The 54,876-nt window shown below is 61.0% G+C and carries 53 protein-coding genes and 2 pseudogenes (1 of these 55 only partly in view); 27 read left to right on the top strand and 28 right to left on the bottom strand.

Features of this window, described 5'->3' with window-relative positions:
- The 4 genes from tuf to rpsL form a co-directional block, all read right to left on the bottom strand.
- Positions 1-750, bottom strand: the 5' portion of a protein-coding gene (gene tuf, locus NW833_RS06475; RefSeq protein ID WP_414411926.1) for an elongation factor Tu. It extends 480 nt beyond the left edge of the window; the window shows 750 of its 1,230 coding nt (coding positions 1-750); it begins with the start codon at positions 748-750; its stop codon lies off the left edge, out of view.
- 18 nt (positions 751-768) lie between these two features.
- Entirely contained in the window at positions 769-2,898 is a 2,130-nt protein-coding gene (gene fusA, locus NW833_RS06470) for an elongation factor G (RefSeq protein WP_414411956.1), read from the bottom strand.
- Between the two features lie 154 nt (positions 2,899-3,052).
- Positions 3,053-3,523: a 30S ribosomal protein S7 gene (gene rpsG / locus NW833_RS06465; RefSeq protein WP_414410206.1), complete on the bottom strand. Its 471-nt coding sequence runs from the start codon at positions 3,521-3,523 to the stop codon at positions 3,053-3,055.
- Positions 3,524-3,579: 56 nt separating this feature from the next.
- Positions 3,580-3,987, bottom strand: coding sequence for a 30S ribosomal protein S12 (gene rpsL / locus NW833_RS06460; RefSeq protein WP_414396020.1), 408 nt, complete (start codon positions 3,985-3,987; stop codon positions 3,580-3,582).
- A 191-nt stretch (positions 3,988-4,178) separates the two neighbouring features.
- Here rpsL and NW833_RS06455 point away from each other — a divergent pair, with 191 nt between their 5' ends.
- Positions 4,179-4,790: a ComF family protein gene (locus tag NW833_RS06455; protein WP_414411925.1), complete on the top strand. Its 612-nt coding sequence runs from the start codon at positions 4,179-4,181 to the stop codon at positions 4,788-4,790.
- An 18-nt stretch (positions 4,791-4,808) separates the two neighbouring features.
- On the opposite strand, the gene NW833_RS06450 is transcribed toward NW833_RS06455, so the two are convergent.
- Complete coding sequence (locus NW833_RS06450; protein ID WP_414396017.1) at positions 4,809-5,747, bottom strand: prohibitin family protein; 939 nt, start codon at positions 5,745-5,747, stop codon at positions 4,809-4,811.
- Between the two features lie 40 nt (positions 5,748-5,787).
- Complete coding sequence (locus NW833_RS06445) at positions 5,788-6,585, bottom strand: prohibitin family protein (protein WP_414396016.1); 798 nt, start codon at positions 6,583-6,585, stop codon at positions 5,788-5,790.
- A gap of 260 nt (positions 6,586-6,845) precedes the next feature.
- Between NW833_RS06445 and NW833_RS06440 the strand changes: the two genes are divergently transcribed.
- The 6 genes from NW833_RS06440 to NW833_RS06415 all read left to right on the top strand — a co-directional run bounded on the left by NW833_RS06440 (position 6,846) and on the right by NW833_RS06415 (position 10,453).
- The gene (locus NW833_RS06440; RefSeq protein WP_414411924.1) at positions 6,846-7,127 is read left to right on the top strand and encodes a hypothetical protein; all 282 of its coding nucleotides are present in this window, start codon (positions 6,846-6,848) and stop codon (positions 7,125-7,127) included.
- A gap of 114 nt (positions 7,128-7,241) precedes the next feature.
- Positions 7,242-7,415 (top strand): hypothetical protein, encoded by a 174-nt coding sequence (locus NW833_RS06435; protein ID WP_414396014.1) that lies wholly within the window; start codon positions 7,242-7,244, stop codon positions 7,413-7,415.
- Positions 7,408-7,926: a GNAT family N-acetyltransferase gene (locus NW833_RS06430; protein ID WP_414411923.1), complete on the top strand. Its 519-nt coding sequence runs from the start codon at positions 7,408-7,410 to the stop codon at positions 7,924-7,926. Before NW833_RS06435 ends, NW833_RS06430 begins: the two co-directional genes overlap by 8 nt.
- Before the next feature lie 67 nt (positions 7,927-7,993).
- Entirely contained in the window at positions 7,994-8,302 is a 309-nt protein-coding gene (locus tag NW833_RS06425) for a 4a-hydroxytetrahydrobiopterin dehydratase (RefSeq protein ID WP_414396012.1), read from the top strand.
- Between the two features lie 119 nt (positions 8,303-8,421).
- Positions 8,422-9,381, top strand: coding sequence for an NmrA family NAD(P)-binding protein (locus NW833_RS06420; protein WP_414411922.1), 960 nt, complete (start codon positions 8,422-8,424; stop codon positions 9,379-9,381).
- A gap of 85 nt (positions 9,382-9,466) precedes the next feature.
- Positions 9,467-10,453 (top strand): ABC transporter ATP-binding protein, encoded by a 987-nt coding sequence (locus NW833_RS06415; RefSeq protein ID WP_414411921.1) that lies wholly within the window; start codon positions 9,467-9,469, stop codon positions 10,451-10,453.
- A 29-nt stretch (positions 10,454-10,482) separates the two neighbouring features.
- Here the strand turns inward: NW833_RS06415 and NW833_RS06410 are convergent, their stop codons facing one another.
- Both NW833_RS06410 and NW833_RS06405 read right to left on the bottom strand, forming a co-directional pair.
- On the bottom strand, positions 10,483-11,610 hold the full coding sequence (locus NW833_RS06410) for a glycosyltransferase family 4 protein (protein ID WP_414411955.1): 1,128 nt from the start codon (positions 11,608-11,610) through the stop codon (positions 10,483-10,485).
- Between the two features lie 367 nt (positions 11,611-11,977).
- Positions 11,978-12,694, bottom strand: coding sequence for a M50 family metallopeptidase (locus NW833_RS06405; protein WP_414411920.1), 717 nt, complete (start codon positions 12,692-12,694; stop codon positions 11,978-11,980).
- A gap of 235 nt (positions 12,695-12,929) precedes the next feature.
- On the opposite strand from NW833_RS06405, the gene surE reads away from it, so the two are divergent.
- Positions 12,930-13,661, top strand: coding sequence for a 5'/3'-nucleotidase SurE (gene surE, locus NW833_RS06400; protein WP_414396002.1), 732 nt, complete (start codon positions 12,930-12,932; stop codon positions 13,659-13,661).
- Here surE and NW833_RS06395 read toward each other — a convergent pair.
- Entirely contained in the window at positions 13,644-14,264 is a 621-nt protein-coding gene (locus NW833_RS06395) for a DUF3318 domain-containing protein (RefSeq protein ID WP_414405175.1), read from the bottom strand. The genes surE and NW833_RS06395 overlap by 18 nt on opposite strands.
- Before the next feature lie 130 nt (positions 14,265-14,394).
- Here NW833_RS06395 and NW833_RS06390 point away from each other — a divergent pair, with 130 nt between their 5' ends.
- Genes NW833_RS06390 through NW833_RS06375 form a run of 4 tightly spaced genes read left to right on the top strand, consistent with a single transcriptional unit; the run spans position 14,395 to position 17,450 of the window.
- Complete coding sequence (locus NW833_RS06390) at positions 14,395-15,144, top strand: GvpL/GvpF family gas vesicle protein (RefSeq protein WP_414411919.1); 750 nt, start codon at positions 14,395-14,397, stop codon at positions 15,142-15,144.
- Positions 15,145-15,204: 60 nt separating this feature from the next.
- Positions 15,205-16,395, top strand: a complete 1,191-nt coding sequence (locus tag NW833_RS06385) for an FAD-dependent oxidoreductase (protein WP_414411918.1) — start codon at positions 15,205-15,207, stop codon at positions 16,393-16,395.
- The gene (thiS, locus tag NW833_RS06380) at positions 16,383-16,580 is read left to right on the top strand and encodes a sulfur carrier protein ThiS (RefSeq protein ID WP_414411917.1); all 198 of its coding nucleotides are present in this window, start codon (positions 16,383-16,385) and stop codon (positions 16,578-16,580) included. The genes NW833_RS06385 and thiS overlap by 13 nt, the downstream gene beginning before the upstream one ends.
- A gap of 42 nt (positions 16,581-16,622) precedes the next feature.
- Positions 16,623-17,450 carry a thiazole synthase gene (locus NW833_RS06375; RefSeq protein WP_414395993.1) on the top strand — a complete coding sequence of 276 codons (828 nt, stop codon included), beginning with the start codon at positions 16,623-16,625 and terminating at the stop codon, positions 17,448-17,450.
- 13 nt (positions 17,451-17,463) lie between these two features.
- On the opposite strand, the gene NW833_RS06370 is transcribed toward NW833_RS06375, so the two are convergent.
- Entirely contained in the window at positions 17,464-18,096 is a 633-nt protein-coding gene (locus tag NW833_RS06370; RefSeq protein WP_414411916.1) for a class I SAM-dependent methyltransferase, read from the bottom strand.
- A gap of 84 nt (positions 18,097-18,180) precedes the next feature.
- Positions 18,181-18,900, bottom strand: coding sequence for a DUF554 domain-containing protein (locus tag NW833_RS06365; RefSeq protein ID WP_414395989.1), 720 nt, complete (start codon positions 18,898-18,900; stop codon positions 18,181-18,183).
- Positions 18,901-19,049: 149 nt separating this feature from the next.
- Between NW833_RS06365 and NW833_RS06360 the strand changes: the two genes are divergently transcribed.
- Complete coding sequence (locus NW833_RS06360; protein ID WP_414395987.1) at positions 19,050-19,574, top strand: GNAT family N-acetyltransferase; 525 nt, start codon at positions 19,050-19,052, stop codon at positions 19,572-19,574.
- A 3-nt stretch (positions 19,575-19,577) separates the two neighbouring features.
- Entirely contained in the window at positions 19,578-20,288 is a 711-nt protein-coding gene (locus NW833_RS06355) for an esterase/lipase family protein (RefSeq protein WP_414395985.1), read from the top strand.
- Here NW833_RS06355 and psb29 read toward each other — a convergent pair.
- Complete coding sequence (gene psb29 / locus NW833_RS06350; RefSeq protein ID WP_414411915.1) at positions 20,285-21,004, bottom strand: photosystem II biogenesis protein Psp29; 720 nt, start codon at positions 21,002-21,004, stop codon at positions 20,285-20,287. The genes NW833_RS06355 and psb29 overlap by 4 nt on opposite strands.
- Positions 21,005-21,108: 104 nt before the next feature.
- Between psb29 and proB the strand changes: the two genes are divergently transcribed.
- Positions 21,109-22,224, top strand: a complete 1,116-nt coding sequence (proB, locus tag NW833_RS06345; RefSeq protein ID WP_414395981.1) for a glutamate 5-kinase — start codon at positions 21,109-21,111, stop codon at positions 22,222-22,224.
- 3 nt (positions 22,225-22,227) lie between these two features.
- Here proB and arsJ read toward each other — a convergent pair whose 3' ends face one another.
- The 3 genes from arsJ to ahcY all read right to left on the bottom strand — a co-directional run bounded on the left by arsJ (position 22,228) and on the right by ahcY (position 25,939).
- Positions 22,228-23,514: an organoarsenical effux MFS transporter ArsJ gene (arsJ, locus tag NW833_RS06340; protein WP_414411914.1), complete on the bottom strand. Its 1,287-nt coding sequence runs from the start codon at positions 23,512-23,514 to the stop codon at positions 22,228-22,230.
- A gap of 19 nt (positions 23,515-23,533) precedes the next feature.
- On the bottom strand, positions 23,534-24,544 hold the full coding sequence (locus tag NW833_RS06335) for an ArsJ-associated glyceraldehyde-3-phosphate dehydrogenase (protein WP_414411913.1): 1,011 nt from the start codon (positions 24,542-24,544) through the stop codon (positions 23,534-23,536).
- 114 nt (positions 24,545-24,658) lie between these two features.
- Positions 24,659-25,939 (bottom strand): adenosylhomocysteinase, encoded by a 1,281-nt coding sequence (ahcY, locus tag NW833_RS06330; RefSeq protein ID WP_414395976.1) that lies wholly within the window; start codon positions 25,937-25,939, stop codon positions 24,659-24,661.
- 68 nt (positions 25,940-26,007) lie between these two features.
- On the opposite strand from ahcY, the gene ruvX reads away from it, so the two are divergent.
- The gene (ruvX, locus tag NW833_RS06325; protein WP_414395974.1) at positions 26,008-26,487 is read left to right on the top strand and encodes a Holliday junction resolvase RuvX; all 480 of its coding nucleotides are present in this window, start codon (positions 26,008-26,010) and stop codon (positions 26,485-26,487) included.
- Here the strand turns inward: ruvX and NW833_RS06320 are convergent.
- On the bottom strand, positions 26,454-26,861 hold the full coding sequence (locus tag NW833_RS06320) for a YraN family protein (protein WP_414411912.1): 408 nt from the start codon (positions 26,859-26,861) through the stop codon (positions 26,454-26,456). The genes ruvX and NW833_RS06320 overlap by 34 nt on opposite strands.
- Positions 26,839-26,961, bottom strand: coding sequence for a hypothetical protein (locus tag NW833_RS06315; RefSeq protein WP_414396121.1), 123 nt, complete (start codon positions 26,959-26,961; stop codon positions 26,839-26,841). Before NW833_RS06315 ends, NW833_RS06320 begins: the two co-directional genes overlap by 23 nt.
- A gap of 154 nt (positions 26,962-27,115) precedes the next feature.
- On the opposite strand from NW833_RS06315, the gene NW833_RS06310 reads away from it, so the two are divergent.
- Positions 27,116-27,961: a M48 family metallopeptidase gene (locus NW833_RS06310; RefSeq protein ID WP_414411911.1), complete on the top strand. Its 846-nt coding sequence runs from the start codon at positions 27,116-27,118 to the stop codon at positions 27,959-27,961.
- Positions 27,962-27,969: 8 nt separating this feature from the next.
- A complete protein-coding gene (locus NW833_RS06305) occupies positions 27,970-28,881 on the top strand; it encodes a carbohydrate kinase family protein (RefSeq protein ID WP_414411910.1) in 912 nt (303 codons plus the stop codon).
- A 3-nt stretch (positions 28,882-28,884) separates the two neighbouring features.
- On the opposite strand, the gene NW833_RS06300 is transcribed toward NW833_RS06305, so the two are convergent.
- The 4 genes from NW833_RS06300 to pyrR are packed head-to-tail and all read right to left on the bottom strand — an operon-like array spanning position 28,885 to position 32,846.
- Positions 28,885-30,609 (bottom strand): ABC transporter ATP-binding protein, encoded by a 1,725-nt coding sequence (locus NW833_RS06300; protein ID WP_414396112.1) that lies wholly within the window; start codon positions 30,607-30,609, stop codon positions 28,885-28,887.
- A 45-nt stretch (positions 30,610-30,654) separates the two neighbouring features.
- Positions 30,655-31,251 carry a metal-binding protein gene (locus NW833_RS06295; RefSeq protein ID WP_414411909.1) on the bottom strand — a complete coding sequence of 199 codons (597 nt, stop codon included), beginning with the start codon at positions 31,249-31,251 and terminating at the stop codon, positions 30,655-30,657.
- Positions 31,252-31,281: 30 nt separating this feature from the next.
- Entirely contained in the window at positions 31,282-32,259 is a 978-nt protein-coding gene (locus NW833_RS06290) for a putative 2-dehydropantoate 2-reductase (RefSeq protein WP_414405162.1), read from the bottom strand.
- Positions 32,260-32,306: 47 nt separating this feature from the next.
- Positions 32,307-32,846, bottom strand: a complete 540-nt coding sequence (gene pyrR / locus NW833_RS06285) for a bifunctional pyr operon transcriptional regulator/uracil phosphoribosyltransferase PyrR (RefSeq protein ID WP_414395964.1) — start codon at positions 32,844-32,846, stop codon at positions 32,307-32,309.
- A gap of 170 nt (positions 32,847-33,016) precedes the next feature.
- Here pyrR and NW833_RS06280 point away from each other — a divergent pair, with 170 nt between their 5' ends.
- Complete coding sequence (locus tag NW833_RS06280) at positions 33,017-33,481, top strand: pentapeptide repeat-containing protein (protein WP_414411908.1); 465 nt, start codon at positions 33,017-33,019, stop codon at positions 33,479-33,481.
- A 55-nt stretch (positions 33,482-33,536) separates the two neighbouring features.
- Here NW833_RS06280 and NW833_RS06275 read toward each other — a convergent pair whose 3' ends face one another.
- Positions 33,537-34,250 carry a heme oxygenase (biliverdin-producing) gene (locus NW833_RS06275; RefSeq protein WP_414411954.1) on the bottom strand — a complete coding sequence of 238 codons (714 nt, stop codon included), beginning with the start codon at positions 34,248-34,250 and terminating at the stop codon, positions 33,537-33,539.
- Between the two features lie 439 nt (positions 34,251-34,689).
- Here NW833_RS06275 and rpoB point away from each other — a divergent pair, with 439 nt between their 5' ends.
- The 3 genes from rpoB to NW833_RS06260 all read left to right on the top strand — a co-directional run bounded on the left by rpoB (position 34,690) and on the right by NW833_RS06260 (position 43,962).
- The gene (gene rpoB, locus NW833_RS06270; protein WP_414411907.1) at positions 34,690-38,076 is read left to right on the top strand and encodes a DNA-directed RNA polymerase subunit beta; all 3,387 of its coding nucleotides are present in this window, start codon (positions 34,690-34,692) and stop codon (positions 38,074-38,076) included.
- 97 nt (positions 38,077-38,173) lie between these two features.
- The gene (locus NW833_RS06265; RefSeq protein WP_414411906.1) at positions 38,174-40,057 is read left to right on the top strand and encodes a DNA-directed RNA polymerase subunit gamma; all 1,884 of its coding nucleotides are present in this window, start codon (positions 38,174-38,176) and stop codon (positions 40,055-40,057) included.
- A 2-nt stretch (positions 40,058-40,059) separates the two neighbouring features.
- The gene (locus NW833_RS06260; protein ID WP_414411905.1) at positions 40,060-43,962 is read left to right on the top strand and encodes a DNA-directed RNA polymerase subunit beta'; all 3,903 of its coding nucleotides are present in this window, start codon (positions 40,060-40,062) and stop codon (positions 43,960-43,962) included.
- A gap of 633 nt (positions 43,963-44,595) precedes the next feature.
- Here the strand turns inward: NW833_RS06260 and NW833_RS06255 are convergent.
- Positions 44,596-45,621: a long-chain acyl-[acyl-carrier-protein] reductase gene (locus tag NW833_RS06255; RefSeq protein WP_414411904.1), complete on the bottom strand. Its 1,026-nt coding sequence runs from the start codon at positions 45,619-45,621 to the stop codon at positions 44,596-44,598.
- Positions 45,622-45,721: 100 nt separating this feature from the next.
- Positions 45,722-46,438 (bottom strand): aldehyde oxygenase (deformylating), encoded by a 717-nt coding sequence (locus NW833_RS06250; protein ID WP_414395952.1) that lies wholly within the window; start codon positions 46,436-46,438, stop codon positions 45,722-45,724.
- Positions 46,439-46,641: 203 nt separating this feature from the next.
- Here NW833_RS06250 and NW833_RS06245 point away from each other — a divergent pair, with 203 nt between their 5' ends.
- Positions 46,642-46,953, top strand: coding sequence for a hypothetical protein (locus NW833_RS06245; protein WP_414395950.1), 312 nt, complete (start codon positions 46,642-46,644; stop codon positions 46,951-46,953).
- Here NW833_RS06245 and NW833_RS06240 read toward each other — a convergent pair.
- A complete protein-coding gene (locus NW833_RS06240; RefSeq protein WP_414395949.1) occupies positions 46,950-47,438 on the bottom strand; it encodes a pentapeptide repeat-containing protein in 489 nt (162 codons plus the stop codon). The genes NW833_RS06245 and NW833_RS06240 overlap by 4 nt on opposite strands.
- Positions 47,439-47,559: 121 nt before the next feature.
- Between NW833_RS06240 and NW833_RS06235 the strand changes: the two genes are divergently transcribed.
- Together NW833_RS06235 and atpD are read left to right on the top strand one after the other, a co-directional pair.
- Positions 47,560-47,868 carry a gas vesicle protein GvpV gene (locus tag NW833_RS06235; protein WP_414395947.1) on the top strand — a complete coding sequence of 103 codons (309 nt, stop codon included), beginning with the start codon at positions 47,560-47,562 and terminating at the stop codon, positions 47,866-47,868.
- Positions 47,869-48,012: 144 nt separating this feature from the next.
- On the top strand, positions 48,013-49,440 hold the full coding sequence (atpD, locus tag NW833_RS06230; protein WP_414411903.1) for a F0F1 ATP synthase subunit beta: 1,428 nt from the start codon (positions 48,013-48,015) through the stop codon (positions 49,438-49,440).
- A gap of 4 nt (positions 49,441-49,444) precedes the next feature.
- On the opposite strand, the gene rsmI is transcribed toward atpD, so the two are convergent.
- Positions 49,445-50,353 carry a 16S rRNA (cytidine(1402)-2'-O)-methyltransferase gene (gene rsmI / locus NW833_RS06225; protein ID WP_414405155.1) on the bottom strand — a complete coding sequence of 303 codons (909 nt, stop codon included), beginning with the start codon at positions 50,351-50,353 and terminating at the stop codon, positions 49,445-49,447.
- Between the two features lie 88 nt (positions 50,354-50,441).
- Between rsmI and NW833_RS06220 the strand changes: the two genes are divergently transcribed.
- Together NW833_RS06220 and cbiB are read left to right on the top strand one after the other, a co-directional pair.
- Positions 50,442-50,906, top strand: coding sequence for an RrF2 family transcriptional regulator (locus NW833_RS06220; RefSeq protein ID WP_414395941.1), 465 nt, complete (start codon positions 50,442-50,444; stop codon positions 50,904-50,906).
- Between the two features lie 49 nt (positions 50,907-50,955).
- A complete protein-coding gene (gene cbiB / locus NW833_RS06215; protein ID WP_414396108.1) occupies positions 50,956-51,882 on the top strand; it encodes an adenosylcobinamide-phosphate synthase CbiB in 927 nt (308 codons plus the stop codon).
- Here the strand turns inward: cbiB and NW833_RS06210 are convergent.
- Both NW833_RS06210 and NW833_RS06205 read right to left on the bottom strand, forming a co-directional pair.
- A pseudogene (locus NW833_RS06210) lies at positions 51,857-54,571 on the bottom strand (CBS domain-containing protein); the annotation flags it as partial. The gene cbiB and the pseudogene NW833_RS06210 overlap by 26 nt on opposite strands.
- A gap of 45 nt (positions 54,572-54,616) precedes the next feature.
- Positions 54,617-54,850, bottom strand: a pseudogene (locus NW833_RS06205) (ribosome recycling factor); the annotation flags it as partial.
- Between the last annotated feature and the right edge of the window lie 26 nt (positions 54,851-54,876).

Below are 54,876 nucleotides of genomic sequence, written 5' to 3'. Positions count from 1 at the left end.
CCCCACCTTGATGCGGCCGCGCTCAATTCGGCCGGTTGCTACCGTGCCACGACCTGTAATCGAGAAGACATCTTCTATTGCCATCAGGAAGGGCTTGTCTACTTCCCGCACTGGCGTCGGGATGTAGGAGTCGACCGCATCCATCAACTCATGGATCTTGTCCACCCAGGGATCCTCACCCCGCTGGGTTTTGGGGTTGGCTTGCATCTTCTCCAAAGCCTTAAGAGCCGATCCCCTGACAATTGGGATTTCGTCGCCGGGGAAATCGTACTTGGAGAGGAGCTCCCGCACCTCCAGCTCTACCAGCTCCAGCAGCTCCTCGTCGTCCACCATATCTACCTTGTTGAGGAAGACGACGATGCTGGGCACTCCCACCTGGCGGGCCAGCAGGATGTGCTCCCGCGTCTGCGGCATGGGTCCATCTGCCGCCGACACCACCAGGATGGCCCCGTCCATCTGGGCTGCCCCTGTGATCATGTTTTTTACGTAGTCAGCGTGGCCAGGGCAGTCCACGTGGGCGTAGTGACGCTTCTCTGTCTGGTACTCCACGTGGGCCGTGTTGATGGTGATACCGCGGGCTCTCTCCTCGGGCGCCGCGTCAATCTCGTCGTAGCGCTTGGGCGCCGCTTGGCCGAGGGCAGCCAAGGTCATGGTAATGGCGGCGGTCAACGTCGTCTTACCATGGTCCACGTGGCCAATGGTGCCAACATTAACGTGGGGTTTGGTGCGTTCGAACTTAGGGCGTGCCATGAATCCTCACTTCCTTTTTCAGTTAGCTACGTTTCCTTTGCTTTTGGCAATGATGGCTTCCGCGATATTGCGAGGAACTTCCTCGTAGTGGCTAAACTCCATCGTAAAGATACCCCGCCCTTGCGTCTTGGAGCGGATGTCGGTGGCATAGCCAAACATCTCTGCCAAGGGAACCTTGGCGGTGACCTTGGAAGTGCCACCTTCGGTAGTCATCCCCTCCAGCTGGCCGCGGCGGGCGTTGATATCCCCAATGACATCCCCGACAAAGGCTTCGGGCACTTCCACCTCCACCTTCATCACGGGCTCCAAGAGTACGGGGTTGGCTCTGCGAGCGGCTTCCTTGAGAGCCAGTGAACCGGCAATCTTAAAGGCCATCTCGCTAGAGTCCACCTCGTGGAAGGAGCCGTCCACCAGGGTGACGCGGATATCGATCAGCGGATAGCCAGCCAGTACGCCAGACTCGCAGGCTTCGCGGATCCCTTGCTCAGCCGGTGGAATGTATTCCTTAGGAATGACCCCACCCACAATTTTTGAGATAAACTCGAAGCCTGTACCTGGCTCTGCCGGCTCCAAATCAATCACCACGTGGCCATACTGGCCGCGGCCACCGGTTTGGCGGATAAACTTCCCTTCCACACGGCTGACGGCCTTGCGGATGGTTTCGCGGTAGGCCACCTGCGGGTTGCCGACGTTGGCCTCCACGTTGAACTCCCGCAGCATTCGGTCTACCAGAATCTCCAGGTGGAGCTCGCCCATGCCGGAGATAATGGTTTGGTTGGTTTCTGGATCCACCGAGACGCGGAAGGTGGGATCCTCCTTGGCCAGGGCCTGCAGTGCCCTCGAGAGCTTGTCAACATCCGCCTTGGTTTTGGGCTCAATGGCCACGGAGATGACCGGCTCGGGGATGTAGAGGGATTCTAGGATCACTGGAGCATTTTCGTCGCAGAGGGTGTCGCCGGTGGTGGTGTCCTTCAGGCCCAGCACCGCTCCCAGATCCCCTGCCCGCAGCTCATCTACATCCAGACGCTCATCTGCCTTGAGCACCACCAGTCGCGAGATGCGCTCTTTCTTGTTTTTGGTAGAGTTGAGCACGTAAGTGCCCTTGGTCAGAACGCCGGAGTAGACGCGAATAAAGGTGAGATCTCCATACTTGTCGCTCATCAGCTTAAAGGCAAGGGCGGAGAAAGGCTCCTCGTCACTGGCCTTGCGTGACACCTCTGTGCCATCCGGCAGTATGCCCTTGATGGCTGGAATGTCGATGGGAGAGGGGAGGTAATCCACCACTGCATCCAGAAGCATCTGGATGCCCTTGTTCTTAAAGGCAGAGCCACAGAGCATCGGCACAATTTGACCGCTGATGGTGCCCTTGCGCAGACCTAGTATTAAATCTGCTTCGCTCAAGTCCTCCTCGGCAAAATACTTTTCCATCAGGGTTTCATCGACTTCAGCCACCGCTTCCACCAGCTTGGCCCGGTACTCCGCTGCCAGATCCTTCATTTCCTCTGGGATCGGCTCGGAGCGAATGTCCCTGCCAAGCTCATCCATGTAGATGTAGGCCCGCCTGCGCACCAGATCAACGATGCCGCGGAATTCTTCCTCTGCCCCAACAGGCAATTGAATGGGAACGGCATTGGCTTTAAGGCGCTCCCGGATCTGGTTGCAAACCTTGAGGAAATTGGCCCCCATGCGATCCATTTTGTTAACAAAAGCAATGCGGGGCACGTTGTAGCGATTGGCTTGGCGCCAGACCGTCTCTGACTGCGGCTGCACGCCTGCTACGGAGTCAAAGACAGCAATCACGCCGTCCAGCACCCGCATGGAGCGCTCCACCTCAATGGTGAAGTCCACGTGGCCGGGTGTATCGATGATGTTGATGGTGTACTCTGGCGCACCGGCAAGAGGCTGGGAGGGGTTTTCCGGATCCCGCTTTGTCCAGCGGGTGGTGATGGCTGCAGCCGTGATGGTGATACCCCGTTCCCGTTCCTGTTCCATCCAGTCGGTTACCGTGGTTCCCTCGTGAACCTCGCCCATCTTATGCACCAGGCCCGAATAAAAAAGAATCCGCTCCGTCGTCGTGGTCTTGCCGGCATCGATGTGAGCTGCGATGCCGATATTGCGGACTCGCTCTAGGGGAACTGTGCGCGCCACGTTAACCTCCCAATCCTCGTCGCCCTGCGACCTAGGCAAACTAAAAAACCTTTACAATTTTAATCTCTTTTGCCGACTTTTCTCCAGATCCTACGCCTCTCCTAGGCTATGGAGAGGGATAGCAACCACTGCCTCCTTACTTGGCCAGACAAGCTCAGTAGCGGTAGTGAGCAAATGCTTTGTTGGCCTCAGCCATACGATGGACTTCCTCTCGCCGACGGATGGCACCGCCGGTTTCGTTGGCTGCATCGATGATCTCGTTGGCCAACTTGGCTGACATAGTACGGCCCGAGCGAGTGCGGGCAAAGGTGACTAGCCAACGCAGCGCCAGCGAGGTACCTCGCTCCGGCCTCACCTCCACGGGTACTTGATAGGTGGCCCCACCCACGCGCCGCGCTTTGACCTCCACCAGAGGGGTGACGTTGCGCACGGCATTTTCCAGAACGGCCAGCGGCTCCTGGCCAGTGCGCTCCCTCACAAGGTCAAGAGCCTCGTAGAGAATCCTGGCAGCTAGAGACGCCTTGCCCCTCATCATTATCTTGCGCATGAGCATGCTCACCAAACGGCTCCCGTATTTGGGATCGGGGGGCACTTCACGACGAGGGGCACGGCTACGGCGAGACATAGTGGGACTGTCTAGAGAGGGGTAATGCAGGATAGGAAACTGGTCTCGGAAGAAGACTATTTCTTCTTGCCTGTAGCGGCTGGCGCTTGACCAGGCTTGGGTCGTTTTGCGCCATACTTGGAGCGGCCCTGCTTGCGGTCTTTGACTCCTGCAGCGTCAAGGGTGCCGCGAATGATGTGGTAGCGCACGCCAGGTAAGTCTTTTACCCGTCCGCCGCGCACTAGAACCACGGAGTGCTCTTGCAGGTTATGGCCAATGCCGGGAATGTAAGCTGTAATCTCAAAGCCAGAGGTCAGCCGAACCCGTGCCACCTTCCGCAGGGCTGAGTTGGGCTTTTTGGGCGTTGTTGTGTACACTCGCGTGCAAACTCCCCGCCGCTGCGGACACCCTTTCAGAGCGGGTGACTTGCTCTTGCGGACAGCAATGCTTCGCTCTTTGCGAATTAGCTGTTGAATGGTGGGCATGGGTTGGCCAGGACGGCTAGTCTTTATTTGGCAGTACCTAATCCTAGCAAGCAGGGATCCCGCCGTCAACCGTCGGGTCTCCAGCTCCTCTTCTAGACTGAAACCGACAGGAGCACCTTGCAGCAGCCATGGGCTGGCTGGATTGGTGGATTGCACTTCCTTGCCCGCTCTGCCAGCGGCCAGCTAGGGGAGTGTTTTGTCAAGACTGCCAGAGGCAATTGCAGGCGGAGCGGCTCGACTCCTGGCCGGTCACCACCTCGCCCTGGCCGCTTTATGCTTGGGGGATCCACCGGGGAGCGCTGCGGAGAGCCCTCTATTCCCTGAAATACCAGGGACAGCGGCGGATTGGCGCGGTCTTGGGGGAATGGCTGGGATCCCGCTGGCTGGAGAGCCGGCAGCGGCGTTCTGACCTGCTTCGTCAGGACTATACAGTGGTGCCCATTCCGCTTCATGCGGAGCGGCTGCAACAGCGGGGCTACAATCAGGCAGCCTTGATCAGCCAGGCTTTCTGCGAGCGCACGGGTCTTCGCCACCTGCCCACTGCCCTGGTGCGGGTGCGGGCCACGGCGCCCCAACACGAGCTTAACCCCCAGCAGCGTCGGCAAAATCTAGCTGGAGCCTTTGCCCTCAAGTGCCCTCCGGCTACGCCGGTGTTGCTGCTGGATGACATCTACACCACCGGCTCTACGGTAGAGGCAGCGCACCAGGCTTTGGCTGCTGCCGGGATCCCTGTGGCGGGGGTGATCGTGGTGGCCAAGGCACAGCAAGCTGCCGCTTGCCTCAACCTGCCCTGGCAGCTCTGATGGAAGGGCCAGGCTTGACTACTGCGCCTGTTGCAGAGCTGCCTGGTGAGGATCCACATTGAGAAACACAGTGGCCTCCCCCTCGACGCGGATGATGCGCAAGGGGGGAAGGGAGTCGGTCGGGTTTTGGATGCGCTCTTGCAGCTTCTCGTAAAACAGCAGATCCGCCAGTTGGGCGTTTTTCGCTGCCGCCTTCCCTTTCAGCTCAATGGCCCGCTGGTTTGCCGCCGCCAGGATTAACAGTCGCTCCGTCTCTTTTTCCTGGATCTGCGCCCGCACCGCTGCCGTCTGCGCAGTAATCGAGGCCACCTGTTTGCGCTCAATGGAGTCCCGCAGGGCCTGGGGGAAATCGGCATGGCCTAGGAAGAGGCCTTCTACCTCTATCAAGGGCAAGGTCTGGCCGTTGCGGTTGACGGTGGGCATCTCTTGGCGGATCAAGTCCAGGGCCTGCTGCTCGATGGCCATGCGCTGGCTTTTGCGGTAAAAATCCTCAGACTCGAAAGAGGCGGAGATATCGCGGATTTTGGAGCGCACCAACGGCACCACCACTGTTGAAAGATAGTTCTCGCCGATGGTGGCGTGCAGCTCGTCCAGGGTGGCGATGTTGGGCCGGAGGGCAATAGCCACGTCGACGGTAAAGGCTTGCCCATCGGCAGTGTTAACTGCAATAGCGTTGCTGATGGCATTGGGGGAGTTGGGGTCGTTGGTAAACTCCCAAACGCGGGTGAGCACGGTGTAGGTAATCGGCGTCTCGATCCCCGGGATCCGGAACATCACCCCCGGCAGCTCCACCCGCCCCTTTTGCAACCCGGAAAAGGTATTGAACACCACGGTGGCGTGGCCAGGCAGGGTGACGTACAGGCAGGCGCGAACCATTCCCAGGGCCGCTAGGAGAGCGATTGCTGCTCCAGCTAACCAACGCCTCTGGCGCGGGGGCACTTCCTCTGTCGGATACACGGCAGTTGCTCCTGTTCCCAGATTGGGGCTGACGGCACGGCTACTTGGTAACCAGCGTCTCTAGGCGGGATCCCAGCACGGCAGCCTTCACTACCTCCAGGTACTGGGGATTTCGGGTGAGGGCCTCGGCTTTGGCTTGCAGTTGACCGGCTTCTGCCTCGGCTTGAGAAATGATGGCGCGGGCCTCCTGACGCGCCTGCTCGATCTCATATTGTTTTTTCACCAGTTCGTTTTCGGCGATGGTCTTTGCTTCGATAGCCGCTACAAAATCGGGGTCGAAGTCTATGTCTCGCAGCAGAAAGTCCAAAACCTCGATGCCATATTCCTTGAGCAAAAGGGCCACCCGTTCCCGGATTTGCCCCTGGAGCACTGGGCGCTCGGTGGAATACAAAGCCTGGGCGGAAAAGCCGCTGGTCTCGTTGAGGATGACCGAGCGGACAATGGGAGCGATGCGATCGAGGTAGTTCTCCCCCAGTTGGGTATAAACCTTGGGAGCGTCCACAATGCGAAATTGCAGTGTTGCCTCAGCGGCAATCAGCTGTCCATCCTGAGAAAGGGCCAGCAGCCGCGGCGCGTAGGCGTCAGGATCCTCGTCCCTCCAGGTCAGAGCTTGGGTTTTCACATCGAAGGTAACCGTGCGCGAGACAAAGGGCGGTACCCAGTGCAGGCCTGGCTGTAGGGGCGTCGGGCTCACCCCCCCTCCCCAGGTAAACAGCACCATGTTCTCGCCGTTGCCCACCAAGCGCAGCGGCCTGCCCGCTGCCATCAGGATCAACACCACGCCTGCCAGAGTAAGCTGGGGCAGCCAGCGGCTTACCTGCCTTGACCACCTCTCCATCGGCAGCTACCTCCCTCCTACCCTTGCCAGTATTGTTGCCACCGCCTTCAGAGGGAGGCAGGAGCTTTCGCCATCTTTTAAGCTTTCTGCCCGGCTTTCCTAGCCTCGGGCAAGTTGCAGAAGGACGAGAAAGCAGGAGCGCTGATGTCCCTGAATCTCGAAAAGTTCGCAAAAGTTCACTTCACAGTTTGCAAAGACTCAGGATAAGCCGGCGAAAAGAGAAGAAGATTAAAACATGATAAAGATTTGGGTTGCCGTTCATGCTGCCTCCTCTCGATTACGAGCGGCGAGAGATCCAGGTGCCAACCTCCTGTATCGCGCTGGCAGCCCAGGCTCTAATCCGGCAGGGGGTATCCGTCTACTGGCGGGAAGACAGCCTGTCCGCCCTTATTCAGCTGGGAGCCAGAGGAGCTAGCGATCGAGCTGCCATTTTGTTGGTGGAAATGAGCCTTGCCAGCCAACCGGAGGAGCTGAAGAGCTGGCTGGAGATGTGCTGGCGACTACCCAGCCATCGCCGCGAGCTGTTGCAGGTGCGAGGATAGGGGATCGCTTCTTCTGCAGGCGCGCCAGTCTTGCAAAGTAGGCTGGGGGGATTTGGTCCTGAAAGACAGGGGCCAGGCGCTGCAAAATAGTCTGTAGTCTAGCACCCTCAGCCTATGGATCTCTTGCGGCAGTACGTCCTTCCCGCCCTGATCCTACTGGTATTCCTGTTTACTCTGGTGGTGGTGAGCATCCGCTCGTTTCTACCCCAAGATATGGCCCAGCCCGCACCGATAGAGGAAGCCCCTCCTGTAGCTCTTTCTGGTTGCTGGATGCCTGCCTATGTCTGAAACTGGGATCCCTTTGCCTGCCGGCTACCGTTGGCGCATTGGCTCTGCCTGGGATCGACCCTGGGTGCGGCGGGGACTGCAGGCCACTTTGCAGGAATCTTTCCCCGAGCAGAAGCACTGGGATCACCTGGAGAAGACGCTAGATCGCCTCTTTGACCCCCCGCGTACCCCCTGCTGGTGGATCTTGAAAGAAGAGACAGGGGAGCCAGTGGGCGGTGTTTGGGCCGGCATCTCTACCGATCAAGCCACCTATCGGCGGGTAGCCTACGTCTTCTTGCTCTGGGTGGATCCTGCTCACCGCCGGCGAGGGCTGGGCAGGGCCTTGATGCAACAGGTGGAACGCTGGGGATCCCAGCAGCAGTTGGCAGCCATCACCCTGCAGGTTTATCGCCACAACCAGGCTGCCCTCAACTTTTACAAGCAGGCCCACTTTAGCGTGCAAGGCTACTGGCTGTATAAGCCCCTCGGCGGCGCCAGCGCGGCTGATCCAGAAGGTTATGAAGTTTTGTAAGTAAGCCAGGCCTTGTTCTCAGTTCCCTTTTTGATGAAAGCGGTGGCAACGATTGGGGGGAACGCCCATGTCCAGACCTGTCAAGCTGAGCGAAGCGGAGATCCAAGCCAAGCTGGAAAGCCTGCCGGGCTGGTCCTTGCGGGAGGGAAAGCTGCACCGCCAATTTCAGTTTCGCTCTTTCGTCGAAGCCTTTGGCTGGATGAGCAGTGTGGCCTTGGTGGCTGAGAGCATGGGCCACCATCCCGAATGGACCAATGTGTACAACCGTGTGCGGGTGGATCTCACCACCCACGACGCCGGGGGCATTACGGAGCTGGACTTTGCCTTGGCACAACGCATGAACGAGCTAGCCGGCTCCTCGGCAGCCAATGGCTGAGCTGATCGCGTTAGCGGGCCGTAGGCCAATCGCGTTAGCGGGCCGTAGGCCTTGAGGGGGTGTGTTGGGAGCTATCTCAGTCTGATAAACTAAGGCCAAGGTTAAGAAATGATAACTTTATGAACGTGCTGGTTGTCGGGGGAACAGGAACCCTGGGCCGTCAGGTAGTGCGGCGGGCTATTGAGGAGGGCCATCAGGTCAGCTGTCTGGTGCGAAACCCGGCTAAGGCTGCTTTCCTAAGCGAATGGGGGGCCCACCTCAAAGTGGGGAACCTGCTGCAGCCAAGCACGCTCCGAGAGGCCATGGAGGGTGTTGAGGCGGTGATTGACTGTGCCAGCGTACGACCAACCGACACGCTCACCACCCGCCAGGTGGATTGGGATGGCAAGGTCGCTTTAATCAACGCCGCTCGGGCCGCCCAAGTGGGGCACTTTATCTTTTTCTCCATCATGGGCGCTCAGCACGAATACCCCAATGTGCCCCTGATGAACTTTAAGCACCACATTGAGAAGTATCTGGTCGGATCCCAGATGCCCTACACCATTTTTCGCCTGGCGGGCTTCATGCAGGGGCTGATTGGCCAGTACGCCATCCCCATTTTGGAAGAGCAAATCGTTTGGGTAACCAGCGAGAGCGTTCCCACGGCCTACCTCGACACCCTAGACGCAGCCCGGTTCGCGGTGCGGGCCCTCAGCCTCGAAGCAGCCAAGAGACAGATCTTTCCCTTGGTGGGGCCCAAGGCTTGGACTTCCCAAGAGGTCATTGCCCTGTGCGAGCAGCTTTCTGGCAAAAAGGCCAAGGTCAGGACCATACCCCTGAGCCTGTTGCGGGGAGCGCGCAAGGTAGCTCAGTTCTTTCAGTGGAGCTGGAACATTGCCGACCGGCTGGCGTTTGTGGAGGTGATTGCCGCCGGAGAGCCGATGCACGCTGACATGACACCGGTGTGCGAAGCCCTAGGCATTGAACTGGCTTCCCTGACCTCCCTCGAGGACTTCCTCGCAGACTACTTCCAGAGGATGTTGAAACGGATTCGCGAGCTGAAGGTTAAACAACCCAAGAAGGTCAAGACGCCTTTCTAAGGGAAACTGCAAACTGCAGCCGAGGCGGGAGTAGAGCGTAAACTGGATAGCGGGCTAGCCTTTTTCTCAACTCCAGCTTTTCCCGATGAGCGAGACGGTTGTCACCTCCCCAGGAGCCGCTGTCGCCCAGCCCGAGCCAGCCATTGCCGTTGCCGGCCTAAGCAAAACCTACCGCACCGGCTTTTGGCTAACCAAGGTGGTCACCCCTCTTAAGGATTTTTCGCTAACCGTGGCCCGCGGTGAAACCTTTGGGCTACTAGGGCCCAACGGAGCTGGCAAAACCACCACGATCAAGTGTCTGCTGGGCATTGTCGAGCCCACCAGCGGCAGGGGCACGCTCTTGGGCAAACCCCTGGGGGATCGCTCCATCAAGCAGCGGGTAGGCTACCTGCCGGAGAACCCCTATTTTTACGACTACCTGACCGCTTGGGAGTTTCTCCATTTTGCTGGCAAGGTGTTTCGCCTCTCGGACAGCCTCCTCAAGGAGCGGATCCCGCAGCTGCTGGAGCTGGTGGGGCTTTCTATAGATACGGCCCGCAAGAAGCCAATGCGCACCTACTCCAAGGGCATGCTGCAGCGCACGGGCATGGCCCAAGCCCTGATCAACGACCCGGAGCTGGTGTTTCTGGATGAGCCGATGTCGGGTCTGGATCCCATGGGCCGCTACCAGATGCGGGAGATCATCCTGTCTCTCAAGCAGCAGGGCAAAACGGTATTCTTCAACAGCCACATCCTGGGGGATGTGGAGGTGATCTGCAGCCGCATCGGCCTCATGGTCGGCGGCAAGTTGGTGCAGCAGGGAACGTTGGACGAGCTGCTGGGCCAGAGCAAGAGCTACCGCGTGCAAGGGCACGGCGGCGCCGTAGAGCAGTTCCGCGACTGCCTTGAGCACTTCTCCATCCAAGGATCCCATTGGTCAGGGGAATGGAGCGGATCCCTGCCGGAGCTGCTCAATCTCCTAAACCAGGCGGGGGCGGTGGTAACCGATGTGCATTGGCAACGGCAGTCCCTAGAGGAGTTCTTTGTCGAGCAAGTGCGGGCCATTGAAGGGGATCGGCCACTCTCTGCCTGACCTGGCCCAGGTGTTTTGGAACGTCATTTCTACCGACTACGTCCTGCCTCAGCGATGACAGCGCGGTAGTACTCCTCTAGCTGCTGCGTGGCTGCGGACCAGCTCCAGCGCTCGGCCTCCTGGCGGGCCTGTTGTCGGAAAAGTTGCCGCTGGTCGGCCCTCTCCAACAGTTGCCGTGTGGCTTGAACAAAGTCGCTGTCGGAGTCGGGATCGAAGAGAAAGCCGTTGCGGCCGCTGTCCACCACATCGGTAATGCCGCCGCAGCGGGGGGCGATCACCGGACAGCCGGCAGCCATGGCCTCTAACAAAACCAGCCCCAACGTCTCGGTGCGGGAGGGAAACACAAATAGATCGGCAGAAGCAAAGGCCGCCGCCAGCTCTTGCCCCTGCAAGTAGCCCGTAAACACCACGTCATAGCCAGCAAAATGCTGTTCCAGGGATCGCCGCTCCGGTCCATCCCCGACAATAGCCAGACGCGCCTGCGGGATCTGCTCCAGGAGCACCCGGATCCGCCCCACCTCTTTTTCTGCGGAGAGCCGACCCACGTAGAGCAACAGCGGCCGCTCTGGCTGCCCTGCGCTAAGGCGAGCCCGCATCTCTGGACTGGCGGCCTGGGGATGGAAGAGCTCCGTATCCACTCCTCGCTGCCACAGGTGAACTCGCTCGATGCCGTGGGCAGTGAGCTCCTGCATCATGGCCGTCGAGGTACAGAGGTTGAGCCGCGCCAAATTGTGCCCCAGCCTGAGGAGGCTCCACAAAACCCCCTCCAGAAAGCCCAGCCCATAGTGCTTCAGGTACTTTGGCAAATGGGTGTGGTAGGAGGCCACCAGGGGGATCCTCATGGTCTGACTGTAGTAGAGGCCCCCCAGCCCCAAAACCGCTGGGTTGACCACGTGGATGACATCCGGTCGAAAACGGCTAAGCAGCCTGCCAATGGCCGGGCCAGGAGCAGCCAGCCTCAACTCTGGGTACAAAGGCAAGGGGAAGCCTGGGATCCCGTAAACCCGTGCCCGCGCAAACCGCCTGGGTGCTCCCTGAGGGGCAACAATCAGCACCGAGTTGCCGCGGGCCGTTAGGTGGCGCACCGTATGGCAAAGCCGGGTAACAATGCCATCTACCTTGGGCAAGAACGTCTCTGTAAACAGAGCTATGCGCATCGGGGATCCCAAGCCTACTGCTCCCACCCGTCGGACAGCGTCTTCGACGACTCTTAGGATGAGTGTTGCACAAAATGGCAACGCAACAACGGCTTGGGCACCCCCTCTAGCGGGACAGGCTAGCAGCAGGGCTGGCTGGCTGGAGCTGGCCCAGGGCTGGGTCTTGGCCCAGAGTATCTGCCAACGTTTTGCTCACAGATAGCAGCATGGCCGCCAAAGCCAGACCAATGACATCCCTCCACATTGTCCGCTCCCACACTCCTCACGCCCCTTACTGTAGCGGCGGCTTTTGCGGCCGGGCAGTGATGGGCAACGGATTTTTGGGTGATAGCAATCACTGCCAAAATTGCGGCTTTGCCCCTTTTGGCTAGTCGCGGAAGGCCAGTTGCAAGCTGCTTATCAGCACAGCCAAAGAAAACACCGCCATCACCCCTCCCCAGAACCAGTAGGGCAAAAATAAGCTTTGGGCTATCTGGCTGGAGTCGGAGAGGATCAGCCGCCCGTTGATGACAGCACCCTCCATAAAGAGATAGTCAACCTGGTGATAGGTGCTCACACAGGCCTGCACCCCCAGAAATTGCAGGACAAAGCCCCGCAACCAAGGGGAAGCCCAGCAAGCTACCGCCAGGATGCCCAAACCCATGGCGGGGAGGAGCAAGAGGCCAAAGGGAGAACGCACCCAGAGCAGCGTCGAGAGCAACAGCAGGGATCCCAAAAACACCAACCCCAGCCAAGCTGTGCTGCGGCGGCGGGAAGCGAGAATGAACAGAGCCCCAGCCAGCGGCGGACCCATCGGCCCAGCGGCGGCCACCAAAGCCCGCCCCACCCGTCCTAAAAACAGCTCGCCACTGTAGATAGCTAGCCCCGAGCCATCAGGATAGATCTCCAGACGATGAAACTCTCCCCCCAACAGCAGCGCCGTCAGCCCGTGGCCCATCTCATGAAACCAGGTGGCCAACAGGGTAAAGGGATAGAGGAGGTAATTGCCCCCGGGAAACTGCCAGAGCAAGACCGTCAGCCCTGCAGCAGCCACCAGCCAAATCACGCTCTGCCGGTCAGGTTTTTCGGAAGGGGAAGAAGGCATAGGGGGAGAGGAGACTTGCCAAAAAAGAGTCTAGAACACCTAGCCCCGTAGACGCCTGCTAGCGGTGCAGAGTTCCACGCCATTGAGTCTTGCCAAGCCTCAACTGGGGGAAGAGAACGCCGGGGATCTGCCTTATAAAGAGAGACGGGCTCCGCCTTGCCCTTGACCTCAAACCCATCTGCAACAGGGACTTGCGATTAGGCTAACCCAAGGAGCTGCCGGCAGAGGAATTTGGATGAAGGTACTGCTAACCAACGACGATGGCATTGAGGCAGCAGGGCTGGCGCACCTCAGGCTAGCTCTCAGCGCTCTCGTTGCCGAGGAAAACTGCTGGATTGTGGCCCCCCACCAGCCGATTTCTGGCTGTAGCCACCAAGTCACGACGGGGCGGCCCTTCCGCGCCTGGGCCCGTGGCACGCGCACCTTTGCTGTAGAGGGATCCCCTGCCGACTGTGTGCGGGTGGCCTTGTTTAAGCTTGCCCCTTCCGTGGATTGGGTGCTTTCTGGCATCAACGAGGGAGGGAATCTGGGAACGGATGTGTACCTGTCCGGCACGGTGGCAGCGGTGCGGGAAGCGGCGCTGCGGGGGATCCGGGGAATTGCCATCTCCCAGTATCGGGCAGGAAGCCAACCCATCGATTGGGAGCAAGCGCAGCGGTGGACGCGGGAGATCTTGGCAGAGCTGATGGAGCAACCCTTACCTAGAGGCGCCTTTTGGAACGTGAACTTGCCCCACCTGCCGCCTGGATCCCCTTTGCCGGAGCGAGTTTACTGTCCCCTCTGCACGCAGCCGCTGCCGCTCGATTACGCCGTGGAAGCAGAGGGAGAAGGCTTGGAGTTGCTGTGGTTCCGCTACCAGGGGCGCTACGCAGAGCGCGCTCGCGATCCCCAAACCGACACCGATGTCTGCTTCTCCGGTCGGGTAGCCATCACCCAGGTGCACCTGACCTCAGGAGCTCCCCGGTGAGGGAGTGAGGTTGCGGGCGATGGTTCTCAGCCGCTGCAGCCGCAGCGCCGTCAGGATGTCAGAGGGATCCAGCTTCAGGGTTTGTTCCAGGGCCTCTGCCAAGTGTCGGGCTGCCTCCTGACGGGTATAGCCGCGGAACTGGGCGCGGCGCAGGGCAAATTCATCGGCATCGAAAGGGGCGCTCTCGCGATTGAGGCTTTGCCAGATCTGTCGAACGGAGAGGGCCGTAATGCCCCCCGCTAGAAGAGCAGAAAAGGGGTGTTGCAGAGAGAGCTCCACCAGGGTGGTGATGCCCCCAAACAGCGCCAGCGATTGGTAAAACCCTGGCTGCAGCCAGTTGCGATGGCTAAGCCAGCCCACCTCCCGCAAAAACAGGAGATCTCGGTGCGGCTGCGGGATCCCTTGCCACCGGCGAAAGTCGATGGCAATGGTGCCCTGGGGCTGCCAGGGAGCCTGGCGGCGAGAAACCAGCAGCCTCTCGCCTCCCGAGTGAGGGACAACTTTGATCCAAGCTCGGAAGGAAGCGGGGAGCAGATCCCGCAAGCGCTCAGTTTCTTCTTTTTGAAAGGTTTCCAAAGACTGGAAGTCTGGGCCACTAGTCATACTTACGTGTGCTGATTCTTGAACCCCCTCTCTAGCCTAGCGGCAGCAGGGGTGGCGTGAGGCTTGGCAAGCGAACGTCCTGGCTCCTGCGGCTTTAAGCTGAGAAGAAAAGCCCAGCCTGGATTGAACCATGCTGTGGTCAGCTCAGCCAGAGCCGCCGGCAGGGATCCTTTACACCTATGCGTTTTTGCCAACGCCGGGGGCATCCCTTTGCCAATTCATCCAGCAAACCCCTGGCATGCAGCAGCCACTGCAGGTGTTCTCCCCGCCGGGGGGCCGCATTGCCGCCGCTATTGAGCCCCTACCCAACCCAGCGGCACTCCAAGCTTCGGACGAGGTACTCCTGCGTTCGGCTCTGCGCCATGACGAGGTGATCTGCCGGCTGTTTGCCCAGACACCCCTTCTGCCTCTTCGCTTTGGCACATGTTTTCTCTCGGCCGAAAAGCTGGGAGCCCACTTGTTAACCCAGCAGGCGGAGTACGAACAGGCGCTAGCTACTCTCGGGAGAAGGGCTGAGTATTGCCTCAAAGGCAGGGTTCACACCCCGCTTCCTGGGGATCCCCCGCCCGCCCCCAGTGGAACGGCCTACCTGCTAGCCCGCAAGCAGGCCTACCTGCAACAGCGCCAGGCCCAGGAGCAACAACAGCAGGAGCTAGCCGTGCTGCAGCAGCTCTGGCCCCCTAACTGGCCTGTGCAGAGGGGGGATCCCCAGTCAGGAGAAGTGCTGCGGCTATACTTTTTACTCACTCCCGCCGAACGGGAAGTTGCCGCCCAGCTCACCCAAACCTGGCTGGCGGAGCACCCCCACTGGCAATTGGACTGGAGTCCTCCCTTGCCCCCTTATCACTTCGTGGATGTCCTGCGGGATCTTTCTAGGTAGGCCCAGGCTGCTGGCCTGCTGCGGAGTCCTACCTGCAGCTTCTGACTCCACTGACCGCCAATGACCCTTCCCAGCGGCTCTCCTCAGACCAAGCCCTCGCCCACGCCCCGGACGGCCCAGCCGGATCCCGTCCTCATCCTCGGGGCCGGCCTCATGGGGCGCCTGTTGGCTGCCAGCCTGCTCGAAGACGGCCATCGGGTGCACCTGGTGGAAGCAGCCCCGGCCACCGCCCCAGAAAGCAGCGCCGCCCATTTTGCCGCGGCCATGCTCGCTCCTTTGGCTGAGTCGGTCATCACCGAAGCCAGCGTGGTGGCCCAGGGGTACTACGCCCTCTCCCGCTGGCCCGCCCTGCTAGCCAGCCTGCCAGAGCCCGTTTTCTTTCAGCAGGAGGGCACCTTGATCCTCTGGCACCGTCAAGATGCCGGGGAAGCCAAGCGCTTCTCCAACTTGCTGGCCGCGGTGAGAGAACGCCTCCCCCATCTTCCCCGCCCCCAGCCGCTTGATGCCCAGGCCCTGGCTGAACTGGAGCCCTCGCTGGCCGGCCGATTTAGCCAGGGTCTCTATCTTCCCCAGGAGGGTCAACTAGACAATCGCCAACTGCTGTCGGCTACGCTGGCCAAGCTGCGGCAGCACGGGGTGGAGGTGGAGTGGGGATCCTCTTGGGATCTCGAGCGAGCGCGGGCCTGGCAGCAGCAGACCGGCGGCTGGGTTTTGGACTGCCGTGGTCTGGGAGCCCAAAAAGAATGGGGCGGGCAGAAACCGCTGCGGGGAGTGCGGGGGGAGGTGGTGCGTTTGTACGCTCCAGAAGTTTCGCTGCGGCGCCCAACGCGGCTATTACACCCTCGCTATCCCATCTACATTGCTCCTAAGCCAGGGCACCTATTCGTGGTGGGAGCCACTGAAATTGAATCCGAGGATCGCTCGCCCGTGAGCGTCCGCTCGGCTTTGGAGTTGCTCAGCGCCGCCTACACGGTTCACCCTGCCTTTGCCGAAGCGCGTATCCTAGAATTAGGCAGCCAATGCCGTCCCACCCTAGCAGACAACTTGCCGGCAGTGGTGGAGCCATCCCCACGCCTGTTGCAGATTAACGGCCTCTATCGCCACGGTTTTCTCATTGCTCCGGCCCTTCACGACGCCGTCCTGGAGTACCTTCGCCACGGCAGTTGCCGCCTAGCCCAGCAGTTGGGGATCCCCTTTCAAGTGCAGGCTGCCTCGTTTCCCCAGGAGTCTCTGTCGCCATGCGGGTCTTGATCAACCAGAAGCCTTACGATTTGCCAGAGGGCACAACTTTGGCCGAGGCCATCGCCCAGGTGGAGGTCTGTGGCCCCTTTGCAGTGGCGGTTAACCTGGAGTTTGTGCCGCGCGCCCGCTACGAGCAAACCCGTCTGCAAGAGGGCGACCAGGTCGAGATCCTTGTGCCGGCTGCCGGGGGCTAGGGCATAGGCGCCTTCCTCTTTGTCCTAAACTCTGTCCCAGCGATGTCCACTCTTCTTGAGCTTTCCCCTTCAATCCAGGCCGATGAGGATCCCTTGGTGCTCTACGGCCAGGCTCTGCCCAGCCGGCTGATGCTGGGGACAGCCCGCTACCCTTCGCCGGCTATTTTGGAACAGGCGGTGGCGCGGGCGCAGCCCTGTCTGTTGACGGTTTCCCTACGGCGCCAGGGTGCCCTAGGGCCAGAGGCCTCTCAGGGGTTTTGGGCCCTGCTGCAGAAGCTGGGGATCCCACTTTTGCCCAACACCGCCGGCTGCCACAGCGTGCAGGAGGTGGTCACGACGGCGGAGATGGCCCGAGAGGTGTTTGGCACCGACTGGATCAAGCTGGAGCTGATTGGCGATGACTACACCCTGCAGCCGGATCCGGTGCAACTGCCCGTTGCCGCTGCCGAGCTGGTTCGGCGGGGGTTTAAGGTCTTGCCGTATAGCACCGACGACCTAGTGCTCTGCCAGCGGCTCTTGGATGCCGGTTGTGAGGTGGTCATGCCCTGGGCCGCTCCCATCGGCACGGGCAAAGGCCCCCTCAACCCCTACAACCTGCGTCTGCTGCGGGAGCGGATCGAGGCGCCGCTAATTGTGGATGCCGGCCTAGGCTTGCCCTCCCACGCTTGCCAGGTCATGGAGTGGGGCTTCGATGGGGTCCTGCTCAATACAGCAGTGGCCCTAGCCCGGGATCCGGTGGCGATGGCCGAGGCTTTCGCGGCAGCGGTGCGTGCAGGCCGCCAAGCTTATCTAGCGGGGGCAATGGCTCCGCAGGAAACACCCCAGCCCAGCACGCCTGTTCTGGGCACTCCCTTCTGGCACCAGGGTTAACTGCTCTATCAAATCAAGCAACAGGCTTTTGCGCCTGGATGACCTGCAGGGCTCCTCCAGCGTGCAGGGTTTGCCGGACGGACTGCCAGCCCTGGTGCTGCAGGTACTGGGGCAAGTCCAGCTTGAGGAAGTGCCAGGCTGTCTCGGTCTCAAACAGGGCTAGAAACAGGGCCAGTCCGGGCCAAAGTAGGGGCTGCCGGGGCGCGTGCAAATCGAGAAGTAAAAGCCTTCCCCCTGGCTTGAGCACCCGCCAGACTTCGCGCAGCACCTGTTCGAGGTCGGGGAAGGTCAACTCGTGCAGGGCCAAGCTGGTGTGTACCCAGTCAAAGTTGTCGGCGGGAAAGGGCAGATCCTGGGCAAAGGCTTCCACAAATTCAACGTTGGGTAGGCGCTGGCGGGCTGCTGCTAGGGCTTTGGGTGAGGCATCCACGCCGACCACGTTTTGACATAGCTCGGCCAGAAGCGGTGTCACTTCCGCCGGCCCACAGCAGAGATCCAACACCCGATCCTGAGGTTGGATGGGGATCCCTTGCAGGGGCAAGCGCCGCAGCCGAGCATACCCCCCCACTGCCAGGGCCGCCGCGCGGCTAATGCTGCGGTAAAGCCAGGGAAAGCGGTAGCTCCAGTCGCGGAGGAAGGTGGCCATAGAGGCTTCTCCTACCCCACTAGCGGGATCTCCCAGCGTCACTTGCCGCCAAGCTGAGGGGAGTTGCTCCTTGCTCTGGACAGACTAGAGGTCAAGATCCCACAGCGGGAAGAATCCCACCAGCAGCTCCACAATCAGCAAAGCCGGCAACAGGTTGGCCACCCGAAGGCGCGCTAGGCCAAGCAGGTTAATGCCAATACCTAGGATGAGGATCCCACCGGTGGCCTCCAAGGCCGCAAGCAGCTCTGGACGCAGCAGGGGCTGCAGTTGTCGCGCCAGCAGGGCCACTCCTCCCTGAACCAGGAGCACCGGCAGGGCGGAAAACAGCGTACCCCAGCCCAGGCTGGCGGTAAAAGCCAGGGTGGCTATGCCATCCAGCGCAGCTTTGACCAGGAGCAGCGAGGGATCCCCCAGGCCATCCTGGATGGATCCCAGCAGCGTCATGGGCCCAACCAAAAAGAGAATGCTGGGGGCCACGAAGGCGCAAGCAATGGGGCTAGGGCCCAGCCAGCGGCTCACCTGCTTTTCTAAAGCTTGTCCCAGCCGCTCAAAGGTAGCCTCGAGATCGCTCCATTCCCCCAGCCAAGCTCCCCCGATCAAGGCCAGCAAGACAGTGACTGCCTGGGCGGCGCTGCTGAGGGTAAGGGCCATTTGCATCCCCAGAACCAACACCAGCAAGCCCATAGCTTGGAGCAGGGTTTGGCTGATGCGCTCTGGCAAACGACGGCCTAGTGCCCAGCCAAGGCCGCTGCCCAAGAGGATGGCGAGGGCATTGACGAGGGTGCCAGTGCCAGGGGTAGCCATAAAACTTCTCGCCGGCCAGCCTGAATTATAAGTCTCCCTCGAAATCTTCTCCAGGCCGACAGGGAAGCACCTGGGCAGACTGGCCGTTTCTGCTGCCAATCCTGGCTATACTGGGGACATGCTCACAGAGGTGGGCTTTTACTCCACTCATGGGTTTTTGGAAAGGCCTGTTTGGGTCAGCAGGGGCTGCCACCGCCAAAGCGTCAACGCAAACGGCTACACCTGCCCCTCGCCAGGAGACGGTGGCGGTGGGGGGGGAGACTATTGTCTTTAGCCTGGATCCCAACGTAGATGTGTACGAGCTGGAAGAGCTTTGCGATGCAGTAGGGTGGTCGCGTCGCCCCATCCACAAAGTTAGGAAAGCTCTGCAGCACAGTTTTTTGGTGGTCTCGATGTGGCAGCAGCGGGGCAGCTACCGACGTCTCATTGGCTTTGCCCGCGCCACCTCGGACCATGCCTTCAACGCCACCATTTGGGATGTAGTGGTCCATCCTGAGTTTCAGGGCCGAGGGCTGGGCAGGCGACTGATGGAAAAGGTCATTCAGGAGCTGCGCGCTCAGGACATCAGCAACATCACCCTCTTTGCCGACCGGGAAGTGGTCAGCTTCTACGAGCGGCTTGGCTTTACGGCCGACCCTGAGGGGATCAAGGGCATGTTTTGGTACCCGCGCTAGCCCATGGCTCCCCTGCCCACAGTGATCTTGCCGGGTTATCTGGCGGGCGCCTCGGAGTACGAGCCTTTGCGCCGGGAGCTGGAGAAGCGTGGCTATCCAGCGCGAGTGGTACCGCTGCGGGTAGCCAGTTGGCTGCCCACCCTGGGAGGAAGGCCGGTCACGCCTATCTTGCGGGCTCTCCAGGCCACTGTCCGACGTACCCAGGCCGAGTTTGGAGCTGAGCAGGTGAACTTGGTGGCCCACTCCGCTGGCGGCTGGATTGCTCGCATCTACCTGGGATCGGTGCCCTACGGAGGTCAGGTCTGGCAGGGGCGGGATCACGTGGCCACCCTGATTAGCCTGGGATCCCCTCACACCAGCCGGGAGCGCTGGACAAGGCGCAACCTGGACTTTGTGAACACCCACTACCCAGGCGCCTTCTGGCCTCAGGTCAAGTACGTGTGCGTGGCTGGCAAGGCCATCCAAGGACGGCGCGTGGGCTGGGGATCCCTGTGGCGGCGAGAGCACTACCTCAGCTGGCTAGCCTACAACAGCTACCGGCTCACTGCCGGCCAGGGAGAACTCTGGGGAGATGGCATCACTCCCATCGAGGCAGCCCATCTGCCGGGAGCTATCAACCTCACCCTTCCCAATTGCTACCACTCGGGCCGCGGCGCGCGATGCTGGTATGGTTCGCCAGAGGTAGTCGAGAGTTGGATTGCTTACTTGGCCTAGCTGCTGGATCTTGGGGGATCGGCAGTGGAGCTGCCGGGCAGGGAAGCCGCCGACTGGCGACGTTCCTGTTGACGCCGGGCCGCTTTTACCATCTCCTCGAGAGCAGCGCGCGCCTGCTTCAGGCGGTCCAAGCTGCTGCGGTAGAGCTCCAGGTCTTTTTTCACCCTCTCTGGCGAGAAAGGCAGCTTCCTAATCACCTCCTCCAGAAAGCGGCGGCTGCGCTCTTCGGGATCCTTATAGAGGGAGGCAGCTACTGCCTCGTAGGCCGTGTAGAGGCCAACGGCCAAAACTCGGCTGTAGGCATAGGGAGGCTGGGTCATGCGCTGCAAGATGGCCTTTAGCCCCCCCACATCCTCCGCCTCTGGTTTGAGGCAGAGCAGGTTGTAGCGCTGCTGGGGATCCCCACTGCGCAGGAGCTCCAGCAGGTCACGGGCATTCCTGCGCACCACCTCCGGCTTGAGGTGGAGAGCCTTACAGAGGGCGTTGAAGATGACCTCGCGCTGCTCAGGAGAAGGGTAAGTCTCCATCAGCCCGTTGTAGAGGGTAACCAGCCCCAGGGCAAAAAAGGGATCGTAGACAAAGGCGCTGTTGACCGTGGCTAGGTGCAGCTCCACCAGCAACTCTTCCACCACCCGGCGATAGGCGGGGTGAATAGGGCGAGGGTAGGCGCTCAAAAAAGCCGCTTTGGTGGCCGAAAAGGTGCGGACAGGATTCACAGGCAAAGAAAGAGAGCGGGAGGCAAACTTATAATATTCTCCCTCGGAGCGACCCCGCGGGCAAGCCAGGCTCTAGGTTGCCGTGGGGTGGGAGGGTTAGCGATATGGCAGCTACAGAGGGAACCATTGTCGTCAAAATCGGCACCTCCAGCTTGACGGATCCGCAGACGGGCTCCCTGCGCCTTTCCGTGTTGGGGCCCCTGGTGGAGGTGCTGACGCGGCTGCGCAACCAGGGCTATGCGGTAATCCTGGTCTCCTCCGGGGCGGTGGGGATAGGCTGTGCCCGCCTGGGCTTGCGCCAACGGCCGACGGCAATTGCGGAAAAGCAGGCGGTGGCGGCGGTGGGTCAGGGACGGCTGATTCGCCTGTACGACGATCTCTTCTCTGCTCTCAACCAACCCATTGCCCAGGTGCTGCTCACCCGAGGCGACTTCGTGGAGCGCAGCCGCTACGTCAATGCCAATCGCACCTTCACCCAACTGCTGCAGATGGGGGTTATCCCCATCGTCAACGAAAACGACACGGTGGCGGTGGAGGAGCTGAAGTTTGGCGACAACGACTCCCTCTCTGCCCTGGTGGCGAGCATGGTGCAGGCCAAGTGGCTGATCCTCCTCACCGATGTGGACAGGCTCTACTCCGCTGATCCCCACCGCGATCCCTCCGCCGAGCCCATCGAGCGGGTGGAGCACGGCATGCCTTTGCGGGTGAAGGCGGAAGCCCACGGCAACAGTGGCTGGGGCACCGGCGGCATGGCAACCAAGCTCGCTGCGGCTCAAATCGCCACCGCTGCCGGCGTGACGGTCGTGATCACCAACGGCAAACGGCCCGACCAGATCCCAGCCATCTTAGCCGGCGAGCCCATTGGCACCCGCTTTGAGCCCGCTCCTCAGCCGGTTAGCGCCCGCAAGCGGTGGATTGCCTACGGCCTTATCCCCGAGGGATCCCTGACCTTGGATGAGGGAGCCGTGCGGGCAATCTGTGAGCAGGGGCGCTCGCTGCTGCCAGCGGGGATTACCGACGTTTCTGGCGACTTTGAGGCGGGGGCTGCCGTGCGCCTGTGCGATCCCAGCGGGCGAGAGGTGGGGCGGGGCCTAGTCAACTACAGCGCCGAGGAACTGCGGCGGATCAAAGGCAAGAAAACTGCTGAAATCCCCTACATCTTGGGCTACGAGGGAGTCGATACCGCTGTCCATCGGGATAACCTGGTCCTGCTGGAGTGACACTCAGTCGCCGGGCTTGACCACCCACTCCACAGGGGTTTTGGTGGGATCCGGCAATTTCAGCGAAAACAGCCCCGCCATCAAAATCAACAGGGTGGAAAACCAGAGGCAGCCCTCCAAACCGTAGAACTGGAAGACAAGCCCCGAAGTTACCGTGCCCAGCAGCCGCCCGCCAGAATTGGCCATGTAGTAGAAGCCCACATTGAGGGCCACCTCGTCGTCTTCGGTGTAGGCCAGCACTAGATAAGAGTGCACCGCCGAGTTAAAGGCAAAAACCATCCCAAAGAGGATGAGGCCGCCAGTGACCACCCACTCCGGCGGGAGGTCGGCCATGAAGGCGGTGGCAATGATGGCCGGCACTGCGGTCAAGGTAAACGTCCAGATTTGGAGAGTGCGGGCCTTGGGCGCGCGGCCCGGGCGACCCCCTCCCAACAGCTGCGGCGCCAGAAACTGGATGATCCCATAGCCGATGACCCAGATGGCCATGTAGCTGCCCACCTGCATGAAGGTCCAGCCCAGGCTGTCGTAGAGAAACACGGGCAGGGCCACCACAAACCACACATCCCGCGACCCGAACAGGAAAAAGCGGGCTGCTGAGAGAAGGTTGATCTCGCGGCTTTTGGAAAACAGGCGTTTGAAGGGGATCTTCGCCTTAACCTTGCCCATGTCTGCCGGCAGCAGCGCCCCCGAACAGAAGATCAACGCCAGCGCCCCCGCCTGCACGAAGTTGGCCATGCGGAAGCCCATGGGATCGCCGTAGATCTCGGTAAAGATCTGCAGCAGGGCCGCTCCCACAAAGAACCCCACCCCCTTGAGGGCGTTTTTGGATCCCGTCAGCATGGCCACCCAGCGGAAGAGGCGGGATTCAGCCTCCCTAGGCACCACCAGGCGGATGGCGCTCTTGGAGCTCATCTTGGTGAGATCTTTGGCGATCCCGGCTAGGGCTTGGGCCGTCATCACATAGGCCACCTGGCCCCAGACCGGCCACTGCAGGTTGATCACCCCCAGCATCACCAGGCCAAAGATCTGAATGGCAATGCCGCCGTAGAGGGTCAGCCGCAGGCCAAAGAGGGATCCAATCCAGCCGCCCAGGAAGTTGGTGATCACCCCGAAGATCTCGTAGAAGAGGAACAGCATGGCAATCTGAATCGGGGTGAAGCCCAACTTGTGGAAGTGGAGCAGCACCAACATGCGGATGGCGCCGTCGGTGATGGTAAAACCCCAGTAGGCAGCGGTTACCAGGGCGTAGTTGCGCACAGCAGCAGCCTGGGCGCTTGAGGCAGCAGTCATGGGCAGGTCTCCAAAGGACTTACAGACTAAGGGCCACCTTGCGGGCCAATTCCGCCATGCGGTTGGCGTAGCCCCATTCGTTGTCGTACCAGGCCAGAACCTTTACCTGGGTGCCGTCCACCACCAGGGTTGAGAGGGCATCCACAATGCTGGAGCGGGAATCTCCCTTGAAATCCACGGAAACCAAGGGCAACTCCTCATAGCCTAGGATGCCCTTGAGTTCGCCCTCGGCTGCCGTTTTTAAAAGACGATTAACCTCTTCCACGGTGGTAGGCCGCCTCACCTCAAACACGGCGTCGGTCAAAGAGGCATTCAGCAGGGGCACGCGCACCGCAATGCCGTTGAGCTTGCCATCTAACTCGGGGTAGATAAGGCCAATGGCTGTGGCAGAACCGGTGGTGGTAGGTACCAAGGAGAGCAAAGCCGAGCGGGCTCGCCGCAGATCCTTGTGGGGAGCATCCACCAGCGTTTGAGTGTTGGTAACAGCGTGGACGGTGGTGATCACCCCGTGCAGGATGCCGATCCCCTCGTGGATGACTTTCACCAAGGGGGCCAAGCAGTTGGTGGTGCAGGAGGCGGCGGTGAGCAGGTGGTGGCGGGACGGGTCGTAGAGGTGGTCGTTGACGCCCATGACAATGTTGAGGGCCTCTTTGTCCTGGACAGGGGCAGCCACAATGACCTTGCGCACCCCGGCCTTGAAGTAGGCCTCCAGCCCTGCGGCTTTCACAAACTTCCCTGAACACTCCAGCACCAGGTCGATCCCCAACTCAGCCCAGGGCACTTCGCCAGGAGATTTGCACTCGCTAAAGGTCAGGATTTTGTCCTGGATGCGCAACTTCTGGTCGGATCCCTCGATGTCGAGGTTCCAGCGGCCCTGCACCGAGTCGAACTTAAGCAAGTGAGCTGCGGCAGCAGGCCCGCCCTTGATCTCGTTGATGTGGGCAAACTCCAGCTCCGGCCAACCCCAAGCTGCCCGCAGCACCAAGCGTCCAATGCGGCCAAAACCATTGATGCCTACCCGCGCTGCCATCCCCCTCTCCTTCCAACGTGCAGCCAGGGAGAACCCCACCCAGAGCTTATCAGAAGCACCCCTGCATTTCAAGTTGGGAAGCTGGGCAAGAGTCCACTAGCAGCAGCGTGTCCTTTAGGTTCCTACAGTCCAGGTGTTGCCATACTCAATCTGCTCCGGGGTGAGGCTGTCGATCTGGACCCCCATGGCCTTGAGCTTAAGGCGGGCAATGGCCTCATCCACCTCAGGAGGGATGGGGTGCAGCCCTGGAGCCAGCCGACCCCGGTTTTTCACCAGGTACTCGCAGGCCAGCGCCTGGTTGGCAAAGCTCATGTCCATAACGCTAGCCGGGTGGCCTTCGGCAGCAGCTAGGTTGATGAGCCGGCCCTCTCCCAGCACGAATACCGATTTGCCCGATTGAAGACGGTACTCTTCCACGAAGGGGCGTACTGTCTGCCGGGAAACGGCTCGCTCCTGCAGGGCCCCTAGGTCAATCTCGATATCGAAGTGGCCGGCGTTACAGACCATTGCCCCATCCTTCATGGCGTCGAAGTGCTCGCCGCGGAGGACATGCTTGTTGCCCGTGACTGTGATGAACAGATCCCCCAGGGGGGCAGCCTCGGCCATGGGCAGAACGCGAAAGCCGTCCATGACCGCTTCCAGGGCCCGCACCGGGTTGACCTCGGTCACGATGACCTGGGATCCCATGCCTCGGGCTCGCATCGCCACTCCCCTGCCGCACCAGCCATAGCCGGCCACGACCACCGTCTTCCCGGCCAGGAGAAGGTTGGTACAGCGCAGAACCCCGTCTAGGGTGGATTGGCCGGTGCCGTAGCGGTTGTCAAACAGGTGTTTGGTTGCAGCGTCGTTAACGGTCATCACCGGGAAGCTGAGCACCCCCGCCTTCAGCATGGCCCGCAGGCGCACCAAACCGGTGGTGGTCTCCTCCGTGGTGCCGATGAGCTCGGAGAGCTGCTCCTGCCGACGCTGCACCAGCTCCGCCGTTACATCGCCGCCGTCGTCGATGATGAGGTTGGGGCGGTGATCCAGGGCAATCTGGACATGGCGGCGGTAGGTTTCCACATCCTCCCCCTTGATGGCGAAGACTGAAATGCCGTAGTCGGCCACCAGGCTAGCGGCCACATCGTCTTGGGTGGAAAGAGGGTTGCTGGCAATGAGGACGCTCTCGGCTCCACCCGCCTGCAGAGTCAAGGCCAGATTGGCAGTTTCGGTGGTGACATGACAGCAGGCCACTAGGCGCAGGCCAGCCAAGGGCTTTTCTTGGGCAAAGCGCTCCCGGATCTGGGCCAGCACCGGCATCTCCCGCGCCGCCCACTGAATCCGCTGCTTGCCCAAGGGAGCAAGGCTCAGATCCTTGACTTCATGCTTAGGTAGAGACAGAGTAGCACTGCTCATGAGAAGACTCCCAACGAGGACTCCAGACAGGGAGAGGCCGTTCCAATGTCGCCAAGATGGAGACCCGCATGTCGACAAGCCTGAACTATTCTCCCACAAGGGAGCCCTTTTCGGCGCTGGGGCTGGATGTGGGCGATCGCCGCATTGGTGTCGCCGGCTCCGATGGGCTGGGGCTGTTGGCCACTGGCCTGGGGGTGATCCAGCGCCGTTCCCTTGCAGAAGATATCGCCCAAGTGCAGGCGTGGATTCGCCGCCGCCAGGCCACTGTGGTGGTGGTTGGGATCCCTCTTTTGGCCGATGGCTCGGTGGGATCCCAAGCCCGCAAGGTGCAGCGCTTTGTGCGGGCTCTCCAGGCGGCTGTGGATTTACCCATAGAGACGGTTAACGAGTACCTAAGCACCGTGCAGGCGGAGTGGGATCTGCGCCAGGCAGGGATACCCGCCAAAGCCCAGAAGGGTTTAATCGATCAGCAGTCGGCGGCCGTAATTTTACAAACTTGGCTGGATGAGCGGCGCTACCGCTCCACCTCAAAAGCTCCCTGCCGATAGTCGGCCAAAGCGTAGCCACCACCAGGCCGATATTCCACGAGGGCCACATCGAAGCGGCAGGCTGCTTCCGCTACCTGGGGATGCTGGCTCAGGAAGGCTTGGGCAGCTTGGATCAAGCGCTGCTGTTTCCGGGTCCCAACTGCCAAAAGTCCGCCCTGATCCCAGCCCTGGCCGCGGCGGGTTTTAACTTCCACAAAAACCAGCAGCCCTGCCTTGTAGGCCACCAGATCTACCTCCCCCCACTGACAACGCCACCGCCGGGCCAGGATCTGCCAGCCTTGCCCTTCCAGGTACCGCTGCACGCAGGCCTCCCCGGCCCTGCCAGCCTCTTGAGGGGCGGTGTGCTTGCGCCTAGTGGGCAGAGCCGTTGCCATGATACTTGTCAGTGTCGTAGAAGCCGTTGCGGGTGCCAAAGTAGAAGCTTGCCAAAGAGAGGATCAGGGCAACCGCCACCAAGATCGATTTTGCCTCCACGCGGTTTTCTCCCACCTTTGTCCTCAGCCATGATAGCTTGCTTGCTCCGCCTTACCCCCTACCAGTTGAGGCAGAATGGGAGGAGCGTCGCTACTGCTTTTTGCCTCTCAAGCTTACCGTTTTCCTGCAGCCTCGTATGTCTTCCGCGCCCTCTATGCCAACTGCTTCCAGCAAGCCTCGCCTCCTCTTGGGCCTGCGGGCCGACGAGTTTCGCCATCCAGTGGATCTGCAAGCCACCCGCTCTCTGCAGCAACTGCCGGGCCTAGGCCTGCTGATTCAAAACTTGCTTGGCTCCACGGCGGGGGAGATGTTTTACCTGGATAACATTGCCTCCAGTATCCAAATCAACGAGCAGCAGTTGCCGGAAGTTTACCAGCTTTTGGTTCAAGCCTGCCGCATTTTGGATCTGGAGGTGCCCCAGCTCTATGTGCGGCAAAACCCTGTGCCCAACGCCTACACTTTTGCCATGCAGGGGAAAAAGCCTTTCATTGTCTTGCACAGCTCCCTGCTGGATTTGCTAGAGCCCAAGGAACTGCAAGCTGTCATTGCCCATGAACTGGGTCATCTCAAATGCAACCACGGCGTCTATCTGACGATGGCCAACCTTCTCATGCTCTCCACCAGCTTGCTTCCCTTTGGCGGCCTGTTCTACCGGGCCCTGCAGGATCAACTGCTGCACTGGCTGCGCTGTGCTGAGTTTACTTGCGACCGGGCAGCGCTGCTGGTTACCCAGGACGCCAGAACCGTAATCTCAGTGCTGATGAAGCTGTGCGGCGGCTCGCCGCAGTTGGCCGCCAAGCTCAACGTGGATGCCTTTCTGGAACAGGCCCGCACCTACGAGGAGCTGGATAGCGATCTCTGGCAACTGGAGCTCAAGCAACTCCAAACCCTTGGCCGTACCCATCCGTTGCCGGTGCTGCGAGCCCGAGAGATCGAGCGCTGGTTCCGCAGTAACACTTATCAGCAAATTCTCGAGCGGCACGGCGTCCCCGCGTTCTAGAAACCAGGATGGCTCTTCTCGAAGCGCCGCTTGGCCCGCCGCTGATCTTGGGAGAGGTTCTTCTGGATTGCTTCCCTGACAGGGTGGTGCTGGGAGGAGCCGCTTTGAATGTGGCCTGGAACCTCAAGGGACTGGGGTTGGATCCCCTCTTGATTAGCCGCATTGGCCAGGATGAGGCAGCGGAACAGGTGTTGAGGGCGCTGCGGCGGCAGGGGCTACGTCTAGAGGGGCTGCAGCGGGATCCAGCTCACCCCACCGGTCAAGTCCAGGTCACCCTCGACAGAGAGGGAATCCCAACCTTTGCCATCCTGCCGGAGCAGGCCTATGACTTCATCGAGCTGGATCCGGCTGTCCTTAGGGCCTTCCAGCCCAGCCTCCTCTACCGGGGTAGTCTGGCCGCACGGCAAGAGTCAGCCCACCGCCATTTCCAGGAGGCCATCCTGGCTTTAGGCTGTCCGGTGTTTTTGGACCTCAACTTGCGGGATCCCTGGTGGCACCCAGGCCCCATCCGGGAGATGCTGCGCACCTGCACTTGGCTGAAGCTCAACCAGGCGGAGCTAGAGCAAGTGGTTCAGCTGGAAGGGATCCCTGGCGGGGAGGTGGTGGAGCAGGGGCAGCTCTTGCGGGCGCAGTTGGGCCTCAAGGGCTTGTTCCTAACTTTGGGGGCTGCAGGCGCGTTCTTGTTTACGGCTGAGAGGGTGTATTGGGCGGAGGCGGTGCCAGCGCTACGGCTGGTGGATACAGTAGGGGCAGGGGATGGGTTTAGCGCTGTGGCCATCCTAGGCCTGCTGCGAAGGTGGCCAGAAGCAGTACTGCTGCAGCGGGCAGTGGAGTTTGCCGCAGCCATCTGTGGAGTTGCGGGGGGTGCACCCCAAGACCCAGAGTTCTATTGCCCTTTCCGGCAGCGGTGGGGGCTCTAGGAGCTACTGAAACTGGCGCCAGTGGAGCTGGGCGTAGCGTCCTCCTTTAACCAGGAGCTCGCGGGGGTTGCCCTGCTCTAGAAGTTGCCCCTCTTCGAGGACAAAAACGCGATGGGCGCTGCGCACCGTGGAGAGGCGGTGGGCAATAACAAAAACGGTACAGCGCTGCATGAGCCGCTGCAGAGCCTCCTGCACCAAGGCTTCCGACTCGTTATCCAAGGCGGAGGTCGCCTCGTCCAGGATCAGAATCTTGGGGTTGAGCAGCACAGCGCGGGCAATAGCTAGCCGCTGCCGCTGACCGCCGGAGAGGGTGATCCCACGCTCGCCGATTCGAGTGGCGTAGCCCTCAGGCAGGCTCTCAATGAAGCTATCAATATTGGCCACCCGGGCCGCCTGGCGCACTGCCTCCAGGTCAAAGGGCTCCTGGCCATAGGCGATGTTGCTGGCAATGGTGCCGGAAAAGAGGGTAATCTCCTGGGGGACGATGCCAATTTGGCGACGCAAACTTTTGAGGGTGACGGTGCGGATATCGATGCCGTCGATGCGAATACACCCCTGCTGCGGATCGTAGAAGCGAGGGATCAAATTCACCAAAGTCGACTTGCCGGCCCCGGAGGATCCCACTAGAGCAACAATCTCGCCGGGGGCCACCTGGAAGCTGATGTCTTTAAGCACCGGCTGGCCCGGCTTGTAGGCAAAGGAGACCCGATCGAACTCCACCCAGCCCTGAATCGGCGGCAGGGGGCGGGCGCCAGGCAGCTCGCGCACGCGGGGTCGGGTATCTAGGAGCTCAAAGATCCGCTCCACGGAAGCCTCCCCTTGCTTTAGGTCGCTGTAGTTATTGGTGATGTGGACGATGGGATCGATGAGCAGAGCCACCCCCGCAATGAAGCCGAGGAACTGGCTGCCGGTCAGGTTGCCCTCGCTAATCTGCCAGCCCCCTACCCAGAATACCCCCAGGACGCTCATGGCGTAGAGAAAGCCCACCACCGGGTCTTGGATGGCTTTGACCTGTTCGGTTTGAAAGCGAGCCAGGCGGTTGCTTTCGGCCAGGGCGCTGAAGCGGCGGATCTCGTAGTCCTCGGCAGCAAAGGCGCGGGTAAGGCTGACGGCAGCAAAGACCTCCGTTAAAAGAGAAGACAGGTCGGCCATGCTCTCCTGGTTGCGGCGGGAGCGCTGCAGCAGCCGCTCTCCAAACCAGCTGATCAAGGCGCCCATCAGGGGAGCAATCACCAGGGTGGTTAGGGTGAGGATGCCGTTGAGGTAGAACAAGTAGGCCACCACGGCCAGGATGGTGAGCACGCTGGGGATAAAGCGGTGGAAAAACCGCTGTACCACCTCCCCCACCCGATCCAGGTCGCTGGTGAGGCGATAGACAAGGTCACCAGTGCGGCTCCCGGAAAAATAGTCCACGTCCAATCCTTGCAAGTGGGCGTAGACTCGCTGCCGCAGCTCCAACACCATCTGCAGGGAGGCCCTGGCCATGAGGGTGTCCTGGCCGTACTGGAAGGCGCCACGCACTAAGAAGAACACCACCCCAATCAAGGCCAACGTCCGCAGTTGCCTGAGATCCCCAGCGCCAATGGAGCGAGCCACCCACTCGATCAAGTAGGCAAGGGCAGGCATGGTGAGGACAAAGCCGAGGGTACAGACTAGCCCCAGCAGCAACATCCACAGATGGGGCCGAATGAAGGGAAAGAGACGGCGATAGCTACGCAGCGGCTGCACCAAGGGCCATCCAAAAGGCTTCTGCCCCGATCAGCTTAGCGGAGATTAGCTCCTCAACGGCTGCCGAGATCCCCTCCTAGCAGCTTTTTTGCGGGATCTGAGGGAAACTGGCTCTCCTTTTTTGGCCTCCCCCTGCCATCTTTTGCGCCAACGGCGCCAGCGGGAGACCAGGCAATCGCTAAGGCTGTGGCTGACAGATCCCAGCTCCAGCCCTAGGCCCACCCACCCCAGGGTCTCGGCGTGGGCTTGCAGCCACTGCCAGAGGTTGTCCCGCCAGATCCCCGGCTGCCACGGCCACCAGCCCAGGTGGGATCCCAGCCAGGCGACGGTCAGGCCCACCCCTGTCACCCACAAGCCTAGGTAGAGCAGCCGCAGAGCAGTGCCCACCAGCGGCCCGTGGGACCAGAAGGAGCGGTGCCGCAGCCAGCGGCGGTAGGGAAGCCAAATCCAGCGCAGGAACAGCCAGCGGCGATACTGGCGAGAGTCAGTGTCCAGATCCCCGGAAAACATCAGGCCGCTGAAGAGATAGGCCGACCCCACCGCCAAAGCCACAGCGGCACTGTTGCCCAGCAAAGCCGCTGCCAAGGTAATGCCGGGAGCTGTCCAGAGGATGAGGCGATCGTGGGTGGATCCCCAGGGCATAAAGAGCGCAGCCCTCCCCTGGGGCTGAGTCTAGCCGCAAGTGGGGGAAAAAGCAGGGATCCCTCGATTGAGACGATCCAACACCTGCAACTGCCGGTAGAGCATCTCCACCCGCGGCATTTGGACTCCACCCTGCTGGGCATAGCGGAGAGGGTTGGCAAAAATAGCCTCCAGCTCCAGGGGACGCTTGCGCTCGTAGTCGATCTTCATGCTGGTGCGGTAGGGGACCATCTTCTCGGTGTTAGCCAGCATCTCGGGAATTAGGGAAGGGGGAAGCCGGCGACCACAGGCCGCAGCTCCCTCCACCACCTCTTGCATCAGGGCTTCTGCCAGGGCGCGGGCTTCCGGATCCCGGATCATCTGCTGGGTGTCGGCATTGAAAACAACCGAGAGGCCATTGAAGGGAATGTTCCAGACCAACTTCTGCCAGCGGGCTTCCATCAGATCCGGCGAGAGGGAGGTAGGGATCCCAGACCTTTGAAAATCGGCCTGGATCTGTTGCAGACGGGGCGTGATCCCCTGGGGGGCATAGCCAGGGCCATATTCGGCCAGCAGTACCGAGCCATAGTCGAGGTGGCGGATGTGGCCAGGGCCAACTTTATTGGAGCTGATGAAACAGAGGCCACCCACGACGCGCTCAGGGCCGACGCAGTTGGCAATCTCCGGCTCTGCGCCCAAGCCGTTTTGCAGCAGGATCACCACGCCCTTTTCAGCCAGCACAGGCGGCAGCAGCCGGGGCAGAAGGTGATTTTGGGTGGCTTTCAGGGCCACGATTACTCCCTCACAAGGGGGCATTGCCTCCACGGAGGCGTAGGCATTGACCTGGGGCAGGTGAAAGTCTCCCCAGCAGGATTCCACCCACAAGCCGTTTTGGCGCACCTGCTCGTAGTCGCTATGGAGCAGGAAATGCACCTCAAAGCCGGCCTGCTGTAGCTTGGCCCCGTAGAATCCTCCCACGGCGCCACTGCCCAAAACCGCATAGCGGCGGCTTTCCGGCAACTGGGACATCGCAAAACCTTGAGCCGATATCCCCACCCTAGCGCACTCTGGAGAGCTCACTCAGGATCAGGGTTGATCAGCAGCACCCGCTCCTCGCCGTCGGTTTCGCGCAGGTGCACCTTGACCATTTGCTCGGGAGTTGTGGTCAGCCTATGGCCGCAGTAATCCGGCTGAATGGGGAAGTGCCGATGGCCGCGGTCAATCAGCACGGCCAAGCGCACCCGTTCTGGGCGCCCAAAGTGGTTCAGGGCCTCCAAAGCCGCCCGAACAGTGCGGCCGTGAAAGATAACGTCGTCCACCAGCACGACCTCTTGGCCAGTGAGATCCCGGGGCATTTCACTGCGATCAGGAGTGCGCAGCCGGCCAGAGCCCAGATCGTCGCGGAAGAAGGTGATGTCCAACTCCCCTACCTGGGGCGGTATCCCAAACAGCTCGGCTATGCCATCCCGGAGCCGGTAGGCCAGAGGCACCCCGCGGGTGCGGATGCCGATCAACACCAGCCTGTCCAGGTGGGGGTGATCCCTGCCAATAGCGGCCGCCAAAGCCGCCATTTGCCTAGCCATCTCCTGGGCATTGAACACCTCGGTTGTGGACATGGACAGTTGAGGCCGACCTATAGGAGCCCAAGTTAGCCCAGATCCGCAGCCAGTAGGATAGGATATAAGGCCCTAGAAGGGAGAGATCCGCCATGTCCACTGCAGTGTCCGCTACAGGTCCAGCTTCGACGGAGAAAAGAGGGCCTAGGTGGGCCCGCTGTTTACGGGCCGTGCTGGCGGTTCTCCCTCTGCTGGCCTTGGGGTTATTCCTGCTGGGATCCCCGGCCTGGGCGGAAGACTACAGCAAGCGGGAGCTGCAGGGGGCAGACTTTGCCGGACAAGACCTGAGCGGCTGGAAATTTCTCAAAGCCAACCTGCGACAGAGCAATCTCAGCCACGTGAAGGCGGCAGGAGCCAATTTTTTCGGAGCCAACCTCAGCAAAGCTAACCTACGCGGGGCGGATCTGCGCGGCGCCACCCTGGACATGGCCAATTTGCAGGGTGCTGATCTGCGGGAAGCCCAACTGCAAGACAGCATGATGTGGCTGGTGCGGGTGGAAGGGGTCGAGATCGAGGGAGCAGATTTTACCAATGCCCTAATCCGCAAGGATGCCCTCGCCATCCTCTGCGATCGGGCTAGCGGCGTTAACCCGGTTACCGGCCGGGCCACCCGCGACACCCTTGGGTGCAACTAGCCCTCACCCCCAGCCCCCCTCCCTGGGAGAGAGGGGCGAAACTCTGGGCCCTAGCTCACGAGCTGGGGGCAGCCGCCTCTGAGGGGGCAGGCTTGCGCTGAAACTGACCCAGGAGCGAGTTCCAGGCTAGGCGTGCCATGGACAGCAGCCAGTTGCCCTCCAGCTCTCTAAACAAGTCCATGTTGAGCTTGAAGGCGTAGTTGGCTTCTGCCACAATGCGCTCGATAGTAGCCTGGTCCAGCCCCAGCGCATCCAGTTGAGCGCGGTAGCGCTGCTTAAACTTGCCCTCGTGCGGGATCTGTTCAAAGTCGTAGAAGGCGGTGCCTTCCCCCGGTGGCAGGCGCAGGGCCCGGCGGGCAATGTTTTTCAGGATCTGGCCGCCCGACAGGTCGCCAATGTAGCGGGTGTAGGCGTGGGCAATCAGCAGAACCGGATCTTTTTCCACCACTTCTTGAATGCGGTTGACATAGACTTGGCAAGCGGGAGAGGGCTTGACCACAGAGGGCCAATGGGGACCGATGAAATAGTTCAAATCTTTCTCTAGGCTGGCCTTGCGCCACAATTCGGGGTAGTAGAGCTGACCCACTATCGGGTGCTCTCGCAACCGCGCAAACCCCTCTTCCAGCGCACTGTAGACAAAGTAGAAATTGCCCACGTAGCGGCTGTAGGTACGCCTATCAACCACTCCCTTGAGGAAACATTTGATAAAGGCCATATTCTCGGCCATGGTGTGGGACTGCTTGGTGCCCTCCCGCAACTGGGTTGACAGGCCAGCGTTTTGATTTTCTTGGCTGGGCAAACCCTTACTCACAAAACCCTCCTTGTAAAAAGTTGCTTGGCTCCGGCCATTGACCGGCTTATGGAGGCAGCGAGGGATGCCTCAGCAGCAGACCCGGCAAAGGCAACACAGACCGCCCAGCGCGGCGGCTAAACGCTCTTCTCCGGGGCTCGATGCTTCTTTTTCCCCCGCCATCCCTATCTAAGCAGCAGCACTCGACTGGCGGTCAATGGCTTAAGCTTAGAATAATCCGCCCGAGTGTGAATGGATGTGAACAATCCTTAAGGCAGGTTGGAGAGGAAGCAGAGCTTGCTAGCTCCCAGGCTAAAGGCAGGAGTTGCCGCCAACCCTTGTAAAGTTCGTTGACGATCGTTGGCGGGGCTTCTATAATTGGAGGCCTGACTGCAGCGCAAGCCCTGCTAAGCAACGCATGAGCTCGTTAGCTGTTCCCTCCCCTGTTCTTACCTTACCTGACCTGGTAGAGATTCAGCGGGAAAGTTTCCTCTGGTTTTTACGGGAAGGGTTTGAAGAGGAGCTCCTGAGTTTTTCTCCCATCGTCGATTACACCGGCAAGCTGGAGCTGCACTTTCTGCCAGACTACCGGCCTGGGGATCCCTCCAAGGGGTACAAGATCAACAAGCCGCGCTATGACCCAGAGGAGGCCAAGCGGCGGGATGCCACCTATCAAGCCCAAATCCGGGTGCCGACGCGCTTAATCAACAAGGAGACGGGCGAAATCAAAGACATGGACGTCTTCATGGGCGAGCTGCCCTTGATGACGGATCGAGGCACCTTCATCATCAACGGCGCGGAGCGGGTGATCGTCAACCAGATTGTGCGCAGCCCCGGCGTTTACTACAAGGCGGAGCTGGACAAAAGTGGCCGCCGCACCTATAGCGCTAGCCTCATTCCCAACCGTGGTGCCTGGGTGAAGTTTGAGACGGACAAAAAGGGGCTGGTGTGGGTGCGCATCGACAAAACCCGCAAGCTCTCGGCAGCAGTTTTGCTCAAAGCTTTGGGCCTGAGTGACTCGGAGATCTACGACAGCCTGCGCCACCCCGAATTTTTCCAAAGAACCATGGAAGAGGAGGGGCACTACAGCGAAGAAGAGGCGCTGATGGAGCTCTACCGCAAGCTGCGGCCCGGGGAGCCTCCTACGGTCTCTGGCGGCCAGCAACTGCTGGAGTCGCGCTTTTTTGATCCCAAGCGCTACGACCTGGGGCGGGTAGGGCGCTACAAGCTCAACAAGAAGCTCAACCTGACGGTGCCCGAAAATGTTCGGGTGCTTACCGTTACCGACATTCTGGCCGTTATCGACTACCTCATCAACTTGGAATACGACATTGGCCAGGTGGATGACATTGACCACCTGGGCAATCGGCGGGTGCGCTCGGTGGGCGAGCTGCTGCAAAACCAGGTGCGGGTGGGCCTCAACCGCCTGGAGCGGATTATTCGCGAGCGCATGACGGTTTCCGAGTCGGAAAACCTTACCCCTGCCTCGCTGGTTAACCCCAAGCCCCTAGTGGCAGCTATTAAGGAGTTCTTCGGCTCCAGCCAGCTCTCCCAGTTCTTGGATCAGACCAACCCCCTGGCAGAGCTGACCCACAAGCGGCGGCTGTCGGCTCTGGGCCCTGGGGGCCTGACGCGGGAGCGGGCTGGCTTTGCCGTGCGGGACATCCACCCCAGCCACTACGGGCGCATCTGTCCCATCGAAACCCCCGAAGGACCCAACGCCGGGTTGATTGGGTCTCTTGCTACCCACGCCCGCGTCAACCAATACGGCTTTATCGAAAGCCCCTACTACCGCGTCGAGAATGGCGTGGTGCGCAAAGACCTGGGGATGGTCTACCTCACCGCCGACGAAGAGGACGAGTACCGCGTGGCGCCAGGGGACGTGCCGGTGGACGCCGAAGGCCGCATCACTGCCGAGGTGGTGCCCGTGCGCTACCGCCAAGAATTCACCACTGCTCACCCCAGTGAGGTGCACTACGTACAGGTGTCGCCGGTGCAGGTGATCTCGGTGGCCACCTCGTTGATCCCCTTCCTGGAGCATGACGACGCCAACCGCGCCTTGATGGGAGCCAACATGCAGCGCCAGGCGGTGCCCCTGCTCAAGCCAGAGCGGCCCTACGTGGGCACAGGCCTGGAAGCCCAGGCGGCGCGGGACTCCGGCATGGTGGTGGTGTCGCGCACCAACGGGGTGGTGACCTATGTTTCCGCCGATGAAATCGTGGTGCGGCCCGAGGATGGGGGAGATCCCATTGTCTACCGCCTGCAAAAATATCAGCGCTCCAACCAAGACACCTGCCTCAACCAGCGTCCTCTGGTCTACGTGGGGGATCGGGTAGTGGCCGGCCAGGTGCTGGCTGACGGTCCAGCAACCGAGGGCGGCGAGCTGGCCCTAGGCCAGAACGTGCTGGTGGCCTACATGCCCTGGGAGGGCTACAACTACGAAGACGCCATCTTGATCAGCGAGCGGCTGGTCTACGATGATGTCTTCACCTCCGTGCACATCGAGAAATACGAAATTGAGGCCCGGCAGACCAAGCTGGGGCCAGAGGAGATTACTCGCGAGATCCCCAACGTGGGGGAAGATGCCCTGCGCAACCTGGACGAAAACGGCATCGTGCGCATTGGGGCTTGGGTGGAAGCCGGCGACATTCTGGTGGGCAAGGTTACGCCCAAAGGGGAGTCGGATCAGCCTCCGGAAGAGCGGCTGCTGCGGGCCATTTTCGGGGAGAAAGCTCGCGATGTGCGGGACAACTCCCTGCGCGTGCCCAACGGTGAGCGCGGGCGGGTGGTGGATGTGCGCATCTTTACCCGCGAGCAGGGGGATGAGCTGCCGCCGGGGGCCAACATGGTGGTGCGAGTTTACATTGCCCTCAAGCGCAAAATCCAGGTGGGAGATAAGATTGCTGGCCGCCACGGCAACAAAGGCATCATCTCCCGCATTTTGCCGGTTGAGGACATGCCCTATCTGCCCGATGGCACGCCGGTGGATGTGGTGCTCAACCCCCTGGGAGTGCCCTCCCGCATGAACGTGGGCCAAGTGTACGAGTGCCTGCTGGGCTGGGCTGCGGAGCACTTGGGGGTGCGCTTTAAGCTAATGCCCTTCGATGAAATGCACGGCCTGGAGGCTTCCCGACTGACCGTGGAAGCCAAGTTGCGGGAGGCGCGCGAGAAGACCGGCAAGGACTGGATCTTCAACCCTGAGGGCAAATACTGCGGCAAGGTGCAGGTGTTTGATGGCCGCACAGGCGAGCCCTTCGACCAGCCGGTTACGGTGGGCCGGGCCTACATGCTGAAGCTCGTGCACTTGGTGGACGACAAGATCCACGCCCGCTCCACCGGCCCCTACTCGCTGGTAACCCAGCAACCGCTGGGGGGTAAAGCCCAGCAGGGTGGCCAGCGCTTTGGGGAGATGGAGGTGTGGGCTTTGGAGGCGTTTGGGGCGGCCTACATCTTGCAGGAACTGCTGACTGTCAAGTCGGACGACATGGTGGGGCGCAACGAGGCCCTCAACGCCATCGTCAAGGGCAAGCCCATTCCTCGGCCGGGCACGCCGGAATCTTTCAAGGTGTTGGTGCGGGAGCTGCAGTCCCTGTGCCTGGACGTCTCCGTGTACAAGGTGGAGGTGGACAGCAAAGGCCAGCCCCACCATGTGGAGGTAGACCTAATGGCCGATGTCTCGACCCGCCATGTCCCTTCTCGGCCCACTTACCAGTCAATTACGGCTGAGGATCTCTCCCCAGCAGCCAGGGAAGGCTTCGTAGCTAGCCGCAGCCGGGACGAGGAAGAAGACGAGGACGATTTTTAGGTGGCGCCAGGCAGGTTTCAGCTAAGGGAGGAAAGGGGGGAGGATCCCTCTCTCCTTCCTATCTAGGTGCTAAGGCAGCAAGTCAGGAGAAATGGCTATGGCCAGACCAGAGCAGCGCTTTGACTACATCAAGATTGGGTTGGCTTCTCCCCAGCGGATTATGGAGTGGTGCCAGCGCACCCTGCCCAACGGCCAAGTCGTGGGAGAGGTTACCAAGCCAGAGACCATCAACTACCGCACCCTCAAGCCGGAGATGGATGGTCTCTTCTGTGAGCGCATCTTCGGGCCGGTTAAGGACTGGGAGTGCCACTGTGGCAAGTACAAGCGCGTGCGACACCGCGGCATTGTCTGCGAACGCTGTGGGGTGGAAGTGACGGAGTCGCGGGTGCGCCGCTATCGCATGGGCTACATCAAGCTGGCTGCCCCAGTTACCCACGTTTGGTATCTGAAAGGGATCCCTAGCTACATTGCCACCCTGCTGGACATGCCGCTGCGCGACGTGGAGCAGGTGGTGTACTTTAACGCCTACGTCGTGGTGGATCCGGGCAATGCCCCCAACCTCTCCTACAAGCAGCTGCTGACGGAGGATCAATACCTTGAGATCGAAGATCAGATGTACGAGGAGGGATCCAACCTGCAGCTGCCGGAAAACTGGGCCATGATTGGTGCCGAGGCCATCGAACGCCTGCTCAAAGACATTGACCTAGAAAAAGAGGCGGAGAAGTTGCGCGAGGAAATCGCCAGTGCCCGCGGCCAGAAGCGAGCCCGCCTGATCAAGCGGCTGCGGGTCATCAACAACTTCATTGCCACGGGAGCTCGGCCTGAGTGGATGGTGCTGCGGGTGCTGCCGGTCATCCCCCCCGATCTGCGCCCGATGGTGCAGTTGGATGGGGGCCGTTTTGCCACCAGTGACCTCAACGACCTCTATCGCCGCGTGATTAACCGCAACAACCGCCTGGCGCGCCTGCAGGAGATCATGGCGCCGGAGATCATTGTGCGCAACGAAAAGCGCATGCTGCAGGAGGCGGTAGATGCCCTCATTGACAATGGGCGGCGCGGGCGCATGGTGGTGGGAGCCAACAATCGTCCCCTCAAGTCCCTGTCGGACATCATCGAGGGCAAACAGGGCCGTTTCCGGCAAAACCTGCTGGGCAAGCGGGTGGACTATTCAGGGCGCTCGGTGATTGTGGTGGGGCCCAACCTGCGCATGCACCAGTGCGGCTTGCCCAAAGAGATGGCCATTGAGCTATTTCAGCCCTTCGTCATCCATAAGTTGATCAAGCGAAATATCGTCAACAACATCAAAGCCGCCAAGAAGCTCATCCAGGGCAATGACCCGCAGGTTTGGGACGTGCTGGAGGAGGTCATCGACGGCCACCCAGTTTTGCTCAACCGCGCTCCCACGTTGCACCGCCTCGGGATCCAAGCCTTTGAGCCGGTTCTGGTGGAGGGGAGGGCAATTCAGCTCCATCCCTTGGTCTGCCCCGCCTTTAACGCTGACTTTGACGGCGACCAGATGGCTGTCCATGTGCCTTTGTCCTTGGAAGCCCAGGCGGAAGCGCGCCTGCTGATGTTGGCCACCCACAACATCCTCTCCCCAGCCACGGGTGCCCCCATCATTACCCCTACCCAAGACATGGTTTTGGGCTGCTACTACCTGACCGTGGACAACCCCGAGGCAGCCGAGGTTAACGATCGCTATTTTGCTAGCCTGGAGGATGCTCTTGTTGCCTACGACCGCGGCATCATTGGCCTGCACAGCAAAATCTGGGTGCGCTACAGCGGCCCGATGGAGTTGGGCAAAGGAGAAAAAGAGTCAGAGCCCCAGATTGTCGAGGAGCCAGGCGGTACCCGCCTCAAGATCACCAACTACCGCCGCATCCGCGAGGATCAAGAGGGCAACGTTATCAGCCAATACATTCGCACTACGCCAGGCCGGATCATCTTCAACAAGACGGTGCAGGACATTCTGTTGGCATAACCATGAGCGAAAAAGGACAAATTTCCCCCAGCCTGCGGTGGCAGCCTGCCTCTAGCTCTAAGGCCGAGACCCCGCCTCCTATTCCCTTTCGCAACTATCAAATCGGCAAGAAAGAGCTGCACAACCTCATTGCCTGGGCTTTTGCCCGCTACGGCACTGCCCGCACAGCGCAGATGGCGGATGCCCTGAAGACCCTGGGCTTCAGGTACGCCACCCAAGCTGCCGTCTCCATCAGCATTGAAGACCTGCGCATTCCGCCCAGCAAGCGGCAGCTCTTGGCCCAGGCAGAGGCGGAGATCGAGGCGGCCACAGAGCGCTTTATCCGCGGCGAGATTACCGAGGTGGAGCGCTACCAAAAGGTCATCGACACTTGGAACCAAGTCAATGAGCAAATTAAGGAGGAAATGCTCAACAACTTCCGCCAGAACGATCCCCTCAACTCCGTCTACATGATGGCCCACTCGGGGGCAAGGGGGAACGTCTCGCAAGTGCGGCAGTTGGTGGGCATGCGCGGCCTGATGGCCAATCCGCAGGGGGAGATCATCGACCTGCCCATCAAGGCCAATTTCCGCGAGGGCTTAACCGTGACCGAATACATCATCTCCTCCTACGGCGCGCGCAAGGGCCTGGTGGACACGGCGCTGCGGACTGCCGACTCCGGCTACCTCACCCGCCGCCTGGTGGATGTCTGCCAGGACGTGATTGTGCGAGAGGCCGACTGCGGCACGGACCAAGGGATCCCGCTCCTGGCCTTGATGGATGGCGATAAAGTCGTTGTGCCGCTGGAGGAGCGCCTGGTAGGGCGGGTGCTGGCCCAAGATGTAGTGCATCCGCAAACCCAGGAGATCCTGGCCCGCCGCAACCAAGAGGTAGATCACGACTTGGCCAAAACCATTGTGGAGGCGGGCATCCAGCAGGTAATGGTGCGTTCTCCCCTTACCTGTGAAGCCAACCGCTCGGTGTGCCGCATGTGCTACGGCTGGAGCCTGGCCCACTCTCGGCTGGTGGATCTGGGGGAGGCGGTCGGGATCATTGCCGCCCAATCGATTGGAGAGCCGGGCACGCAGTTGACCATGCGCACCTTCCACACGGGAGGGGTGTTTACAGGGGAGGTGGCTCGCCAAATTCGCGCCCCCTTTGCCGGGGTAGTGCGCTTCCCGAAAAACCTGCGCACCCGCCCCTTCCGCACCCGCCACGGCGACGATGCCCTGCAGGTGGAGGTCAACAACCAAATCGTTCTGGAAGGGCCAGAGGGACAGCGGGAAGTCTTCGACCTGACCCAGGGATCCACCCTGCTGGTGCGAGATGGGGCCCTGGTGCAGCGGGATCAGTTAATTGCGGAAGTGGCTGTAGCCAAAGCGGTGCGCAAGAGCACCGAGAAAGCCCAGAAGGAAGTGGTGGCCGATCTGGCAGGGGAAATTCGCTTTACCGACCTGCTCATCGAGGAGAAAGCCGACCGCCAGGGCAACACCACCTCTACTGCCCAGCGGCAAGGGCTGATCTGGGTCCTGTCTGGCCAAGTGTACAACCTGCCTCCCGGCGCTGAGCCAGTGGTCAAAAACGGGGATCGGGTGCAGCCGGGGGATGTCATCGCCCAAACCTTGCTGGTCACCGAGCACGGTGGCATCGTGCGCCTGCCAGAGCGCAGCGACATCAAAGGCGGACGGGAGGTGGAGATCATCAATGCGGCGGTGGTGCTCCACGAGGCGCGGGTGCGGGTGGAATCTCACCAAGGCCGAGAGCAATTTTTGCTGGACACGCCCAGCGGCCAGACTTTTGTTCTCAAGGCTACACCAGGTACCAAGGTGGGCAACGACGAGGTGGTGGCGGAGCTCATCGACAACCACTTCCGCAGCCCCACGGGAGGCTTGGCAAAGTTTGCTGGCGTTGAGGTAGCCCGGCGGGGCAGAGCAAAGCAGGGCTACGAAGTCATCCGCGGCGGCACCCTGCTGTGGATCCCGGAGGAGACCCATGAGGTGAACAAGGACATCTCCCTCCTCAATGTGGAAGATGGCCAGTACGTGGAAGCCGGCACCGAGGTAGTGAAGGACATCTTCTGCCAAAATGCCGGTGTTGTCGAGGTTATCCAGAAAAACGACATCCTCCGGGAGATCGTCATCAAGCCTGGATCCCTGCATCTGGTGGAGGATCCCGCTGATCTGGAAATTCCCACCGGTACCTTCATCCAGCCGGGTCAAAAGCTGCTCAGCAGCATTGTCCCTGACCGACTGGTCTATCTGGAGCAGGTGGAAACTCCCGAAGGACCCGGCATCCTGCTGCGCCCGGTGTATGAGTATGAAATCCCCGACCGACCGGTGGTGCCCACCCAGGAGTCTACGAGCGAGTCCGGTCGCTCCATTCGCCTGCGGGCTGTCCAGCGGGTTCCCTTCAAGGATGGGGAGCGGGTTAAGTCGGTGGGCCCGGTGGAATTGCTGCGCACGCAACTGGTGCTGGAGATCGATACTGACGCGCCGCAGCTCAAGGCCGATATTGAGCTCATCCAGGATGAGAAGGATCCCAGTATCCGCCGCCTGCAACTGGTGATTCTGGAAACCTTGCTGCTGCGCCGCGATGTAGAGGCAGATCTAACTCAGGGGAGTACCCACACCCGGCTGTTGGTTAACCAAGGAGACACCGTCGGCAGAGGGGGGGTTATCGCCCGCACCGAGATCCAGGCCAAAAAAGCTGGGATTGTGCAAGGGATCCGCGAGGGCACCGAGGTGGTGCAGCGGGTGCTGGTGATTACCGACGACGATCTGCTGACGGTACCCTTAGACGGGCCAGCCAGCGTCGAGGTGGGAGCGCTAGTGCGAGCTGGAGAAGAACTGGCGCCGGGGATCCCTGCTCCCGAGTCGGGACAAGTGATGCAAATTGCAAAGGATCACCTGGTGCTGCGGCGGGCGCGACCCTACCTGGTTTCGGCAGGTGCCATCCTCCAGGTGCGAGATGGAGATCTGGTTCAGCGGGGGGATGCCCTAGCTATCCTAATCTTCGAGCGGGCCAAGACCGGCGACATCATCCAGGGGCTGCCGCGGGTGGAGGAGCTGCTGGAGGCTCGCAAACCCAAGGAAATGTGTGTCTTGGCCAAGCGACCCGGCACCGTGCAGCTAAGCTGGCAGGGAGAAGAGCCGGATCTCAAGGTCATTGAAGCCGATGGCACGGTTACTTCCTATGCCGTGCTGCCAGGGCAGAGCTTGGTGGTGGTGGACGGCCAGTCGGTGGGGGTAGGGGATCCCCTGACTGACGGCCCTGCCAACCCCCATGACCTTTTGGAGATCTACTTCGAGTACTACCGCCAGACCCTGGGAGACGACCAAGCGGCGCGGCTAGCCCTACGGGAGGTGCAGCGCTTCCTCGTCAACGAGGTCCAGAACGTCTACCGCTCGCAGGGGGTGGAGATTGCGGACAAGCACATTGAGATTGTGGTACGCCAGATGACCTCCAAGGTGCGGGTGGACGACAGCGGTGACACCGTCTTGCTGCCGGGTGAGCTGGTAGAGCTGCGGCAGATCCAGCAAGAGAATGCCTCCCTAGCCGTCAGTGGCGGGGCGCCGGCCAAGTACACACCTGTCCTCTTGGGGATCACCAAGGCCAGCTTGAATACCGACAGCTTCATCTCGGCAGCTAGCTTCCAGGAAACCACGCGGGTGCTCACCGAGGCAGCCATCGAGGGCAGATCCGACTGGCTGCGGGGTCTGAAGGAGAACGTCATCATTGGCCGCCTGATCCCGGCAGGCACAGGCTTTATCACCTACCAGGAGATGGCTCCAGAGCCGGAGCCTCCTGAGGAGGAAGAACCTCCAGCCGTGCTGCCGACGGTGCCACGCCGCGTGGTCCTGGAGGACGACCAACTCATCGACGACTCCACCCCTGTCGACGAGCCGGAGGAGGAGGAAGAAGAGTAAGCCTCGCTTGCCTGAGTTTGGGGATCCGGCCCAGCACTGGCAAGCTGGCGGCAGTAAAACACCCCCTACAGCTGCTGCCAGAGCCAATGCCAGTAGCAGTTGCTGCCCCGTCAGCTGACTCCCTTCTCTTCCTGGGAGGGGGCTGGGAGAAAATAGCCATCCAGGCGAGAGGCAGTCAAAAATGCCGCTTTGTGGCACAATGGGCAACCTCGCCAACGCACCTTCTGCCTTCACGTGGATTAGCTAGGCCGGCAGGTACATTTCCTCTGGTAGGCCTTTTGCCTAGGCTAAAGTTGGCTCTGTCTTGAGCCTGTGTGCTCGAACCAGAGCAAGGAGCAGCTACCGTCAGCTCGACGGGAAGTGACGCCTGGGGAGATCCCTCTAGTGGGGTCGTGGAGGTGAACTCTGCTGCTAGCTATATGTCACGGAAGCAGGAAGAAAGCCTCAACCTGGAGCAAAAGTCCGCTTTTGTCCGGGGTTGTATGAGTCTTTCAGAGCGGATGTGGGCTGCAACGCAGCCAAGATAATTGCCTTGCTTGGAGCTTCCGTAAACCGGCGCAGGAGGGTGGTTGGTTTGCCAACCTCTAACCGGCGGGGGAGTTTATAGAAGCGCTCCCGCAGCTGTCTTTGAACCTAAGCTGCCGGCATGAGGGGACGGAAGCCGTGCTTACGAGACAATTCCCCGATGAGATCTAGTTTCTCCAGGGTAATCAGGTTGCGGCCCCAACTGAAATTGGTGTGCAGGCCCTCAAACTCCAGCAGCATTGACTCGGCAAAGCAGGCAAAGAGGTGACGGGCAGGGTTGGCCACATTCAAGAACTGCATGATAGTCCACTCAATATCCAGCGAGTGCTCCACCATGCCGCCGTCGATGACATATAGCCCCTTGCGCTGCAACTGGGAGGCAATGTTTTTTGGATAGCCACCGTCGATGATGACGCAGGGATCCGGCAACACCTGTGGATCAAGGGTTACCCCCTGGCTCAGGCTGGCCACCCAGACGATGAAATCGGCATGGGGCAAGGCCTCTTCCAGGGAACAGATCTCTCCTTTTTTAAGCTTGGCCTGCAGCTCTTCTAGGCGTCGCCGCTCGCGGGCTATAAGCAACAGCTTGGCCACTGAAGTGCGGTTCACCAGCCACTGGCAAACGGCACTGCCAATATCGCCGGTAGCTCCCACCACGGCAACGGTGGCAGCGGCCAAGTCCATAGCGTAGCGCTGGGCTGCCGCCTGTAATTGTTGACAAATGATGTAAGCGGTGTGGGTGTTGCCAGTGGTGAAGCGTCGGATCTCCAGGTCGACGTTGCGCACCCGCTTGAGGGTTTCGAGGCGAAAATTCTCAAAGATAATGCTACTAAACCCGCCCAGGGCAGTGATATCAAGGCCTCGCCGCTGGGCTAAAGCCATCGCGTTTAAAACCTTGCGACAGGCGGCTTTGACCCGACCGCTGGCCAGCATTTCCGGCAGGAAACAGGATTCGACGTACTGACCATAAATTTTCTGGCCAGTGATGCTGGTAACTACAATCTCGTCCACCACCTGAGGTGGAGCCATGCACCAAAAGTCCAGGTCACCTTCTGCATATTCGGCATACCCCAGCTTGTCTGCCACTTGCTTTGCATGGGCCAGGCTAGTCAAGTGCCCAATCAGGCCAAACATAGAGGCTCACTCACGTAGCTTGCGGATCCTCTCCGGATCCCCTCAAGGAGGATAGAAAGTGCTGCAGCTCAGCCAGGAATCCCCAACAAGCGGGAGGAGGTTAGGCAGCCCGCAGCCCCTGGGCTGACAAGCGCATCACCTCGCGCGTGTTAAAGCCAATGTTGGCCAGCGCTTCGCCATAGGCAATGAGGAAGTCTTCCACAATGGCCTCGCGATCCATGTAGATAGCTTCTATGTCTTCATTCACCTGCTGCAGCATCTTCCAGACCAGGGGCAGGTTTTGGGCGTTGGCCGTTTCAATTTGGGTTTTGACCTCGGCAAAGTGCTCGCCCAGCCAGCGCTCCCCAAAGTTGAGGTGGAGATACTCGTCCTGAACTACCCCTTCGGTAATCTTGCGGGCAAACTCATCGGCAACCGGGATGTAGATGTTGTAGGCGGCAATGGCAAAGCACTCGATGATTAGCGACTGAATGACCAAGCAAGTCACCAGGTCTGCAGCTACTGCCGCTTTTTGGAAATTGTCCCGCAAGGGGGCAAAGAAGGCACGGGCAAACTCCCTGTCCGGTTCTACCTTCAGGTTCTTGCCGCAGGCTTGGAAGCCCTTCATGTGGCGCAGTTCCATCTTGGCCAGCTTGCGCAGCTCCTCTGCTGCTGCCGGCAACATTTCGGCCAAGCGGAGGTAATTGTCGTGGGCTTCCTGTTCGCCTTCAATGACAATGCCGTTGATGCGAGAGTAGGCCTGCCGATACGCGGGGCTGCTGTAGTCTAGGGTCGTGTCGCTGGCATTGGCTGGGAGGGAAACGTTTGCTGGGGCCATACTCGTGCATCTCCTTGATGGGCTGTCGAGCGCCGGGATCCCTTTGCTAGCTGTGCCATAATCCTAGCGCTTGCTGGTCTAGGGTTACTCTACTCAGGATAGCCCTAGCTGGAACAGGATGGGTCGCATCCCTTTCGTTGGGAGAGACAAGCCTGCTAGGGTGGGTACTTAGGCAGCAGGGGAGGGGAGAGGGAGCCAAGAGGATGTCTGCCCTTGGGGATGGCCTAGAGCGGCTGCGCCAGCTGCTGGTGGAGCTGGAGGAACAGTCCCTGGATCAGCCCATTGACAGCGCTGAGGAGGTGTTGCAGGCTATCGAGCTGGCAACGGCTTTTGAACTGTTCGAGGTAGAAAGCCGTCGCTTGTTGCTCCAGACTGCGGCCAATCTTTGGGAGCGGGTGCGCCAGCACAATTTGGCAGCCCAGGAAATTGAGGTCGTGGCGGAGAAGTTGCGGGCAGTGGGCTACACGGACGCTGAGATCGAGGAGATTTTGGAGTTGGAGCCGCAGGAGGACTAGGCAAAAACCATGCCCAGTTCCTCAGTAGCTACTTCCAGTTGGGTGGCGGCGTCGTAGCAGGCTCCGCGCAGGTTGGCCAGTTTGAGTTTGCAGCCGCTGAGCTTGGCCCCTTTGAGGTTGGCATCGCTGAGGTTGGCCCCCGCTAGGTCGGCCTGGCTGAGGTCGGCGCCACTGAGGTCGGCTTGGCTGAGGTTAGCGCCGCGCAAGTTGGCTTTTTGAAGTTGGGCTCCCGGCAACTTGGCTTTCTCCAGGTTGGCTAGGCGCAGGTTGGATCCCTGGAGGTCAGCTTGGCTGAGATCGGCGCCGCTGAGGTAGGCCCGCTCCAGGTTAGCACCAGCTAGCTTGGCCTGCTGGAGGAGGGCTCCCCCCAGATCAATCCCGGCTAGATCCGCGCCAGCCAAGTCAGCTCCTGGCAGTTGGCTGTTGCTGAAATCGCGCTCGCCCTTGCCGTAGCGCTGCAGCAGTTCCGTTGCGCTCTCAACCATTGCCTTTCCTCCACTAGACAAGTCGGATCCTACTGGGGGAGACAGTTGCTGCCAAGAACACAGCTCCTTCTTCTTTTCAAAACCGCGCTAGGATAAGCACATGCCCTTGAGACCTCTTGCGATGAGCTTGCCTCGCCTGCCCCGCTCCCGACCTCGGCCCAAGTTGCGCTCGATCCCTCGCCGCAAAGCTGAATCTGCCCTCTATGCCGAGATGCAGCAGCTCTCAGCGGAAAAGCAGCGGCTTAATCAGGAACTGGAGTTTCTCCAGGAACGGCAAGAGCAAATTCAGGCACGGCTTCAGGAAATTGAACAAGCGCTGCAGCATTTTCAGCAGGCAGCAGAGGCTTTTCGAAATCCCGTTTCTTCCCCAAAGCCCAGCCCTTTCGGCTTTTCTCCCTCGCGCTTTCTATCCATGACCTTTGAGTACTGAGCCAGTTTGCCAGCGGGTGGGCAATAGAGTGGTAGGCTGATCCTAGCAGTGAAACCAAGTCCTACAACGAAGCCGTCCCCGGCTTTCCCTGCCGGGATCCGCTGACGTTTTGACACCTGAGCAAACAAGGAGCTAAACCCCAACATGGTTACTGCCACTGCAGCTAACGTTGGCTACATTACCCAAGTCATTGGACCAGTTGTTGACGTTGAGTTTCCCAGCGGCAAACTCCCTCAAATCTACAATGCCCTTAAGGTGGAGGCCACAACCGAAAGTGGCCTGAAGGTCAAAGTTACCTGCGAAGTCCAGCAGCTTTTGGGGGATAACCGCGTGCGGGCCGTGGCCATGTCCTCCACCGATGGGCTGGTGCGGGGTATGCCGGTGGTGGATACAGGCGCCCCAATTACCGTGCCGGTGGGCGAGGCCACCCTGGGCCGCATTTTCAACGTGCTGGGAGAGCCGGTGGATCAGGGAGGGCCGGTACAAGCTAAGGAGTTCGCCCCCATCCACCGCAGTGCCCCGCCCCTGGTGGAGCTGACGGTCAAGCCGGAGCCCTTTGAAACTGGCATTAAGGTAATCGACCTGCTGGCTCCCTTCAAAAAGGGCGGCAAGGTGGGTCTGTTTGGGGGTGCCGGCGTAGGCAAGACGGTGCTGATCCAGGAGCTCATCCACAACATTGCCGAGGAGCACTCCGGCCTGTCGGTGTTTGCTGGGGTGGGAGAGCGCACCCGCGAGGGGAACGATCTCTACAACGAAATGAAGGAGTCTGGGGTGCTGAGTAAGGTGGCGCTGGTCTACGGCCAGATGAACGAGCCGCCAGGTGCCCGCATGCGGGTAGGCCTCACTGCTCTGACGATGGCCGAGTACTTCCGCGACGTCAACAAGCAAGACGTCCTGTTGTTTATCGACAACATCTTCCGCTTTGTGCAGGCCGGCTCGGAAGTGTCGGCGCTCCTAGGCCGCATGCCCTCGGCGGTGGGTTACCAGCCCACCTTGGCCACGGAAATGGGCAACCTGCAGGAGCGGATTACTTCCACCAAGCAGGGATCCATCACTTCCGTGCAGGCAGTGTATGTACCTGCCGACGACCTGACCGATCCGGCACCGGCGACGACGTTTGCCCACCTGGATTCGACCGTGGTGCTGTCGCGCAGCTTGGCGGCCAAGGGCATCTACCCAGCCGTGGATCCCCTGGAGTCTTCGTCCACCATCCTGCAGGCAGACATTGTGGGGGAAGAGCACTACAACACCGCCCGGGCCGTGAAGCAGACGCTGCAGCGCTACAAGGAGCTGCAAGACATCATCGCCATTTTGGGCCTGGACGAGCTCTCTGAAGAAGACAAGCTGGTGGTGGCCCGTGCCCGCCGCATCGAGCGCTTCCTGTCGCAGCCCTTCTTCGTGGCGGAAGTGTTCACCGGCTCGCCTGGCAAGTATGTGAAGTTGGAGGATACCATCAAGGGCTTCCAGCGCATCCTCTCGGGAGAGCTGGACCATCTGCCAGAGCAGGCCTTCTACCTGGTGGGCACCATCGAGGAGGCCATCGAGAAGGCCGAGAAGCTCAAGTCCAGGTAGTCCCCTACCCCAGGGATTCCGCCTCGTCGTCAGGATCCCCGCTGGGAAGGGGCTCCAACTGCAAGGAGAGCTGGTAAAGGCGGCGCCGCGTCCAGAGGGGGGATCCCTGCAGACGCTGGGCCAGTTGCCGGCTGGCAGCGGAGCGGGACAGGCCCTTAGCCAGCAGGCGAGCCAGCTCCTGGCGCACTTCTGCTTCGGAAGGGGAGAGCTCCTCGGCTTTTTCTGAGCAAGGCCGTCCCTCCAAAACCAGGGTAAATTCTCCCCGCGGCGGCTGGGCTAGGCAGTGCTCCAGAGCAGCGGCCAGGGATCCCCGCCAAAAGGACTCGTGCCATTTGGTGAGCTCGCGGGCCAGCACGATCTGCCGCTGAGGGCCGCAGTGCACGAGGAGATCCTGCAAAGTCCGCTGCAGGCGGTGGGGGGCTTCGTAGAGGACGATGGTGCGCTCTTCCTGGGCCAGTTGCTGCAGGCGTGCCTGGCGCTGACGGGGCTTGAGGGGCAAAAAGCCCTCGAAGACAAATCGGTCGGTGGGCAAGCCCGAAGCTGTCAACGCGGCCACCGCCGCCACAGGGCCAGGTATTGGGATCACCGGTATCCCAGCTTGGATACAGGCGCGCACCAGCTCCTGGCCTGGATCGGAAAGAGCAGGTGTGCCGGCATCGCTGATGAGGGCCACCGACTGCCCTGCTGCCAGGTACTTGAGGATTTGCGGGATCCGCCGGCTTGCATTGTGCTCGTGGTAGCTCATGAGGCGAGCGGAGATTTGAAAGTGGCTAAGCAGCTGGCCGGAGTGGCGGGTGTCTTCTGCCGCCACCCAGTCCACCTCCTGCAAAACTCGCAGGGCCCGCAGGGTGATATCTTCGCGGTTGCCAATGGGAGTGGCCACTAAGTAAAGGACGGCGCCAGGGCGCTCCATGGCCAAGCCTTAAGGCTAAGGGGATCCTGAGATCTCCAGGCTAGCTGCCTGTGACAGGATCGAGGGGAAAAGGGAGAAGAGACTGCCGGTGCGCCTGACGACGCGAGCCACCTACAGCATCAAGGCTTTGCTGGATCTGGCGATGCTTAGCAAGGGCCAGAGGGCGTCGGTGCGGGCGATTGCCGAGCGACAGCAGATCCCGGCCCCCTACTTGGAAAAGCTGCTGATAGAGCTACGCCAAGCTGGCTTGGTCTGCTCCCAGCGAGGGGCGCAGGGGGGCTATCGGCTGGCACGGCCGCCGCGGCGAATCCCCATTAGCGCCATTTTGGCGGCGGTGGGGGAGTCCTTGGATCTCCGCACCAACAGCTCGGAGGGGGCAAGAGCTCCTCAAGAAAGCGCTGGCGCGGGAGCGGACTGGGTAACGGCGGCCCTCTGGGCACGGATTGCCCAGCGAGTGCGGCAGGTGTTGGAGGAAACTACCCTGGAAGATTTGTATTTTGACGCCCGCAGTTGGCAGGCAGCCCAAAGCCAGGAGGGAAAGTTTGTGGTCTGAAGCTTGGCTGTTTTTCCCCGCTCAGCCAACGGCCCCGCTGGTGCTGGCGATGGCTTTGGCCCTGGACTACCTGCTGGCAGATCCCTGGGGGTGGCCTCACCCAGTGCGGGTCATGGGGGCGGTGATTGCCTGGGGCCAAGGCTATATCCTCCAGCACTGCCTAACTCCCTCAGCCCAGCGCTGGGGCGGGGCAATGCTCACCTTGGCGCTGGTGGCGGGCTCCTACGCGGCGGGCTGGAGTCTGATTGCCATCGCCCAGGCTCTTCACCCCTGGGCAGGGATCCTGATGCAGAGCATATTGATGGCCAGTTGTCTAGGGGGGCGCAGCCTGCGCTTTGCCGCCTTGGAAGTGTTGGATTCTCTGGAAAAGGGGGATCTGCCCCAAGCCCGCCAACGCCTTAGCCGCTACGTAGGCCGGGATACGGAGCACCTGACGGAGCCAGAGATCTTGCGGGCGGTGATCGAGACCGTGGCAGAGAATACCCCTGACGGGGCAACGGCCCCTTTGTTCTACGCCTTTCTGGGGGGAGCGCCGCTGGCTTTGGCCTACAAGGCCAGCAGCACGCTGGACTCCATGGTGGGCTATCGCCATGCCCCCTTTACCTACCTGGGCACAGTGCCAGCCCGCTGCGAGGACGTCCTGACCTGGCTACCCTGCCGGCTGACGGTACTGACGCTGGCGCTGCTCGGCGGGGATCCCTGGGAGTTTTGGCAGCGCTGTCGCCGCGACGGTCAGGCAGACCCCAGCCCCAATTCGGGCTGGAGCGAGGCGGCCTTTGCCTGGCGGCTGCAGATTCAGTTGGGAGGCACCAACTTCTACCGCGGCGTCCCCAAGGTTAAGCCGAAGTTGGGGATCCCGGCTCGCCCCTTGAGCCCTCAGGTGGTGCGGGAAAGTTTGCAGTTGCTGCGACAGGTTTTGGGAGTGTGGAGCGGTCTAGGGGTGGGGCTGGCCCTTCTCTGGAGGCTTTGGGATTGAGAGGGTAGTGTTCCCGTAGCCAGGCTTCTGCCTCAGCGCGGGTGGAGAGCTTGCCATTGAGGGTAAGGTAGCGCAGGCAATCCAGAATCTCCTGAAACAGAGGGCCTGGCCTATAGCCCAGGCGACGCAGATCGTGGCCGTTGAGAGGCGGCTTTACCCAGTGCCACTCCTGCAGGTAGCGCCAGATCAGCCGCCGCGCTGGCTTGTTGGCAAGCCCAGCCAACAGGATTAGCGCCGGGATGCGCAGCTTCTGCAGTAGCTGCACCACCTGAGCCGGGGAGAGGGATCCACTCTCCAGTTGCGCCAGCAGGGCTTGGTAGGAGGGGAAATGGCGGAGGCGTTCGATGCCTGCCTGGGTGAGGTGGAGCTGGCTGGCCACCTGGGGCGCCTGGGGCAGCGCCAGAAGCAGGGCTTCCAGGCGCAGTTGCCAGATCTCCTGGGATCCCAGCTCAGGGTAGCGGCGGCGGAAGTGAGAGGCCCAGCGGCCCACCCGCTGTAGCCGCCGGTACAGGGAGGGCTCCCAGGTTAAATTGGGATGAATGCAGCGTAGGGCTCCCCACGTCGAGAGCCGCTCAAAGGCCAAGGGCCAGTCGCGGGAGCGGAGGATGTAGGCCAGCTCCTGCTTGAGGCGCTCCCCGCCGACAGCGTCGTGAAGGCCGCTAGCTACCGCGGCGCGGATCCACTCTTCCGTCGCCGGGTCTAGCCTAAAGCCCAGGTGCACGGCAAAGCGCACTGCCCGGTAGATGCGGGTGGGATCCTCGATGAAGCTGTTGGGGTGCAAGGCGCGGATGATCCCCTTTTGCAAATCGGCTTGCCCCCCGAAAAAATCCAGCAACTGACCCCGCTGGGGGCCGTTGAGGCGCAGGGCCAAAGCATTGATGGAAAAGTCTCGTCGGTAGAGATCCTGGTGGATGGATCCCATGGCCACCTCAGGGGGCGAAGCGGGGTAGGGGTAAAACTCCGTGCGGGCGCTGGCAATATCCACACAGAAGCCCCCTGGCCAGATCAGGGCGGCGGTTTGGAACTTGCCGTGGATCTCCAAGCGCGCCTCCGGGAAGTGCTGCTTGAGGGCTTTCCCCAGGATCAACCCCCAGCCTGGCGGATCCGTCCCGGGGGAGGTTGAGGGGTAAGGCCCATCCACCACCAAGTCCAGGTCCAGCCGTTCCAGGCAAGAGGGAGGCTGCCGACCCCACTGGTGCAGCAGCAGATCCCGCACCGCTCCCCCCACCAGATACAGCCGCAGACCCTTTTCGTCGGCAAGGCGGGCCGCCACCTCCAGCAAGCGGCGGTGCTGCGGCGACAGGGCCGGAAAGGAGAGATCCAGGGGGCAGGAAAGCTCAGGAGCGGCCAACCGGGGCGAGAGAGCCGGCAGCTCGTGCAGGTGCCGCAACACGTCGGTGCGGGTAACGATGCCCACCAACTGGCCATCCTGAAGCACGGGCAGACGGCCAATGTCCCACTGCACCATCAGCCGTTGGATCTCCGCCAGCGGAGTATCGGGGGAGAGGGTCTTGACCTCCGTGGTCATGTAGCCCTTGACAGGGGCATGGCCAAAGCCGTGGTGCAGGGCAATGTCAATGTCCCGCCGCGAGATCACCCCCACCAGGCAGCCCTGGGCATCCACTACCACCAGGCCGGAGTGGCCATAGCGCAGCAGCACCCGCTGGGCCTCCTGGATGGTCACCTCCGGTCGGATGGTGCGCACCGGCGAGGACATCAGATCCTTAGCGGTCACCGGCGGCGGGATCCGCTCTTTAACTGCCTGCCTGAGGTCGGCCAGCACCTGGGCTGGATCGGGCAAGGGCCGGCCCGGGGAGGCTTTCAGCGTGGCTGCCGCCGCGCAGTCGTGGCCGCCGCCGCCGTAGCGGGCCATCACCTGGCCCAGTTGGGCAAACTCCTGCCGCGCCCGCCCAATGAGGCTGAGCCGCTCCCCCTGCCGCGCCACCAAGAGCAGCACGTCCACCCCCGTCAGCTCCATCAGCCGCATCACCAGGCCGGCCAGGCCAGGCACAAACTCCGGCAGATCCAGCAGCCACGTTCCCAAGCGGTACTCCCCCACCGTCTCTACCTGGATCTGGGCAAGCCCCTGGCCAAGCAGCTCCTGCATCGGCGGGGTGAGGCCGTCCCCCAAAAAGCGCCGCAACAGCACCAGGTTCACCCCCTGCTGCAACAGCCAGGTGAGGGCAGCACCGTCGCGGGCGGTGGTCTCCGGGAACGTCAGGGATCCCGTGTCCACGTGAATGCCCAAGGCCAGGGCCAGCCGCTCAAACGGACTGAGGCGGATCCCGGCCGCCTGCAGCCGCTCCACGAGGAGGGTACAGGTGGAGCCCACGGCTTCAATGTGAGCGCTGACCTGCTGCTGCGGCCATACCTCCTCCAGCGAGGTGGCAGGCAGGTGGTGGTCGAAAATCTCAATCTTCGCCCCAGGAACGCTCAGCCAGGCCGCAGCCTTACCGAGGCGATCCGGATCGTAACAATCCACCAAGATCCAGCGCTGGACCTGTCGGGGATCCACCGAGCGCAGCTCGATGAGGGGAAACTCGTCCCGGTAGAGGGCCAAGAACTCCTGTACTCCCGGCAGGGATCCGCCAGCTAGGGCAATGCGGGCGCCTGGATACAGCCGTGCTGCGCCCACCGCCGCTCCCAAGGTGTCGAAGTCCGCCGACTGGTGACACAGGATGAGATCCATGATGGCAGCAGCGCCTTGCTGGCATAGGCCCACAGAGAGGGGCGTTTAGATTGTAGTCAGCTCCTTTTCTTTTTCCGCCAGCAGCTCATCAATCTTTTTGATGTAGCGGTCGGTCAACTTTTGGATCTCTTCTTGCCGACTCTTGGACTCGTCTTCGGAGATCTCGCCGTTTTTCTCCTGCTTGCGCACGGCGTCAATTGCGTCGCGGCGGTTGTTGCGAATGGAAACCCCCCCCGCCACTGCCAGCTTGGCCCCCTGGTTTGTTTGCTGTTTTGGCCGCGATTACGTCTCGGGGGGGCGGGGGT

Source organism: Synechococcus sp. O70.1 (assembly GCF_047462215.1).
GTDB lineage: Bacteria > Cyanobacteriota > Cyanobacteriia > Thermostichales > Thermostichaceae > Thermostichus.
The sequence above is the reverse complement of the archived record's forward strand: the minus strand, read 5'-3'. Positions and strand labels throughout refer to the sequence as shown.

Excerpts from the sequence above, each read along its gene's own strand:
- NW833_RS06255 (WP_414411904.1), bottom strand. The coding sequence starts at position 45,621 with ATGTTTGGCCTGATTGGGCACTTGACTAGCCTGGCCCATGCAAAGCAA.
- NW833_RS06395 (WP_414405175.1), bottom strand. The coding sequence starts at position 14,264 with ATGACTAGTGGCCCAGACTTCCAGTCTTTGGAAACCTTTCAAAAAGAA.
- NW833_RS06440 (WP_414411924.1), top strand. The coding sequence starts at position 6,846 with ATGCTGCCTCCTCTCGATTACGAGCGGCGAGAGATCCAGGTGCCAACC.
- NW833_RS06405 (WP_414411920.1), bottom strand. The coding sequence starts at position 12,694 with ATGCCTTCTTCCCCTTCCGAAAAACCTGACCGGCAGAGCGTGATTTGG.
- NW833_RS06425 (WP_414396012.1), top strand. The coding sequence starts at position 7,994 with ATGTCCAGACCTGTCAAGCTGAGCGAAGCGGAGATCCAAGCCAAGCTG.
- NW833_RS06410 (WP_414411955.1), bottom strand. The coding sequence starts at position 11,610 with ATGCGCATAGCTCTGTTTACAGAGACGTTCTTGCCCAAGGTAGATGGC.
- pyrR (WP_414395964.1), bottom strand. The coding sequence starts at position 32,846 with ATGTCCACAACCGAGGTGTTCAATGCCCAGGAGATGGCTAGGCAAATG.
- NW833_RS06235 (WP_414395947.1), top strand. The coding sequence starts at position 47,560 with ATGAGCTTGCCTCGCCTGCCCCGCTCCCGACCTCGGCCCAAGTTGCGC.
- NW833_RS06360 (WP_414395987.1), top strand. The coding sequence starts at position 19,050 with ATGGGTTTTTGGAAAGGCCTGTTTGGGTCAGCAGGGGCTGCCACCGCC.
- rpoB (WP_414411907.1), top strand. The coding sequence starts at position 34,690 with ATGAGCTCGTTAGCTGTTCCCTCCCCTGTTCTTACCTTACCTGACCTG.
- NW833_RS06370 (WP_414411916.1), bottom strand. The coding sequence starts at position 18,096 with ATGGCCACCTTCCTCCGCGACTGGAGCTACCGCTTTCCCTGGCTTTAC.
- NW833_RS06295 (WP_414411909.1), bottom strand. The coding sequence starts at position 31,251 with ATGCCCTGGGGATCCACCCACGATCGCCTCATCCTCTGGACAGCTCCC.
- rpsL (WP_414396020.1), bottom strand. The coding sequence starts at position 3,987 with ATGCCCACCATTCAACAGCTAATTCGCAAAGAGCGAAGCATTGCTGTC.
- NW833_RS06375 (WP_414395993.1), top strand. The coding sequence starts at position 16,623 with ATGTCCACTCTTCTTGAGCTTTCCCCTTCAATCCAGGCCGATGAGGAT.
- NW833_RS06430 (WP_414411923.1), top strand. The coding sequence starts at position 7,408 with ATGTCTGAAACTGGGATCCCTTTGCCTGCCGGCTACCGTTGGCGCATT.
- NW833_RS06390 (WP_414411919.1), top strand. The coding sequence starts at position 14,395 with ATGCTGTGGTCAGCTCAGCCAGAGCCGCCGGCAGGGATCCTTTACACC.
- NW833_RS06320 (WP_414411912.1), bottom strand. The coding sequence starts at position 26,861 with ATGGCAACGGCTCTGCCCACTAGGCGCAAGCACACCGCCCCTCAAGAG.
- NW833_RS06415 (WP_414411921.1), top strand. The coding sequence starts at position 9,467 with ATGAGCGAGACGGTTGTCACCTCCCCAGGAGCCGCTGTCGCCCAGCCC.
- NW833_RS06335 (WP_414411913.1), bottom strand. The coding sequence starts at position 24,544 with ATGGCAGCGCGGGTAGGCATCAATGGTTTTGGCCGCATTGGACGCTTG.
- atpD (WP_414411903.1), top strand. The coding sequence starts at position 48,013 with ATGGTTACTGCCACTGCAGCTAACGTTGGCTACATTACCCAAGTCATT.
- NW833_RS06305 (WP_414411910.1), top strand. The coding sequence starts at position 27,970 with ATGGCTCTTCTCGAAGCGCCGCTTGGCCCGCCGCTGATCTTGGGAGAG.
- NW833_RS06265 (WP_414411906.1), top strand. The coding sequence starts at position 38,174 with ATGGCCAGACCAGAGCAGCGCTTTGACTACATCAAGATTGGGTTGGCT.
- NW833_RS06260 (WP_414411905.1), top strand. The coding sequence starts at position 40,060 with ATGAGCGAAAAAGGACAAATTTCCCCCAGCCTGCGGTGGCAGCCTGCC.
- cbiB (WP_414396108.1), top strand. The coding sequence starts at position 50,956 with ATGGCTTTGGCCCTGGACTACCTGCTGGCAGATCCCTGGGGGTGGCCT.
- NW833_RS06310 (WP_414411911.1), top strand. The coding sequence starts at position 27,116 with ATGCCAACTGCTTCCAGCAAGCCTCGCCTCCTCTTGGGCCTGCGGGCC.
- rpsG (WP_414410206.1), bottom strand. The coding sequence starts at position 3,523 with ATGTCTCGCCGTAGCCGTGCCCCTCGTCGTGAAGTGCCCCCCGATCCC.
- NW833_RS06435 (WP_414396014.1), top strand. The coding sequence starts at position 7,242 with ATGGATCTCTTGCGGCAGTACGTCCTTCCCGCCCTGATCCTACTGGTA.
- NW833_RS06365 (WP_414395989.1), bottom strand. The coding sequence starts at position 18,900 with ATGGCTACCCCTGGCACTGGCACCCTCGTCAATGCCCTCGCCATCCTC.
- arsJ (WP_414411914.1), bottom strand. The coding sequence starts at position 23,514 with ATGACTGCTGCCTCAAGCGCCCAGGCTGCTGCTGTGCGCAACTACGCC.
- NW833_RS06250 (WP_414395952.1), bottom strand. The coding sequence starts at position 46,438 with ATGGCCCCAGCAAACGTTTCCCTCCCAGCCAATGCCAGCGACACGACC.
- surE (WP_414396002.1), top strand. The coding sequence starts at position 12,930 with ATGAAGGTACTGCTAACCAACGACGATGGCATTGAGGCAGCAGGGCTG.
- NW833_RS06355 (WP_414395985.1), top strand. The coding sequence starts at position 19,578 with ATGGCTCCCCTGCCCACAGTGATCTTGCCGGGTTATCTGGCGGGCGCC.
- rsmI (WP_414405155.1), bottom strand. The coding sequence starts at position 50,353 with ATGGAGCGCCCTGGCGCCGTCCTTTACTTAGTGGCCACTCCCATTGGC.
- ahcY (WP_414395976.1), bottom strand. The coding sequence starts at position 25,939 with ATGAGCAGTGCTACTCTGTCTCTACCTAAGCATGAAGTCAAGGATCTG.
- ruvX (WP_414395974.1), top strand. The coding sequence starts at position 26,008 with ATGTCGACAAGCCTGAACTATTCTCCCACAAGGGAGCCCTTTTCGGCG.
- NW833_RS06445 (WP_414396016.1), bottom strand. The coding sequence starts at position 6,585 with ATGGAGAGGTGGTCAAGGCAGGTAAGCCGCTGGCTGCCCCAGCTTACT.
- NW833_RS06245 (WP_414395950.1), top strand. The coding sequence starts at position 46,642 with ATGTCTGCCCTTGGGGATGGCCTAGAGCGGCTGCGCCAGCTGCTGGTG.
- NW833_RS06385 (WP_414411918.1), top strand. The coding sequence starts at position 15,205 with ATGACCCTTCCCAGCGGCTCTCCTCAGACCAAGCCCTCGCCCACGCCC.
- proB (WP_414395981.1), top strand. The coding sequence starts at position 21,109 with ATGGCAGCTACAGAGGGAACCATTGTCGTCAAAATCGGCACCTCCAGC.
- NW833_RS06420 (WP_414411922.1), top strand. The coding sequence starts at position 8,422 with ATGAACGTGCTGGTTGTCGGGGGAACAGGAACCCTGGGCCGTCAGGTA.
- NW833_RS06290 (WP_414405162.1), bottom strand. The coding sequence starts at position 32,259 with ATGTCCCAGTTGCCGGAAAGCCGCCGCTATGCGGTTTTGGGCAGTGGC.
- thiS (WP_414411917.1), top strand. The coding sequence starts at position 16,383 with ATGCGGGTCTTGATCAACCAGAAGCCTTACGATTTGCCAGAGGGCACA.
- NW833_RS06240 (WP_414395949.1), bottom strand. The coding sequence starts at position 47,438 with ATGGTTGAGAGCGCAACGGAACTGCTGCAGCGCTACGGCAAGGGCGAG.